Origin of the sequence: Mycolicibacterium gilvum (assembly GCF_900454025.1) — a bacterium.
Lineage (GTDB): Bacteria > Actinomycetota > Actinomycetes > Mycobacteriales > Mycobacteriaceae > Mycobacterium > Mycobacterium gilvum.
Window position 1 is genome coordinate 2,986,087 of the sequence record NZ_UGQM01000001.1, and the last position, 57,136, is coordinate 3,043,222.

At 69.0% G+C, this 57,136-nt stretch carries 51 protein-coding genes and 2 pseudogenes (2 of these 53 running past the window's edge); 27 read left to right on the top strand and 26 right to left on the bottom strand.

Features of this window, described 5'->3' with window-relative positions; all coding sequences use genetic code 11:
- Window positions 1–945: the 3' portion of a helix-turn-helix transcriptional regulator gene (locus tag DYE23_RS14180; protein ID WP_235660400.1), read on the top strand. Its footprint begins 12 nt before the window's first position; the window shows 945 of its 957 coding nt (coding positions 13–957); the start codon falls outside the window, past its left edge; its stop codon occupies window positions 943–945.
- A gap of 27 nt (window positions 946–972) precedes the next feature.
- Here the strand turns inward: DYE23_RS14180 and DYE23_RS14185 are convergent, their stop codons facing one another.
- Window positions 973–1,332, bottom strand: a complete 360-nt coding sequence (locus DYE23_RS14185; protein WP_041787902.1) for an Rv2640c family ArsR-like transcriptional regulator — start codon at window positions 1,330–1,332, stop codon at window positions 973–975.
- A gap of 102 nt (window positions 1,333–1,434) precedes the next feature.
- Between DYE23_RS14185 and DYE23_RS14190 the strand changes: the two genes are divergently transcribed.
- The 3 genes from DYE23_RS14190 to DYE23_RS14200 are packed head-to-tail and all read left to right on the top strand — an operon-like array spanning window position 1,435 to window position 3,453.
- Window positions 1,435–1,884: an ArsI/CadI family heavy metal resistance metalloenzyme gene (locus DYE23_RS14190; protein ID WP_011894329.1), complete on the top strand. Its 450-nt coding sequence runs from the start codon at window positions 1,435–1,437 to the stop codon at window positions 1,882–1,884.
- Window positions 1,881–2,987, top strand: coding sequence for an ACR3 family arsenite efflux transporter (arsB, locus tag DYE23_RS14195; RefSeq protein ID WP_011894328.1), 1,107 nt, complete (start codon window positions 1,881–1,883; stop codon window positions 2,985–2,987). Before DYE23_RS14190 ends, arsB begins: the two co-directional genes overlap by 4 nt.
- A complete protein-coding gene (locus DYE23_RS14200) occupies window positions 2,980–3,453 on the top strand; it encodes an arsenate reductase ArsC (RefSeq protein ID WP_115327449.1) in 474 nt (157 codons plus the stop codon). The genes arsB and DYE23_RS14200 overlap by 8 nt, the downstream gene beginning before the upstream one ends.
- Here the strand turns inward: DYE23_RS14200 and DYE23_RS14205 are convergent.
- The 3 genes and pseudogenes from DYE23_RS14205 to DYE23_RS14215 form a co-directional block, all read right to left on the bottom strand.
- Window positions 3,425–4,312 carry a DMT family transporter gene (locus DYE23_RS14205; protein ID WP_115327450.1) on the bottom strand — a complete coding sequence of 296 codons (888 nt, stop codon included), beginning with the start codon at window positions 4,310–4,312 and terminating at the stop codon, window positions 3,425–3,427. The two genes, DYE23_RS14200 and DYE23_RS14205, sit on opposite strands and share 29 nt — an antisense overlap.
- Window positions 4,302–5,162, bottom strand: a complete 861-nt coding sequence (locus tag DYE23_RS14210; RefSeq protein ID WP_372516318.1) for an SDR family oxidoreductase — start codon at window positions 5,160–5,162, stop codon at window positions 4,302–4,304. The genes DYE23_RS14205 and DYE23_RS14210 overlap by 11 nt, the downstream gene beginning before the upstream one ends.
- A 262-nt stretch (window positions 5,163–5,424) precedes the next feature.
- Window positions 5,425–6,138 (bottom strand): annotated as a pseudogene (locus DYE23_RS14215) (alpha/beta hydrolase); the annotation flags it as partial.
- Window positions 6,139–6,198: 60 nt separating this feature from the next.
- Between DYE23_RS14215 and DYE23_RS14220 the strand changes: the two are divergent.
- From DYE23_RS14220 to DYE23_RS14240, 5 genes are all read left to right on the top strand, one after another.
- Window positions 6,199–6,816, top strand: coding sequence for a biotin transporter BioY (locus tag DYE23_RS14220; RefSeq protein WP_013471728.1), 618 nt, complete (start codon window positions 6,199–6,201; stop codon window positions 6,814–6,816).
- Window positions 6,809–7,504: an energy-coupling factor ABC transporter ATP-binding protein gene (locus DYE23_RS14225; RefSeq protein ID WP_115327452.1), complete on the top strand. Its 696-nt coding sequence runs from the start codon at window positions 6,809–6,811 to the stop codon at window positions 7,502–7,504. Before DYE23_RS14220 ends, DYE23_RS14225 begins: the two co-directional genes overlap by 8 nt.
- Window positions 7,501–8,103: an energy-coupling factor transporter transmembrane component T family protein gene (locus tag DYE23_RS14230; RefSeq protein WP_115327453.1), complete on the top strand. Its 603-nt coding sequence runs from the start codon at window positions 7,501–7,503 to the stop codon at window positions 8,101–8,103. The genes DYE23_RS14225 and DYE23_RS14230 overlap by 4 nt, the downstream gene beginning before the upstream one ends.
- 96 nt (window positions 8,104–8,199) lie before the next feature.
- A complete protein-coding gene (locus tag DYE23_RS14235; RefSeq protein ID WP_115327454.1) occupies window positions 8,200–9,201 on the top strand; it encodes a methylenetetrahydrofolate reductase C-terminal domain-containing protein in 1,002 nt (333 codons plus the stop codon).
- On the top strand, window positions 9,198–9,959 hold the full coding sequence (locus DYE23_RS14240; protein WP_115327455.1) for a class I SAM-dependent methyltransferase: 762 nt from the start codon (window positions 9,198–9,200) through the stop codon (window positions 9,957–9,959). Before DYE23_RS14235 ends, DYE23_RS14240 begins: the two co-directional genes overlap by 4 nt.
- Here DYE23_RS14240 and DYE23_RS14245 read toward each other — a convergent pair.
- A complete protein-coding gene (locus tag DYE23_RS14245) occupies window positions 9,956–11,323 on the bottom strand; it encodes an NAD(P)/FAD-dependent oxidoreductase (RefSeq protein WP_011894318.1) in 1,368 nt (455 codons plus the stop codon). The two genes, DYE23_RS14240 and DYE23_RS14245, sit on opposite strands and share 4 nt — an antisense overlap.
- A gap of 185 nt (window positions 11,324–11,508) precedes the next feature.
- Here DYE23_RS14245 and DYE23_RS14250 point away from each other — a divergent pair, with 185 nt between their 5' ends.
- Complete coding sequence (locus DYE23_RS14250) at window positions 11,509–13,569, top strand: alkaline phosphatase family protein (protein ID WP_013471722.1); 2,061 nt, start codon at window positions 11,509–11,511, stop codon at window positions 13,567–13,569.
- Window positions 13,570–13,618: 49 nt separating this feature from the next.
- Here the strand turns inward: DYE23_RS14250 and DYE23_RS14255 are convergent, their stop codons facing one another.
- On the bottom strand, window positions 13,619–14,281 hold the full coding sequence (locus DYE23_RS14255; protein WP_011894316.1) for a VldE C-terminal domain-containing protein: 663 nt from the start codon (window positions 14,279–14,281) through the stop codon (window positions 13,619–13,621).
- Window positions 14,282–14,391: 110 nt separating this feature from the next.
- Window positions 14,392–15,237, bottom strand: a complete 846-nt coding sequence (locus DYE23_RS14260; RefSeq protein ID WP_013471721.1) for a hypothetical protein — start codon at window positions 15,235–15,237, stop codon at window positions 14,392–14,394.
- Between the two features lie 241 nt (window positions 15,238–15,478).
- On the opposite strand from DYE23_RS14260, the gene DYE23_RS14265 reads away from it, so the two are divergent.
- The 5 genes from DYE23_RS14265 to katG all read left to right on the top strand — a co-directional run bounded on the left by DYE23_RS14265 (window position 15,479) and on the right by katG (window position 23,124).
- Window positions 15,479–17,728 carry an NADP-dependent isocitrate dehydrogenase gene (locus DYE23_RS14265; RefSeq protein WP_011894314.1) on the top strand — a complete coding sequence of 750 codons (2,250 nt, stop codon included), beginning with the start codon at window positions 15,479–15,481 and terminating at the stop codon, window positions 17,726–17,728.
- Window positions 17,729–17,875: 147 nt separating this feature from the next.
- Window positions 17,876–18,994 (top strand): DUF7159 family protein, encoded by a 1,119-nt coding sequence (locus DYE23_RS14270; protein ID WP_013471720.1) that lies wholly within the window; start codon window positions 17,876–17,878, stop codon window positions 18,992–18,994.
- Between the two features lie 51 nt (window positions 18,995–19,045).
- Complete coding sequence (locus tag DYE23_RS14275) at window positions 19,046–20,374, top strand: acyltransferase family protein (protein WP_115327456.1); 1,329 nt, start codon at window positions 19,046–19,048, stop codon at window positions 20,372–20,374.
- A gap of 32 nt (window positions 20,375–20,406) precedes the next feature.
- Window positions 20,407–20,844 carry a Fur family transcriptional regulator gene (locus DYE23_RS14280; RefSeq protein ID WP_013471718.1) on the top strand — a complete coding sequence of 146 codons (438 nt, stop codon included), beginning with the start codon at window positions 20,407–20,409 and terminating at the stop codon, window positions 20,842–20,844.
- Between the two features lie 33 nt (window positions 20,845–20,877).
- Window positions 20,878–23,124, top strand: coding sequence for a catalase/peroxidase HPI (gene katG / locus DYE23_RS14285; protein WP_115327457.1), 2,247 nt, complete (start codon window positions 20,878–20,880; stop codon window positions 23,122–23,124).
- Between the two features lie 10 nt (window positions 23,125–23,134).
- Here the strand turns inward: katG and DYE23_RS14290 are convergent, their stop codons facing one another.
- On the bottom strand, window positions 23,135–23,893 hold the full coding sequence (locus DYE23_RS14290) for an STAS domain-containing protein (RefSeq protein WP_172527774.1): 759 nt from the start codon (window positions 23,891–23,893) through the stop codon (window positions 23,135–23,137).
- A 166-nt stretch (window positions 23,894–24,059) separates the two neighbouring features.
- On the opposite strand from DYE23_RS14290, the gene DYE23_RS14295 reads away from it, so the two are divergent.
- Window positions 24,060–25,277, top strand: a complete 1,218-nt coding sequence (locus tag DYE23_RS14295) for a glycosyltransferase (protein WP_235660582.1) — start codon at window positions 24,060–24,062, stop codon at window positions 25,275–25,277.
- On the opposite strand, the gene phoU is transcribed toward DYE23_RS14295, so the two are convergent.
- From phoU to DYE23_RS14315, 4 genes are all read right to left on the bottom strand, one after another.
- On the bottom strand, window positions 25,196–25,888 hold the full coding sequence (phoU, locus tag DYE23_RS14300; RefSeq protein ID WP_115327459.1) for a phosphate signaling complex protein PhoU: 693 nt from the start codon (window positions 25,886–25,888) through the stop codon (window positions 25,196–25,198). The two genes, DYE23_RS14295 and phoU, sit on opposite strands and share 82 nt — an antisense overlap.
- 161 nt (window positions 25,889–26,049) lie before the next feature.
- Entirely contained in the window at window positions 26,050–26,688 is a 639-nt protein-coding gene (locus DYE23_RS14305; RefSeq protein ID WP_115327460.1) for a PAS and ANTAR domain-containing protein, read from the bottom strand.
- Between the two features lie 81 nt (window positions 26,689–26,769).
- Entirely contained in the window at window positions 26,770–28,917 is a 2,148-nt protein-coding gene (locus tag DYE23_RS14310) for a catalase (protein WP_011894305.1), read from the bottom strand.
- Window positions 28,918–28,983: 66 nt separating this feature from the next.
- Window positions 28,984–30,768, bottom strand: coding sequence for a thiamine pyrophosphate-requiring protein (locus DYE23_RS14315; RefSeq protein WP_115328966.1), 1,785 nt, complete (start codon window positions 30,766–30,768; stop codon window positions 28,984–28,986).
- Window positions 30,769–30,833: 65 nt separating this feature from the next.
- Between DYE23_RS14315 and DYE23_RS14320 the strand changes: the two genes are divergently transcribed.
- Complete coding sequence (locus tag DYE23_RS14320; RefSeq protein WP_115327461.1) at window positions 30,834–33,197, top strand: Tex family protein; 2,364 nt, start codon at window positions 30,834–30,836, stop codon at window positions 33,195–33,197.
- Complete coding sequence (locus DYE23_RS14325) at window positions 33,194–33,853, top strand: sensor domain-containing protein (RefSeq protein ID WP_011894302.1); 660 nt, start codon at window positions 33,194–33,196, stop codon at window positions 33,851–33,853. The genes DYE23_RS14320 and DYE23_RS14325 overlap by 4 nt, the downstream gene beginning before the upstream one ends.
- A 21-nt stretch (window positions 33,854–33,874) precedes the next feature.
- On the opposite strand, the gene eat is transcribed toward DYE23_RS14325, so the two are convergent.
- The gene (gene eat, locus DYE23_RS14330; protein WP_011894301.1) at window positions 33,875–35,284 is read right to left on the bottom strand and encodes an ethanolamine permease; all 1,410 of its coding nucleotides are present in this window, start codon (window positions 35,282–35,284) and stop codon (window positions 33,875–33,877) included.
- Window positions 35,285–35,508: 224 nt separating this feature from the next.
- On the opposite strand from eat, the gene DYE23_RS14335 reads away from it, so the two are divergent.
- Window positions 35,509–36,405, top strand: coding sequence for a DUF7159 family protein (locus DYE23_RS14335; RefSeq protein WP_011894300.1), 897 nt, complete (start codon window positions 35,509–35,511; stop codon window positions 36,403–36,405).
- Window positions 36,406–36,423: 18 nt separating this feature from the next.
- A complete protein-coding gene (locus DYE23_RS14340; RefSeq protein WP_011894299.1) occupies window positions 36,424–37,584 on the top strand; it encodes an acyl-CoA dehydrogenase family protein in 1,161 nt (386 codons plus the stop codon).
- Here the strand turns inward: DYE23_RS14340 and DYE23_RS14345 are convergent.
- Window positions 37,581–38,855, bottom strand: coding sequence for a spinster family MFS transporter (locus DYE23_RS14345; RefSeq protein ID WP_115327462.1), 1,275 nt, complete (start codon window positions 38,853–38,855; stop codon window positions 37,581–37,583). The two genes, DYE23_RS14340 and DYE23_RS14345, sit on opposite strands and share 4 nt — an antisense overlap.
- A gap of 164 nt (window positions 38,856–39,019) precedes the next feature.
- Between DYE23_RS14345 and DYE23_RS14350 the strand changes: the two genes are divergently transcribed.
- Both DYE23_RS14350 and DYE23_RS14355 read left to right on the top strand, forming a co-directional pair.
- Entirely contained in the window at window positions 39,020–39,307 is a 288-nt protein-coding gene (locus DYE23_RS14350; protein ID WP_115327463.1) for a hypothetical protein, read from the top strand.
- Window positions 39,308–39,408: 101 nt separating this feature from the next.
- Window positions 39,409–39,876: a DUF5078 domain-containing protein gene (locus DYE23_RS14355; RefSeq protein WP_011894296.1), complete on the top strand. Its 468-nt coding sequence runs from the start codon at window positions 39,409–39,411 to the stop codon at window positions 39,874–39,876.
- A gap of 171 nt (window positions 39,877–40,047) precedes the next feature.
- Here the strand turns inward: DYE23_RS14355 and DYE23_RS14360 are convergent, their stop codons facing one another.
- The 3 genes from DYE23_RS14360 to DYE23_RS14370 are packed head-to-tail and all read right to left on the bottom strand — an operon-like array spanning window position 40,048 to window position 43,705.
- Window positions 40,048–40,377, bottom strand: coding sequence for a DUF732 domain-containing protein (locus DYE23_RS14360; protein WP_011894295.1), 330 nt, complete (start codon window positions 40,375–40,377; stop codon window positions 40,048–40,050).
- Entirely contained in the window at window positions 40,374–43,280 is a 2,907-nt protein-coding gene (locus tag DYE23_RS14365) for an MMPL/RND family transporter (RefSeq protein WP_013471710.1), read from the bottom strand. The genes DYE23_RS14360 and DYE23_RS14365 overlap by 4 nt, the downstream gene beginning before the upstream one ends.
- Window positions 43,277–43,705, bottom strand: a complete 429-nt coding sequence (locus DYE23_RS14370; RefSeq protein ID WP_011894293.1) for an MmpS family transport accessory protein — start codon at window positions 43,703–43,705, stop codon at window positions 43,277–43,279. Before DYE23_RS14370 ends, DYE23_RS14365 begins: the two co-directional genes overlap by 4 nt.
- 301 nt (window positions 43,706–44,006) lie before the next feature.
- Here DYE23_RS14370 and DYE23_RS14375 point away from each other — a divergent pair, with 301 nt between their 5' ends.
- The gene (locus tag DYE23_RS14375) at window positions 44,007–45,200 is read left to right on the top strand and encodes a cytochrome P450 (protein WP_013471709.1); all 1,194 of its coding nucleotides are present in this window, start codon (window positions 44,007–44,009) and stop codon (window positions 45,198–45,200) included.
- On the opposite strand, the gene DYE23_RS14380 is transcribed toward DYE23_RS14375, so the two are convergent.
- On the bottom strand, window positions 45,180–45,599 hold the full coding sequence (locus DYE23_RS14380) for an Rv0313 family protein (protein ID WP_115327464.1): 420 nt from the start codon (window positions 45,597–45,599) through the stop codon (window positions 45,180–45,182). The genes DYE23_RS14375 and DYE23_RS14380 overlap by 21 nt on opposite strands.
- Before the next feature lie 66 nt (window positions 45,600–45,665).
- Between DYE23_RS14380 and DYE23_RS14385 the strand changes: the two genes are divergently transcribed.
- Window positions 45,666–46,469 carry a nuclear transport factor 2 family protein gene (locus DYE23_RS14385; protein WP_115327465.1) on the top strand — a complete coding sequence of 268 codons (804 nt, stop codon included), beginning with the start codon at window positions 45,666–45,668 and terminating at the stop codon, window positions 46,467–46,469.
- 145 nt (window positions 46,470–46,614) lie between these two features.
- Window positions 46,615–47,160 carry a hypothetical protein gene (locus DYE23_RS14390; protein ID WP_085978052.1) on the top strand — a complete coding sequence of 182 codons (546 nt, stop codon included), beginning with the start codon at window positions 46,615–46,617 and terminating at the stop codon, window positions 47,158–47,160.
- 9 nt (window positions 47,161–47,169) lie between these two features.
- On the opposite strand, the gene DYE23_RS14395 is transcribed toward DYE23_RS14390, so the two are convergent.
- Window positions 47,170–47,892, bottom strand: a complete 723-nt coding sequence (locus tag DYE23_RS14395) for a hypothetical protein (RefSeq protein WP_235660404.1) — start codon at window positions 47,890–47,892, stop codon at window positions 47,170–47,172.
- A 27-nt stretch (window positions 47,893–47,919) separates the two neighbouring features.
- On the opposite strand from DYE23_RS14395, the gene DYE23_RS14400 reads away from it, so the two are divergent.
- Window positions 47,920–48,411: an NUDIX hydrolase gene (locus DYE23_RS14400; RefSeq protein ID WP_011894288.1), complete on the top strand. Its 492-nt coding sequence runs from the start codon at window positions 47,920–47,922 to the stop codon at window positions 48,409–48,411.
- A gap of 22 nt (window positions 48,412–48,433) precedes the next feature.
- Here DYE23_RS14400 and DYE23_RS14405 read toward each other — a convergent pair.
- The 6 genes and pseudogenes from DYE23_RS14405 to DYE23_RS14430 form a co-directional block, all read right to left on the bottom strand.
- Window positions 48,434–48,829, bottom strand: a pseudogene (locus tag DYE23_RS14405) (nuclear transport factor 2 family protein); the annotation flags it as partial.
- Complete coding sequence (locus tag DYE23_RS14410) at window positions 48,826–50,169, bottom strand: serine/threonine-protein kinase (protein WP_115327466.1); 1,344 nt, start codon at window positions 50,167–50,169, stop codon at window positions 48,826–48,828. The gene DYE23_RS14410 and the pseudogene DYE23_RS14405, both read right to left, overlap by 4 nt.
- 29 nt (window positions 50,170–50,198) lie before the next feature.
- Entirely contained in the window at window positions 50,199–51,254 is a 1,056-nt protein-coding gene (locus tag DYE23_RS14415) for a PDR/VanB family oxidoreductase (protein ID WP_011894286.1), read from the bottom strand.
- Complete coding sequence (locus tag DYE23_RS14420; RefSeq protein ID WP_115327467.1) at window positions 51,254–52,156, bottom strand: metal-dependent hydrolase; 903 nt, start codon at window positions 52,154–52,156, stop codon at window positions 51,254–51,256. The genes DYE23_RS14415 and DYE23_RS14420 overlap by 1 nt, the downstream gene beginning before the upstream one ends.
- Window positions 52,157–52,237: 81 nt before the next feature.
- The gene (locus DYE23_RS14425) at window positions 52,238–52,729 is read right to left on the bottom strand and encodes a hypothetical protein (protein WP_013471704.1); all 492 of its coding nucleotides are present in this window, start codon (window positions 52,727–52,729) and stop codon (window positions 52,238–52,240) included.
- Window positions 52,730–52,877: 148 nt separating this feature from the next.
- Window positions 52,878–53,177, bottom strand: coding sequence for a hypothetical protein (locus DYE23_RS14430; protein WP_011894283.1), 300 nt, complete (start codon window positions 53,175–53,177; stop codon window positions 52,878–52,880).
- 214 nt (window positions 53,178–53,391) lie between these two features.
- On the opposite strand from DYE23_RS14430, the gene DYE23_RS14435 reads away from it, so the two are divergent.
- Window positions 53,392–55,245: an HNH endonuclease signature motif containing protein gene (locus DYE23_RS14435; protein WP_172527775.1), complete on the top strand. Its 1,854-nt coding sequence runs from the start codon at window positions 53,392–53,394 to the stop codon at window positions 55,243–55,245.
- 7 nt (window positions 55,246–55,252) lie between these two features.
- Here DYE23_RS14435 and malQ read toward each other — a convergent pair whose 3' ends face one another.
- Window positions 55,253–57,136: the 3' portion of a 4-alpha-glucanotransferase gene (gene malQ / locus DYE23_RS14440; protein WP_172527776.1), read on the bottom strand. Its footprint extends 270 nt past the window's final position; 1,884 of the gene's 2,154 nt are visible here — the last part of the coding sequence; its start codon lies beyond the right edge, outside the window; its stop codon occupies window positions 55,253–55,255.

Genomic DNA, 57,136 nt, shown 5'->3' on the forward strand with positions numbered 1-57,136 from the left:
ACCGCCGGCACGCTCCTGATCGACGCGCGCGACATCGACGACGCCGAGGCGCAGATCAGCGCCGCGTTCACGACGTTCCGGATCAGGGCGGCCGCCCCCGCGCGCTCCACCCGCATCCAGGTCTGGCGCAACTACGCCGGGAGCATGGGTGTCGACGACGTCGAGTACACCTATGACCTCACCTACGACATGGAGGCGCCCGAGCAGATCCTGTTGTGCCGCATGCTTTCCGGAGTGTTCGAGGAAACCCATCACGGACAGCCGACGCGCCGGCACGGGATCGGAACGGCCATCGCATTCGGCGCCATCCAGAGCCCGTCGTCGGGCCGGCTGGAGAAGACGCGCTACCACATGATCAGCGTCCCCAGGGAGGCGCTCGGCCAGGTCGCCGGCGATCACCCCGGCAGTGACGCGGTGCGCCTCACCAGCACGGCGCCGTTCTCAGACGTTGCCAACCAGCTCGTCGTCGACGTCGCCGACCACATTCGGCACGGTCTGATGAGCAATCCGAGGGCTGTCGTCGAACCCCTGGTGGTGGGCAACGCGACCCGGTACCTGGCGGCGAGCATGCTCGCAGCGTTCCCTCACACCGGCGCCGATCGCCCGCCCGGCGAGACCGACAACTACGACGCGCTCCGCCGCGGCACGGCCTTCATCGACGACAACGCCCACCGAGACATCTCGCCGGCCGACGTGGCACATGCAGCCCGGGTGTCGGGGCCGACGCTGAAGGAGTTGTTCGTCCGACATCGGAACTGCACGCCGCTGCAGCGTCTTCAACGGGTGCGGCTGGAGCATGTGCACCGCGAACTCGCGATGGCCGACCCGCAGACGAGCACCGTCGCCGACATCGCCCGGAAGTGGGGCTTCTGGCGACTCGGACCGTTCACCACGGTCTACCGCGAGACCTACGGGCAGGTTCCCGACCGCACTCTCGACCAGTGAGGGTCGACGCCGCGCGGCGTGATCGGCTCAGCGGCAGCAGTTCGGGTCGAGCACCGTGCACAGCGCGACGAGCGACTCTCTGCGCGGGCGGTGGTAGACGTTCATGCCGCGCCGCGCGGACTCGACGAGTCCCGCCCGGCGCAGATGTGAAAGATGATGGCTGACAGTAGATTCCGACAGTCCGACGGCCACGGCGAGATCGCCGCTGCACAACTCTTCGTCGGGAGAGCTGAACAGCAGCGACACCAGCTTGACCCGGGCGGGGTCGGCGAGTGCCTTGAGTCTCAGCGCGATCTCAAGGGCGGCGTCGTCGCCGATCGGGCCTGCGGCCACCGGCGAGCAGCAGACGGGGTCGGAGATGTCCATCACGGGGAGCGCCTTGGGCATGGGGCCAGTCTGCCACAGGTTATTGACATATATCGAAAACCGGCCCATCCTGGTTTCCGTCCAAGTAGTTCGATATACGTCACATAGGTAACGGAGTACGCCATGTCACGCGCCCAGCTCGCCCTCAATGTCGACGACCTCGACGAGGCCATCACGTTCTACTCCAAACTGTTCGGTGTCGCCCCCGCGAAAGTCAAACCGGGATATGCGAACTTCGCCGTCGCCGAGCCGCCGTTGAAGCTGGTGCTCATCGAGAACCCCGGCCACGGGGGCACTCTCAACCATCTCGGTGTCGAGGTCGAATCCGCCGAGTTGGTCCACTCCGAGATCGCCAGGCTCACCGCCGAAGGTCTGTTCACCGACGAGGAGATCGGCACCACGTGCTGCTTCGCCACCCAGGACAAGGTGTGGGTCACCGGCCCGGCAGGGGAGAAGTGGGAGGTCTACACCGTTCTCGCCGACTCGGAGACCTTCGGCCGCACCCCGGCGATCCTCGCTGAGGGCGCCGTGCCCGACGGCACCTGCTGCTCGGCCGACGGCGTCACGGCGTGAGCCAACAGGTCGAATCCGGACCGGACCACGCCGTCGTCGGGAAACTCTCGACGCTCGACCGATTCCTTCCGGTGTGGATCATCGCCGCCATGATCGCCGGCCTGCTTCTGGGCCGCATGGTGCCGGGCTTCGACACCGCGCTCAACAGCGCTCAGGTGCAGGGCATTTCGATTCCCATCGCCGTGGGTCTGCTCGTCATGATGTACCCGGTGCTGGCCAAGGTTCGGTACGACCGTCTCGGAACGGTCACCGGCGACCGGAGACTCCTCGTGAGCTCTCTGGTGCTGAACTGGGTGCTGGGCCCGGCGTTGATGTTCGCGCTGGCCTGGTTGTTGGTCCCCGATCTTCCCGAGTACCGCACCGGACTGATCATCGTGGGCCTCGCCCGCTGCATCGCGATGGTGATCATCTGGAACGACCTCGCCTGCGGCGACAGGGAGGCCGCCGCCGTGCTCGTCGCGCTGAACTCGCTGTTCCAGGTGGTCATGTTCGCCGTGCTCGGGTGGTTCTACCTGGCGGTCCTGCCGGGATGGCTGGGGCTGGAGACCGCGTCGATCGACGCCTCGCCGTGGGAGATCGCCCAGTCGGTGCTCATCTTCCTCGGTATCCCACTGCTGGCGGGATACCTGACCCGGCGGCTCGGAGAGAAGGCCAAGGGCCGCACCTGGTACGAGACCCGGTTCCTGCCCAGGATCGGCCCGTGGGCGCTCTACGGACTGCTGTTCACCATCGTCGTCCTCTTCGCGCTGCAGGGCCAGCAGATCACCAGCCGACCGCTCGACGTCGCGCGCATCGCCCTGCCGCTGCTGGTCTACTTCGCCGTCATGTGGGGCGGCGGGTATCTGCTGGGCGCGGCCCTCGGCCTGGGCTACCGGCGTACCACGACGCTGGCGTTCACCGCCGCCGGGAACAACTTCGAACTCGCCATCGCGGTCTGCATCGCCACCTACGGCGCCACCTCCGGCCAGGCACTCGCCGGCGTGGTCGGCCCTCTGATCGAAGTGCCCGTCCTCGTCGCTCTGGTTTACGTATCGCTGTTCCTGCGCAGGCGCTTTCACGCCGGCTCCGACAATCGTCCACGAGAGGACGCCACCGATGGCTGACCGCAAACCCGCAGTCCTGTTCCTGTGCACCCACAACGCGGGACGCTCGCAGATGGCGATGGGATTCTTCAGACATCTCGCCGCCGACCGGGCGACGGTGTACTCGGCCGGCTCGGAACCCGCCGCACACGTGAATCCGGCCGCCGTCGCCGCGATGGCCGAGAAGGGCATCGACATCTCGGGACAACAGCCACGCCGCTGGAGCACCGACATCGTCGAGGCCGTCGATGTCGTGGTCACCATGGGCTGCGGCGACGAGTGTCCGTACATCCCTGGAAAGCGTTACGAGAATTGGGAACTCGCCGATCCCGCCGGCCGCGGTGTCGACGACGTACGTCCCATCCGCGACGAGATCGAACAGCATGTACGCCTGCTGCTGTCCGAACTCGGAGTCGACGTCGGCGCGGTCTCGACCGTCCCCGAACCGCTGCCCCAGGTCATCCGGACACTGCAGCAGGGCTCCTAGCGCGCATCGCGAACAGTCCGCCGCCCACCACCAGAGCCATTCCGATGTAGGTCGACAGCGTCGGCCGGTGATCCCAGACGATCCAGTCGATGACGGCGGTGAACACGATCACCGTGTAGATGAACGGCCCCAGTTTCTCGGCCGAGGCGTAGCGGTAGGCCAGCACGATCAACGCCTGCGAGAACAGTTGGGCGAAGCCGAGTCCCGCGAGCCACGGCCATCTGGCAGCCCCCACCGGTTGCCAGTCGGCGATCGCGATCGGCAGCGACATGACCGTCGACAGCAGGAAGTAGTAGAAGAGGATCCTCAGGACGGGCTCGGTGGCTCCCAGCCACCGGACCGACATCATCGCCACCGCGAGCATCAGTGCCCCCGCCAGTGCGGACAACTCTCCGGCCGAGAAGCCGTGCCCCTGAGGCTGAAGCACCATCAGGATCCCGACGAAACCGATACCCGCACCGAGCCACGTCGGCGCCGCGACGCGGTGGCGGGTCACCGCCCACGCGATCAGCGGCATCCACAGCGGTGCGCTGTAGGTCAGCAGCGTCGCGTTGGCCAGAGGGATCTGGGTGATCGCGAAGAACAACGCATACCAGCAGGCCGTACCCGTGGCCGCGCGCAGCACATGCAGCCAGATCCTGTCGGTACGCAGCATCCGCCTGTCGGCACGACAGACGACCGGCAGCAGGAACAGGACTCCGACCGCGTTCTGGAACAACAGCAGGACGCCGGTCGAGGTGTGGTCGCCGCCCACCTTGGCCAGGGTGCCGACCAGCGCGACACAGAAGAACGCCGCGGTGGTGAGAACGGCTCCGACGCCGAGGTTCTCGTCCCGGTAGCCGACGCTGTCAGTGCGCATCGGCGGCGCGGGCCGGCTGGGGAGTCGATCGCTTCATGACGCCGTTGAGCAGTCGCGGCGACACGACGTCGAGTGCGCGCAGCGGGATCAGCTTGCGTGGCGCGATCCGGACGGGACGACGCTGCGCGGCATCGACCATCCACTGCGCCGCCTCGTCGGCGCTCAACGCCGCCAGCCCGTCGTAGGCCCGTGTCGGAGCGATCATCGGGGTGGCCACCAGCGGGTAGTAGATGGTGGTCGACTGCACGCCGGATTCGGCGAGCTCGTTGTCGATGACGCGGCTGACGGCGCTCAACGCCGCCTTGGACGCGTTGTACACCCCGAACAGTGGCGAGGATTCCGGCATGACCCGCCAGCTCGACACGTTGATGATGTGCCCGTCGCCGCGCGCCACCATCTGCGGCGCGACGCCGCGGATCAACCGCAGCGGCGCGTAGTAGTTCAGCGCGATCGTGCGCTCGACATCGTGCCAGCGATCCAGCGATTCGAGCAGGGGCCGGCGGATCGACCGTCCGGCGTTGTTGATCAGGATGTCCACGGGCCCGGCGCGGAGTACGAGATCGTCGACGGCGTCGAGGTCGGCCAGGTTGACCGGCATCGCGGTCGCGTCGCCTCCGCGGGCGGTGATCCGGTCGACGAGGTCGGCGAGCAGATGTTCACGTCGGGCCACGACGATCACCCGCGCGCCGTGGGCCGCGAGCTTCTCGGCGGCCAGCTCGCCGATGCCCGAGGAGGCGCCGGTCAGCAGGATCCGCTTGCCGCGGAGGTCGATCGGCGTCCGGAGAGGCCGGCTCGGCAGCGGCCGCATCCCCGCCAGGCGCAACGCTCGCCTGACGTTGTGGGGCGACAGGCGCCCCGTGGTCGCTCCGGTCATCAGCGGTCCTTCCGTGCTGCGCGGTCGGGCTGCAGGTGCCGTGTAAGGAACTCCCGCTGATCGCGGGCGACCTCGTCGCGCACCGCGCCGTGGTACATGTCGAAATGTCCTGCGGGGTACGTCCTGATCTCGACGTCCCTGCCGCGGCGCACCTTTCGCTCCACGAACGGTGTGGAGACCTCCGCGTCGTCAGGGCCAGCGTCACCAGGACGGGGCAGCGCACCCGCTCGATGGTTCCGTTGCGATATCGCGGCGCGTGCAGCAGGAACCTCGGGGCGACCGCGTTACGCCAGGACGGTGCCTGCTCCTCGACCGCGCGAAACCGTTGCGCCAGTGCCGGATCGGCGAAGAACGCGCGACCCAGCCGCCCGTACACGGGCAGGTAGCGCGGAGATCTTCCGCGGCGGCCGCGCACCTCGTCGACCACCGCCGCGCTCAGAAGCCGGGCCACCGCGACGACGATCTGCGCGGGCCCGGGACGGTAGTCCGGCGATCGGTGGCGACCGCGCAGGCCGGTGTACATGTCGAGGGCCGGCACGTTGGCCACCACAGCGGCCACCCGCGGGTCCTCGGCCGCGATCTGCAGGACGTGGCTGCCGCCGAGCGACGTGCCCCACAGACCGATACGCCCCGGGTCGACGTCGGCGCGGTTCCGGACGACGTCGAGGGCGGCCCGGATGTCCTCCAGCTGACGCGCGCTGTCCACGATCTGCCGTGGGGTGCCCTCACTCGAACCGAATCCCCGGTAGTCGAACGTCAGCACGGCCAGGCCGGCCGCACAGAACACCGCCGCGAAGTCGGGAAGGATCCAGTCCATCGTGCCGGAGAATCCGTGGGCGAACACCACACACGGGAACGGGGGCGCACCGCCCTCGGGGCGATACAGAACGCCCGCGATCTGCTCCCCGTCGCACGGGAAGGACACGGCGCTCGTCGTCCACCCGGCGGTCACCGTCGCAGCCTAAGACCCCGGCGGTCACCGGCGCAGGGCGTCGTCGACGATAATCCCCGGGTGAATCCTCAGACGTCCGAGCCCGCCGACACGGGCCGGTCCGGCCGAATCGAGTGGCGCGACCTGACCCAGGCGGCGGTGTTCGCCGGTCTCCTCGCCGCGCTGGGCCTGCCCGGCACGCTGACCCTCGGCCCGACCGGCGTCCCGATCACGCTGCAGACCCTCGGCGTGATGCTGGCCGGTTCGATCCTCGGCCCCCGCAAAGGCGCGCTGGCCATCGTGCTGTTCGCGGTGCTGGCCATCGCCGGGCTGCCGATCCTGGCCGGCGGCCGCACCGGTCTGGTCTCGCTGTCCTCGCCGACCGCCGGCTTCTTCGTCGGTTGGCTGCCCGCCGTCGTCGTGATCGGCGTCCTGACCGCTCTGATGATGCCGCGCTACCGCGTGGTGTGGGGGATCGTCATCAACGTCGTCGGCGGGATGGCCGTCATCTACCTGTTCGGCACCGCCGGGCTGATGCTGCGCACCGACCTGAGCTGGTGGGCCGCACTGGCCACCAACGGCATCTACCTGCCCGGCGACCTCGCCAAGGCGGTGCTGTGCGCCTATGTCGCCGCGCAGGTGCACAAGGCCCGGCCGGGCCTGATCGCACCGTGGCGCAGAACCCGATCCGATGGATGAGGACCCGCCGGGCGCCCTGGTGCTCGACTCCGTGTCGCACGCGTTCGGGGACCGCACCGTCCTGCGCGACGTGTCGCTGACGCTCACCGAGCGCCGCATCGCGGTCGTCGGGGCCAACGGCAGCGGAAAGTCGACGCTCGCGCGGCTGTTCAACGGGCTGGTGCTGCCCGACGCCGGGTCGGTCCGGGTGCACGGCATCGACACCAGACGCTCTGTCAGGAAAGTCCGCCGCCTGGTCGGGTTCGTCTTCACCGACCCGGACCGCCAGATCCTGATGCCCACCGTCGCCGAGGACGTCGAGCTGTCGCTGTCGAGGCTGGGACTAGACCGCGACGCGCGAGCCGCGCGCACGGCCGAAGTGCTCGACCGGTTCGGTCTGGCCGAGCACGCCGACCAGCCGGCGCACCGGCTCTCGGGCGGCCAGAAGCAGTTGCTGGCACTGGCGACCGTGCTGGTGACCGAGCCGTCGGTGGTGGTGGCCGACGAGCCGACGACGCTGCTCGACCTGCGCAACGCGCGCATGCTGCGGGCCGCGTTCGCGACCCTGCCGACCCAACTCGTGCTGGTCACGCACGACCTGGACCTGGCCGAGGACGCCGAGCGCGTGATCGTGCTCGACGAGGGGCGGGTGGTGGCCGACGACGTGCCGTCGGTCGCGCTGCCGGCCTACCGCAGGTTGATGTCGTGACGGTGCTGGGGGACTACCGGCCGGGCGGTTCGTGGCTGCACCGCCTCCCGGCGGGGGTGAAGCTGATCGGCCTCGGCCTGGTGATCATCGCGATGACCCTCGCCGTGGACTCCCCGCTGCGGCTGGGCGTGGCGACCGTCGTGGTGGTGTCGGTCGTGGTTTCGGCGCGACTCTCTCCGGTCGCCCTGCTCACGCAGCTCCGCCCGGTGTTGTGGGTGGTCGGATTCATCTTCGTCCTGCAGGTGGCGCTCACCGGGTGGCGCCGCGCGCTGGTGGTGTGCGGTGTGCTGCTGCTCGCGGTGGCACTGGCCGCGATCGTGACGACGACCACCCGGACCGCCGACATGCTCGACGCCGCGACCCGGGCGATGACGCCGCTGGCGCGGTTCGGGTTCCCGGTGCGGCAGGTGGCCATCGCGCTCGCGCTGACCGTACGGTCGATCCCGCTGCTGGTCGAGATCATCCGGCAGGTGGAGGAGGCGCGCCGCGCTCGCGGGCTGCGGATCTCGCCGCGGATCGTGTTCGTCCCCGTCATCGTCGGGGCGTTGCGCGCCGCCGACGACTTCAGCGAGGCACTGATCGCCCGCGGTATCGACTGACGGCCGAGCAGGACTAACTTCGCGCAGAGCGGGGAACACGCTGTCGTCGCGGTCGTTTCAGCCCTGCCGCCGCCACGTCCCCCGGGAGGAAGATGCATGACGCAGCCCGTCACCGAACGTGACGCCGGGCGGGACTGCCCCAAGCGCATGACGTTCGGCCCCTGCGGCGGCGTGCACCCCGACGGACAGTGTGAGATGCGTCCCGGCCCGTGCGCGTTCCCCGACATCGTGCCGTGGCCCACGCAGGCAGCCCCGCCGCCGGTGACCGCACCGCTGATCCTGACCGACTTCAGCTGCACGCCTTTCGATCCGCACGACGTCGCCGCGACCGCGAACGCGCTGGCGCCGTCCTGCGACGCCGTCCTCGTCGGCGAACACCAGAACCGGCCGGACTTCCCGCCGACGCTGATGAGCCGGCTGCTGCTGGACGCCGGTGTCACGCCGTGGATCACGCTGTCGTGTCGTGACCGCAACCGGGTGGTGCTCGAGCAGGAACTGCGCGGGCTGTCGCTACTCGGTGTGCAGACGGTGCTCTGTGTCACCGGCGACGGTCGCGCCTACGACGTCCGACCCGACGTCACGCAGACCTTCGACCTCGACGGACCCCGCCTGGTCGAGTTGGCCGCATCCCTCGGGATGGTCGCCGCCGTACCCGAGACGCCGACCGCGCCCCCGGTCGCCCGCCGACCGCTGCGACTCGTGCAGAAACAGCACGCCGGCGCCGGCATCGCGGTGCTCAACCATGTGTCGTCCCCGTCGACGGTCGCGGAGTTCATGGCCGCCGCACGGGCGGCCGGACTCGTCATTCCGGTGCTCGCCGCCGTCGCCGTATTCACCGACGACGTCTCCGCCGCGGTCCTGCAGGGTCTGCCGGGGCTCGCCCTCGACCCGGCCGTCGTCGACCGTGTGCTGGCAGCACCCGATCCCGTCGAGGCCGGGATCGAGGCGGCGGTCGCCGAGGCGAGGGCACTGCTCGCCATCGACGGCGTCGCCGGGGTCAACGTCTCGGGGCTGGCCTCGGGCGCCGGTACCCGCGTCGGCGCGCAGATCAAAGCCGAAGTCGGCGCCCGAATCCGGGCAGAGAGGTCGGTGCGATGACCGAGGCGATGGACGCCGAGTTCGACACCGTGGCCGAGTGGACGGCGCAGGTGGCCCGGGATCTCGGGCCCGACTACTTCGTCCCGGCAGGCTGCCGGGGCAGCGGGAACCCCGCGGCCCTCGACTGGTTGGTCGACCGGTTGGAGCTCAAGCCCGGCGAGTCGCTTCTCGACTCCGGCGCCGGGGTCGGAGGTCCCGCCGGATACGCGGTGTCCCGCGTCCCGGTGTCGCCGGTGCTCGTCGAACCCCAGATCGGCGCGTGCAGGGCGGCGCGCTCGATGTTCGATTACCCGGCGATCCAGGCGGTCGCCGACGCACTTCCGTTCTCGGACAACGCTTTCGATGGCGCGTGGTGTCTCGGCGTGCTGTGCACGACCGACGCGCAGCAGCAGGTGCAGACCGAACTGCGGCGCGTGGTCCGTGCTCCTGGCCGGATCGGCCTGCTGGTGTTCGTCGCGACCACCGACCTTCCCGACGACCAACAGCCCGACGGCAACAACTTTCCCACCGAGAAGTCCCTGCAGCAGATGCTCGACACCGCCGGGTTGCGCGTCGACGCGCGGATCAACACCACCGATCTGCCGCCGATCCCACAGGAGTGGCAGGACCGCGTCGAGGCCGTCGACGACGCGCTCGAACGCCGGTTCGGTGGTGAGGAAGCGTGGCAGATCGCCGAACGGCAGTCCGGCCGGATGGGCGAGCTTCTTGGCGACGGACGCGTGTCCGGGGTCGTGCTGAGTCTGCGCCGGGCGTCTTAGGCGGTCTTGTCCTCGCCGGAGTTGTCGCGTGAGCTGCCGCCCTGATGCACCGGCGACTCCCAGGTATACGGTTCCTCCGGGTGCCCGGAGCCGCCGAGGATGAACGTGCGATCGCTGCGGTTGGACCGGGCGATCGTCGCCAGCCATGTGCCCACCGTGCTGAACCGGTTGCGCACCCCGGTCAGGAACGCGATGTGGATGAAACCCCACCCGATCCAGCCGGACAGACCCGACAGCTTCACCGGGCCGAGCTGCATTAGCGCGTGCCCCCGGCTGATGTAGGCCGCAGAACCGAGGTCGCGATACCGAAAGTTCTTGCGGCGCTTGCCCTGCAGATCCCGGCGCATACACGCAGCGGCATGCATGCCGCCCTGCATCGCGTTCTCGGCGACGCCCGGAAGGCCGTCTCGTCCGGCGAGATCGCCGATGACAAACACCTCCCGGTGGTTGGGGACGGACAGATCGGCGTCCACCGCGATGCGTCCGGACCTGTCGGTGGTGGCGCCGAGCACCTCGGCGGCGTGCCGCGCGAACGGCACCGCCTCGACGCCGGCCGTCCACAACACGGTGCGGGTCGCGACGTCGGCGTCGGGGGAGCCGTCCTTCGGGCTCACGGTGATCCCGTCGCGGCGGACGTCGCTCACGCGCACCCCGAACCGCATCTCGACACCGAGATCCTCCAGCACCCGCTGCGCGCGGGCCGACAGGTCCGGGGCGAACGTCTTGAGCACCCGGTCGCCGCCGTCGAACAACAGCACGCGGGCATCCTCGGGCTCGATGCTGTGGAACTGGTTGGCCAGGGCGCGGGTCGCGAGTTCCCGGATCTGCCCGGCGAGTTCGACGCCGGTGGGGCCGGCCCCGGTGACCGCGAAGGTCAGCCACTGGTCACGCTCGGGTCCCGGCGGCAGCGTCTCGGCGATCTCGAATGCCGCGAAGACCCGGCGACGGATGCTCAACGCGTCGTCGAGCGTCTTCATGCCGGGCGCCCATGCGGCGAAGTCCTCGTTGCCGAAGTACGACTGGCGCATGCCCGCGGCGATCACCAGATAGTCGTAGTCCAGGTCGAACGTGGAATCGTCGGGACGGCGCGCCGTGACACGGCGCCCGGCCGGATCGAGTCGGATCGCCTCGCCGAGCAGCGTCCTGACGTTCTCGTGGTGCTCGAGTTCCTCGCGCAGGGACCGGCTGATCTGTCCGATGCTCAACGTCCCGGTCGCGCACTGGTAGAGCAGTGGCTGGAAGACGTGGCAGGCAGCCCGGTCCAGCAGAGTGACATCGACGTCGACGCGGGCGAGTCGGCGTGCGCAGAACAGACCGCCGAACCCTCCGCCGATGATGACGACTCGGGGGCGTGCGGCACTCATGCGCGGCGAAGGTGATCGGCCATGACAGAAGTCGTACCCGATCCGGCCGAGGAAATGCGAGGCAACTCTGCCAATCCCGGTCAGCGAACCCGCGGCACGGCGTAATTTACGTGAAGAACAATCGGGCCAGGCCAATGGCGGCAAACCCGCGGGTCGGTCGCCGTTCCTTCGGGGTTAGGAATGTCATGGGTTACGCCAACAGCATTGGTCGTGTCGGGGCGCTCGCGGTGACGCTGGGTGTCGGGTGGGCGATCGCGTCGTCCGCCGGCACGGCGTACGCGGACACCGCCGATTCGTCATCGTCGAGCGAATCCTCGACAGCCGGCCCGAGTGCCTCGTCGAGCAAGCCGTCCGCGTCGTCGCGGCCCGACTCGTCACCGGGCGCGGGTGGCTCGGCGACCGCCGACGACACCACGGACGACGCAGACTCCGACACCGACACCTCGCGGGGCAAGTCCTCGATCCGCGATTCGGCCGACCCCGCGGATCCGGAGGCCGGAGACGCCGCCGCCGACGACGCCGTGACCGACGATGCCGACGATGTGGCCGACGATGCCGACGCCGCGGCCGACGCGGAAGTCGGGGCGCGAACCGTCTCGGCGAGCACCGCCACCGTCGAGGCCGGCGCCCCGGAACCGCAGAAGACTTCGGCCAAGCCCTCGGCGAGTGCACCGAGGACGGCGGCCCCGGCGCCCGCCCCCGGGCCGGCCGCCGCGCCACAGGCCACCACACAGACGCTTGCGGGCGTCATCTCCGAGGTGGTCACCGCGTTCCTCGCGCCGCGGGAAGCCCCGTCGCCGGCCACGCCGTTGCAGGGCTCGACGATGCTGGCCTCGCTGGCGGCGGTCCGAAACGGGTTGGAGCGCACCGCGATACGCCGAACCAACCCCGCGACGGGGTTCGCGGCGACGCTGGTCGCCGATGACACGCCGAACGTGCTGGTGATCGGCGTCGACGGCACCAACCTGAGCAAGGTGCTGGCCAACCCCCTGCTGACCCAGAACTTCTTCAAACTCATCCAGGGCGGCACCACCGCCGCGTCGACCATCGTCGGGCACACCACGGTGTCCAACCCGTCGTGGTCGTCGATCCTGACCGGCGCGTGGGGGGAGAAGACGGGCGTCATCAACAACGTCTTCACCCCGTGGACGTACGACACCTGGCCGTCGGTGTTCACCCAGCTCGAGGCGCAGAACCCCGACATCGAGACCACGTCCATCGCGAACTGGAACGTGATCTCGGCCATCGCCGCCTCCGGACTCGGCGTGGACAACCTGTTCAACGTGCCCGAGCAGGAGGACGACCCGAGATGGTTCAAGGCCGACGACGTCGTCGGCGACCTCACCGAGCTCGCGATCGCGGGCGCCAGCGCCGACGTCGCCAACTTCATGTTCAGCTACTTCGTCGGGGTGGACGAGAACGGGCACATGTTCGGCGGCGACTCACCCGAGTACCTCGAGTCACTCGCGAACTTCGACCGCAACCTCGGCGAGATCATGGCCGCGGTGGACGCCTGGGAAGCAGCCACCGGTGAGCAGTGGACCATCATGATGGTCACCGACCACGGACATCAGCCCCAGCTGGGCTTCGGTCACGGGTTCCAATCACCCGCCGAGACAACGACGTTCGTCGTCGCCAACAATCCCGACCTGTTCCAGCAGGGCGGGGTCAACCTGCAGTACTCGATCGTCGACGTCACCGCGACGGTGATGACCCTGTTCGGCTTCGAACCCGCCGAGGACACCGACGGAGTGTCGCTGACCGATCTCGACGACAGCACCGTCACCCCCGGCGACGACGACGCGCTGCTGCGGCAGGCGCTCCAGGATGCCATCGCGATGTACGGCTACCCCGACATCGGCACCAACATCGCCCTGAGCGTGCGGACCATCGCCGCGACCATCCCGTACTACGTCGACAACATCGTCAACGGGATCACCTCGGCGTTGCAGTCCCTGGCCGACCAGGAGATCTTCCTGATCAGCCCGCTCGCCGCACTGGCGATCCTGCCGGTCAAACTGATCGGCGACCTCGTCTACATCGCGGTCAACATCCCCGCCCAGATCATCGCGCGGCTCACCGGTGTCACCGGCGCCAGCATCTTCCCGCTGGTGCGCCCCGCACCGCCGAGCTTCCCCGAGAGCCCGGAGGAGTCCTCCACCCCGGACCTCATCGCGGTGGCGTGCACCGACGGGCGGGTGTCGAGCGCGGTGTTCGCCTGCGGAGCGCCGACCGTCGCGGCCTGATCGCCGCCTCCGGCGGCAGCGGCCTGATCGCCGCCTCCGGCGGCAGTGGTCAGCGCTTCATCGAGGCGATGTAATACGTTTCGCGCCCCGTCGGGTAGCCGCCGCCGTCGGTGGCGATGTGGACGTGGTCGAAATGGTTCAGCGTCTCGGAGCCGTAGTCGGCGGTCCAACTCGGCGCGCCGATGCCCGGGTAGAAGCCCTGGCGCCAGATCACGTGGATGACACCCATGCGTTCGGCGTTGGCCAGCGCGTAGCCGGCGATCTGGTTGCCGAGCGCGATACCGGCCTCGCTGTTGTGGTTCGGGATCATCACGTCGATCGCCAGGCCATTCGGATGCCACTTCAGCGCGTCCTGCCGGTAGCCGCCGATCGTCGTGATCTCCGGGAACATCGTGGCGATCGCGCGGGCCACCCAGATGGTGTGCACCTGCAGCCCGCCCTCGGGGGTGATCCCCTTGGGGAGTGGGAAATCGAAGACGCGGGCGTCGGCCGGTGGGGCGGCGGCGTTGGCGGCCAGCAGTTCGGCCTCCGTGGGCGCCGGGGCCGATGCGGTCTCAGGGGCGCGCGACGTCGCCTGCGCGGCTTCCGGCACGGAGTGCGGAGCGCGCGGCGATTCGGGGTGCTGGGCATAGACCATCGCGGCGGACAGGGCCACGGAGACGGCGACGGCCAGCCACCGTCCTCTGCCGTTGCCCAACAGGTTCCTGCCCACGAGAGAGCACCTTAATCTCCGCGGAGAGACGCAGACGGCAAACGCGCCGAATGTGCCGACGGGCGGCCGGTATTGACGCCAATCGCAGTTTCACGGGCCGCCGGGCACCCTCAGAAGGTCTGCACCTTCGCGGCGCTGACGATGGCGCCGTGGCCGGTCCTGTCGTTGGTGAAGCGCATGCCGGCCGGCGACGACACGATCGTCCACCCGAGCGCGCGGTACGTGCGATCGCCGAGTGTCTGCGGTGCGGCGGCGCCGAGGTTGCCGTCGACCCAGGATCCGGTGCCGTCGGCGTTGATGCGCACCCCGTGATAGGGCCCGCTGCCGTCGAGGTGTTGCTGCCAGTTGGTGCCCTCGGTCTCACAGCCCACATAGGTCGTGTCCACGAGGCACTGGGTGTCTCCGCCGGCGGTCTGCACCACGACGTAGCCGTAGGCGTTGGGCGGGATCACCTCGATGTCACCGGAGGGCACCGTCGCAGGCAGCTCAGCCGTGGGACGCGACAGCGTCGGCGATTCGTAGGCCGCCAGGGTGAAGCCGTACCGCGTGAGCGGTTCGAGATCGGAGGCTTCCCCCGACGGCGTCCAGATCGCGAGCGGCCGGTCGTCGACCACCGCGTGCGCGACGTACACCGACGGTTGCCACGACAACATCGAACTCATCGACGGCTCGGACTCGAACCGGTCGAAGTTGACGACGCCGTCGCCGTCGTGGGGGACGCAGGTGCTGCCCTCGACGGTGTGGCGGGTCTCGGAGACGGTGGTGACGTCGTCGCGGCAGATCGCCGCTTGCCAGTCGTCGAGCGATCCCGTCAGCGCGGGTGCGGTGGCCGCGGCGTGCGCCGAGGTCTCGTGCGCCGGCGCCGACGAGCAGCCCGCCGCGGCGAGGACGATCATCAGTGCGGCGGCGCCGCACCGCAGGGGTGTCGCCACCGCGACTGGGAGGCCGTCGGACATCGCATTCCTCTTTTCCCGCCGACAGCGTCGACGCGTGCTCGGAACGGAAATGTAGCGACGGTCTTTTCGCCCGCGTCAATGACTCGCCGCGGGTTGGCCGATCCGTGATCAGAGCGTGTCGCTGGGCACCGACCCAGCGGGCCGACCCGGCGTGGAGGCACTTCGGTACGCTGCGCCTGAAGGGTGGCGCGCTCCACAAGAGCGACCGCCGCATCGACCGAAACACACCCGGGAGACCAACATGAGCGCCGAGCAGCCGTCCATCATCTACACGCTGACCGACGAGGCGCCGCTGCTTGCGACCTATGCGTTCCTTCCGGTGGTCCGGACCTTCGCCTCGGCGGCCGGCATCGACGTCAAGTCCACCGACATCTCCGTCGCCGCCCGCATCCTCGCCGAGTTCAGCGACCGGCTCACCGATGAGCAGAAGGTGACCGACAACTTGGCCGAGCTCGGCGAGCTGACCCAGCTCCCGGAAACCAACATCATCAAGCTGCCCAACATCAGCGCCTCGGTGCCCCAGTTGCTCGCCGCCATCAAGGAACTCAAGGCCAAGGGCTATGACCTGCCGGACTGGGTCGGCGAACCGAAGAACGACGAGGAACGCGAGATCAAGGAGCGCTACTCCAAGGTCCTCGGCAGCGCGGTGAACCCCGTTCTGCGCCAGGGCAACTCGGACCGCCGGGCACCCAAGGCGGTCAAGGAGTACGCCCGCAAGCACCCGCACAGCATGGGGGAGTGGTCGCAGGCCTCGCGCACCCACGTCGCGACGATGAAGACCGGCGACTTCTACCACGGCGAGAAGTCGATGACCGTCGACAAGGACCGCAAGGTCAAGATGGTGCTGACGACAGAACGTCCAGATGGGTCGAGCGAGACCCAGGTGCTCAAGCCCGAGGTGTCCCTCGACGAGGGTGACGTCATCGACAGCATGTTCATGAGCAAGAAGGCGCTCGTGGAGTTCTACGAAGAGCAGATCGAGGACGCCTACAAGACCGGCGTGATGTTCTCGCTGCACGTCAAGGCGACCATGATGAAGGTCAGCCACCCGATCGTGTTCGGCCACGCGGTCAAGGTCTTCTACAAAGACGCCTTCGAGAAGCACGGCAAGCTCTTCAAAGAGCTCGGCGTCAACGTCAACAACGGCATGTCCGACCTCTACGACAAGATCGAGTCGCTGCCCGCCTCGCAGCGCGAGGAGATCATCGAGGACATTCACCGCTGCCACGAGCACCGTCCCGAGCTGGCGATGGTCGATTCCGCGCGCGGCATCACCAACTTCCACTCACCGTCCGACGTGATCGTCGATGCGTCGATGCCGGCGATGATCCGGCTCGGCGGCAAGATGTACGGCGCCGACGGGCGCACCAAGGACACCAAGGCCGTCAACCCGGAGTCCACGTTCTCCCGCATCTACCAGGAGATCATCAATTTCTGTAAGACCCACGGCCAGTTCGATCCGACCACGATGGGCACCGTGCCCAACGTCGGCCTGATGGCGATGAAGGCCGAGGAGTACGGCAGCCACGACAAGACCTTCGAGATCACCGAGGACGGCGTCGCCGACATCGTCGACATCGAGACCGGCGAGGTGCTGCTGAGCCAGAACGTCGAAGAGGGCGACATCTGGCGGATGCCGATCGTCAAGGACGCCGCGATCCGGGACTGGGTCAAGCTCGCCGTCAACCGGGCCCGGCAGTCCGGGATGACCACGGTGTTCTGGCTCGACGACGAGCGCCCGCACGAGAACGAGCTGCGCAAGAAGGTCAAGACCTACCTCAAGGAAGAGGACACCGACGGCCTGGAGATCACGATCCTGCCGCAGGTGTGGGCCATGCGGTACACGCTGGAACGGGTGATCCGCGGCCAGGACACCATCGCGGTGACCGGCAACATCCTGCGCGACTACCTGACCGACCTGTTCCCCATCCTCGAGCTCGGCACCAGCGCGAAGATGCTCTCGATCGTCCCCCTGATGGCCGGCGGCGGCATGTACGAGACCGGCGCCGGCGGCTCGGCCCCCAAGCACGTCAGCCAGCTGCTGGAGGAGAACCACCTGCGCTGGGATTCACTGGGTGAATTCCTGGCGCTCGGCGCGTCCTTCGAGGACATGGGCGCCAAGGCCGGCAACAAGAAGGCCGAGCTGCTGGGCAAGACGCTCGATTCGGCCATCGGCAAGCTGCTCGACAACAACAAGAGCCCGTCGCGCAAGGCGGGCGAACTCGACAACCGCGGCAGCCAGTTCTATCTCGCGATGTACTGGGCGCAGGAACTCGCCGAGCAGACCGACGACAAAGAGCTGGCCGAGCACTTCGCACCGCTGGCCAAGACCCTCGCCGAGAACGAAGAGACGATCGTCGAAGAGTTCAACAAGGTGCAGGGCGAGTCCGTCGACATCGGGGGTTACTACTACCCGGATCCGGAGAAGACGACCGCTGTCATGCGGCCGAGCAGCACCTTCAACGAGGCGCTGGAGTCGGCGCGGAGTTAGAGTTCGGGGCACGGGGTTTCGTGGCTTTCGCCGCGGAATCAATTCGGAATTCGCATTCCGGCCAGAAATCGGTCGTGATTTCCGCGTAACATTCCGCGCGGACACGCCGATTACAAGCCATCAACCGGCCGTCGTCTGGGAGTGACTATGCGCGTGGTATTGGGATTGTCAGTGACCGCCGGCAGTGCTGTGTGGGTTCTCGTCGACACCTACGACGGCAGCATCATCGCCGACGAGGTGGTGGCGCTGGACTCCACGCACGAGATCGCTCGGGCGGCGGCGCGCAGCGTGCAGGACTACGCCACGCAGAGCAGTCGCGACATCGACGGCGTCCGGCTGGTCTGGGATGACGAAGCCCGGCACGAGGGCATCCGGCTGCGGACCAAGCTGCGGCTCTTCGGCTTCGAGGTGATCGAGACCGTCAGCGAGGAGGCCGCCCGCGAGGGGCGCAACCGCACCGCGCGCCATATCGCGCCGCACATGGTGCTGGCCTACGGCGCCGCGCGCGCCGATCTCGACGACGCCTCCGACAAGGGGGTGCTGCGCCGGCTGACCGAGAAGGTCCCCGCCCGCGACCTCGCGGACCGCGGCGCCGGGGCGCCGGCGCTCACCGACCGCTTCGCCTCGGCCCGCATCGCGGGCAGCGAAGCCGCGATGCGCGCCTCGGACCGGTGGCGTGACATCTCCTCACGCGTGCCGGGCGGCACCGTGGCCCGCGTGGCGGCCGGATTCTTCGCCGTCGCGGTGACCGGGGTCGTCGGATACGCCCTGCTCGGCTCGTCGACCTCGCACGAGGTGCCCCAGCCCGCCGTCGCCGAGGCCGTGGTGCCCCCGCCGCCGGTCGCGGTGCAGCCCGCACCGGTGATGATGCCCCCGGCGGCCGTCGTCGCCGATGCGCCGGCACCGGCCGCGGTTCCCGAGGTCGCCTCCGTGCCGGAGTACCTCCCGGAGCCCGAGTACACCGCGGTTCCCGAAACGGCCACCGAGGTCACCACCGACGTCGCGACCGAGGTCGCGACCGCGACCGCGGCCGAGGCCACCGACGTGCCCGCCACGACCGCGACGCCCGATCTCATCGGCACCGCACAGACCGTCGGCACCGGGACCGCAGAAGTGCCGGCCGCCACCGGCGAACCCCACCTGACCGGTCTCGGCCCGGCCGCAGGGCCGGCACCGCTGGCGCAGGCGACGCCGTCGGCCGTCGGCACTCCCGCCCCGCCGGCGCCGGCCGGTCCGGTCGGCGCACTCCTCGGCGCACTGCCCTGATCCGGTAGTACTACTCATGCCCCGGCGGGGACGGCGCGCCATGCTGGGCTGATGACCCAGTCCACGCGGGACCGCGCCGTCGACGTCATCCGCCCTGCAGCCCTCCTCGTCGTGATGTTCGGGCACTGCGCCCTGCTGCTGGCCACCATCGACTCCGGCGGTGTCCGCATCGCCAACCTGATCGGCGAGGTGCCGGCGGTCGCACCGGCGACCTGGGTGGTCCAGGTCATGCCGTTGTTCTTCCTTGCCGGAGGGGCCGCCGGGGTTCACAGCTATCGCCCCGGGACGCCCTGGGGCGCTTGGCTTTTCCGCCGCGCGCAGCGCCTCTGCCGACCCGTGTTCTGGTACCTGGCGGTGTGGGCGGCCGTTCTGGCGGCGGCACGGGTGGTCCTCGGCGCCGATTCCGCGGTCAGGCTCGGCGGCGAGAGCGTCGCACTGCTGTGGTTCCTCGGCGTCTACCTGGTCGCGCTCGCGTTCGTCCCCGCCCTGGTGCGGTTACGTTCCGGGTGCGCCGTGGCCGTGGTGCTCGCGGCGCTGGTCGTCGTCGCGGCGTCGACCGACGCACTGCGGTTCGCCACCGGTGACGCGGCGGCCGGGCTGACCAACTTCGTGATCGTGTGGCTCATCCCGGTCGTCATCGGGGTCGGCTACGCGCAGCGGCTCATCGGTCGGCGCGCCGCGGCCGTGGGTGCGGCGGCGGCCTTCACCGCCGCGTGGGCACTCGTCGTGTTCGGCCCCTACGAGGTTTCCCTGGTCGTCACCGGCGCCGAGCGGATCTCGAACGTCTCCCCGCCCACCCTGCTGCTGGCGATGCACTGCGTGTGGATGTCGTGTGTGTTCGTCGTCGCGGCCGCCGCGATCGGGAGGTGGGCCCGGCGTCCCCGGGTCTGGCGGGTGGTGGCGGCGGGCAACGCCGGTGCGATGACGCTGTACCTCTGGCACATCGTCGCCATCGCGATCGCCGCGTTCGGTCTGCACGCGGTGGGTCTGCAGGCCTACGACGTGGCGGCGCCCGACCTCTGGGCGCAGCTGCTGGTGCGTGCTCTGGTGTTCGCCGTCGTGATGCTGGTCCTGTTCCGGCTGCTCTCACCGCTGGAGCGCCGTCCGCTGCCGTGGTGGGACGAGGCCGTGACCGAGAGCGGGCCACGCGCGATCGGCGCCGGGGCCCTCGTCTGCGCCGCTGGGGTGGCCCTGGTGCTCACGGCGAAGTTCGGGCTGGGGGAGTCCGCGGGGTGGGCGGCATGCGCCGGGTTCGTCGCAGCCGTCGTCGCGGCACGGATCTGCGCCCGGGTGGCGCCCCGCGACCTCGGACCCGACGTTCGCTCCCCGTCTGAAAGTCCAGAAAACGAAAATCTCGAACACATCGCCCCAAATTCTTGATCCTGTCCAGAAAACAGGCCAGTATCGGAGTGATGACCGACGAACGCGACTTCTCCGACGTGCTCCGGTCGGCGGCATTGCGCGTCACCCGCCCCCGGATAGCCGTGTTGAGCGCGGTGGGCCAGCACCCCCACGCCGACACGGAGGTGATCATCCGCGCCGCTCGCCAAGAGCTGCCCGACATCTCCCGACAGACCGTCTACGACGCCTTAAATGCTCTGACCGCAACAGGTTTGGTCCGGCGTATCCAGCCGGCCGGTTCACTGGCCCGGTATGAGAGCCGCGTCGGGGACAACCACCACCACATCGTGTGCCGATCCTGCGGGGTGATCGCCGACGTCGACTGCGCGGTCGGAGACACACCCTGCCTGACGGCATCCGACGACCTCGGCTTCGAAGTCGATGAGGCCGAGGTCATCTACTGGGGCCTGTGCCCCGAATGCTCCACCACCGATGCACCAGCCCACTGAAACAACGATGTACGGAATACGAAAGGGAACACTATGACCGATACCTCCGATGCCCGCCCGCCTCATTCCGACGCCAAGACCGCCAGCAACAGCGAGTCCGAGAACCCGGCGATCGATTCCCCCGAACCGAAATCGCATGCTCCGCTGACCAATCGCGACTGGTGGCCCGAGCAGGTCGATGTGTCGGTGCTGCACAAGCAGAACGAGAAGGGCAACCCGTTCGGCGAGGACTTCGACTACGCCGCCGAGTTCGCCAAGCTCGACGTCGAGGCGTTCAAGGCCGACGTCATCGACCTGATCAGGACCTCGCAGGACTGGTGGCCCGCCGACTACGGCAACTACGCCGGCCTGTTCGTCCGGATGAGCTGGCACGCCGCGGGTACGTACCGCATCTTCGACGGCCGCGGCGGCGCCGGCCAGGGTTCGCAGCGCTTCGCCCCGCTCAACAGCTGGCCGGACAACGCCAACCTCGACAAGGCGCGCCGGCTGCTGTGGCCGATCAAGCAGAAGTACGGCAACAAGATCTCCTGGGCCGACCTGATCGCCTACGCCGGCAACGCCGCGCTGGAGCAGTCCGGGTTCAAGACGGCCGGTTTCGCATTCGGCCGCGAGGACATCTGGGAGCCTGAGGAGATGCTGTGGGGCCAGGAGGACACCTGGCTGGGCACCGACAAGCGCTACGGCGGCAGCAACGACGACAAGCGTGAGCTCGCCGAGCCGTTCGGCGCCACCACCATGGGCCTGATCTACGTCAACCCCGAAGGCCCCGAGGGCAAGCCGGATCCGCTGGCCGCCGCGCACGACATCCGCGAGACGTTCGGCCGCATGGCGATGAACGACGAGGAGACCGCGGCGCTGATCGTCGGCGGACACACCCTGGGCAAGACCCACGGTGCGGCCGACGTCAACGTCGGACCCGAGCCCGAGGGCGCCCCGATGGAACAGCAGGGCCTGGGCTGGAAGTGCCCGTTCGGCACCGGTAACGGCAACGACACCGTCACCAGCGGTCTCGAGGTCATCTGGACCGGCACCAACTCGCAGTGGAGCAACGCGTTCCTGGAGAACCTGTACGGCAACGAGTGGGAGCTGACCAAGAGCCCCGCCGGCGCCTGGCAGTTCGAGGCCAAGAACGCCGAGGCCACCATCCCGGATCCGTTCGGCGGACCGCCGCGCAAGCCCACCATGCTCGTGACCGACGTGGCGATGCGCGAGGATCCGATCTACGGCCAGATCACCCGGCGCTGGCTCGATCATCCCGAAGAGATGGACGAGGCGTTCGCCAAGGCCTGGTTCAAGCTGATGCACCGCGACATGGGGCCGGTCAGCCGCTACCTCGGACCGTGGGTTCCCGCGGAGCAGGAGATTTGGCAGGACCCGGTGCCGGCCGTCGACCACGCGCTGATCGACGAGTCCGACATCGCCGCACTCAAGAGTCAGGTGCTGCAGTCCGGTCTGTCGGTGCCCCAGCTGGTGAAGACCGCGTGGGCCTCGGCGGCGAGCTTCCGCGGCACCGACAAGCGCGGCGGCGCCAACGGTGCGCGCCTGCGGTTGGAGCCGCAGCGCAACTGGGAAGCCAACGAGCCGGCCGAGCTGGACAAGGTGCTGCCGGTGCTGGAGAAGATCCAGCAGGACTTCAACAGCACCGCGACCGGTGGCAAGAAGGTGTCGCTGGCCGACGTGATCGTGCTGGCCGGTTCGGCGGCGGTCGAGAAGGCGGCCAAGGACGGCGGCTACGAGATCACCGTGCACTTCGCGCCGGGGCGCACCGACGCCACGCAGGAGAGCACCGATGTCGAGTCGTTCGCAGTGCTCGAACCGCGCACCGACGGGTTCCGGAACTTCTTCCGGCCCGGCGACAAGAACCCGCTGGAGCAGCAGCTGGTCGAGCGGGCCTACCTGCTCGATCTGACCGCACCGGAACTGACGGCGCTGATCGGCGGACTCCGGGCTCTGGGCGCCAACCACGGCGGCAGCAAGCACGGCGTGTTCACCGACAAGCCGGGCGTGCTGAGCAACGACTTCTTCCTCAACCTGCTCGACATGCGCACGGAGTGGAAGCCGTCGGAACTCAGCGAGAACGTCTTCGACGGCAAGGACCGTGCCACCGGCGAGACCAAGTGGACGGCCACCGCCAACGATCTGGTGTTCGGCTCGAACTCGGTGCTGCGTGCACTGGCCGAGGTCTACGCCCAGGACGACAACCAGGGCAAGTTCGTCGAGGACTTCGTTGCGGCATGGGTCAAGGTCATGAACAACGACCGGTTCGACCTGAAGCAGTAGTGCCGGCGCTTCAGAACTGATTCTCCGGAGCGAGTAACGCCCACACCGTCTTTCCGGTCGTCGTCGGGGTGCATCCCCAGGCATGGCTCAGTGCCGTGACGATGGCGAGACCGGAGACGGTGTGGGCGCCGGTCCCCGGATCCTCCCGGCGTGCCGGGGGGATCCGGTTCTCGTCGCTGACCGCGACAGCGACGAAATCGCCCGCCGTCTCGACGATCAACGTCGGACGGCTCTCGGTGTGTTCGAGGACGTTCTCGACGAGCACCGTCGCCACGGTGCTCGCGGCCAGCGTCATGTCGGGGCGTCCCCACTCGGAGAGCCGCCGCGCCAGAACCTCTCGCATCACCTGCAGGCAGTCCGCGCCGGCGTCGAGTTCGACGTCGGCGCGTCGGCGCGTCCACGTCGGCGCCGCAACGCAGCGCGCGGCCGAGGTGTGGTCGGGGTGCAACCGCACGTGACGGGTGACCCCGTTGCGGGTGATCGCCGCGCGCCGGGCCGGCTCGTCGCACACCAGCAGGATCGGTACGTGCGGCCATCTGCGCACATGCCAGTGGGCGCTGGTGATCGCCTTCCACGCGCTCTCCGAAGGCGCCTCGAGCCCGCTGACGTCGACGATGACCGCATCCGGCTCCTCCAGGGCCGCCTTGATGATGCTGTCGCGCACCTCGTGGTACGTCGAACCGTCCAATGTCCCGGTGATCGTCAGCGCGGTGCCGCCACCGGGCCCCGGCGTCGCCGAGACCTGCACCGTACTGCTGCGCTCCACCATCGGCTGCGCAGGTACCCGCGCGTGCCGGGCGTCAACCGCGCGGGACCGATCCGTGCCGCGAACCACCTGAGACAACGGGCGAACAGTCGCGTATGCAGCGGTTTCGCCGACGTTCGATGCGGGCTCATCTGATCAGGACGACCGAGAGGACCGTATGAGGCTTGCAATGGTGGGTGACCTGTCCGGCGTCGGCGCGACCGACCGCGGGGGAGGTGGACGGTACGGAATAGCCGACCTGGCCCAGGCTCTCGCCCGTCGTGGCCACGAGGTGCGCGTCCACACCGCGCTCCCGCACCCGGCCGGCGTGCAGCCGACCGGGGTCGCCGTCGACCACGTCCCGGTGGCCACCGTGGCCGTCGAGACCTCCGCCGAGTTGATGCCGGCCATCGGCGAGATCTCCCGGCACCTGGTCGACGTCTGGCGTCGGGACACGCCCGACGTCGTGCACTGCCACGGCTGGGTCTACGGGATGGCGGCCCAGCTCGCCGCGAAGAAGACGCCCGTGCCGATCGTGCAGACGTTTCACGAGTTGTCGACCCCCGGGCGGCGGGAGTCGGCGGGAGGACAAGCCGCGACGGCGGCCAAGCTCGAGGCGTTGTTGGCGCGCAATGCGACAGCCCTGACCGCCGGATGTCACGACGACGTACAAACCCTGATCCGACTCGGATGCCCGCGCGCGAAGGTGTCGGTTCTCTCCGCCGGCGTGGAGGTCGACGACGCCGTCGAGATCGAGTCCCGGGGCGGCGACGTGCCGCCGCGCATCGTTGCCGTGGCCCGCGACTTCGGCGCCGAACAGGGCCTCGCGGACGTCGTCGCCGCGCTGCCGTCGCTGGGCGCCGCAGACCTGACACTGGTCGCAACGGACCCGACCGGGCCCGACGCCGGGCACCTCGGGGATGTCGCGCGCCGACTCCGGGTCGCCGACCGGGTCCGGATGATGCGCGGCGACGAATGCCCGGAGCTGGCGGCGCTGCTGCCGAGCGCCGACGTCGTCGTGCTGCCCGCCCGCTACGAACCGAGCTCTGAATTCGTCCTGCAGGCGATGGCCTGCGGTGCCCCGGTCGTCGCGTTCGCCGCCGGCGGGGCACGCGACGCCGTCATCGAGGACGTGACCGGACTGCTGGTCCAGCCGGGCGACGTCAACGCCCTCGGCCGTGCGGTGCGGACGGCGCTGAGCCAGCCGGTACTGCGGCAGGGCATGGGTCTGGCCGGCCGGTCCCGCGCACGGTCACGCTACAGCTGGGACCGCATCGCCACCGACGCCGAGGTCGCCTACCTGGCGGCGGCCGCACGGCACAGCGGTCAGGCGCCCGCCGGTGACCGGGGTCCCGGCACCCGCGGTTCGTTGGGGCCGCAGAGTTGCTCGCCGGTCACCCGGAAGTAGACGCGCCGGGCGATCTCCACCCCGTGGTCGGCGAACCGCTCGTAGAACCGACCCACCAGCACCAGATCCGCCGCGACCAACGGGCCGTGCTGCCAGTGCGGACCGATCAGCTGGGCGAACAACTCCCGGTGCAGGTCGTTCATCCGCTCGTCGCCGTCACAGACCTGCTGTGCCAACCCGGGGTCGCCGCTGTCCACGGTGCGCCTCACCAGGTCGCCGAGTTCGGTGGCGACCTGGGCCATGTCGGCGAACAGCGGGTAGACCTCGTCCGGAATCGCCCGCTCGGGCATTCTCTGCCGTGCGGTGCGCGCGATGTGCGCGGCCAGCCCGCCCATCCGATCCGCGTCGGCGGCGATGTAGAGCGCGGTCACGACGGTCCGCAGGTCGCGCGCGACCGGCGCCTGCAGGGCCAGCAGGCCGTAGGTGCGGTCCTGGACCGCGTTGCCGAGACGGGTCAGACGTTTGAGGTCGAACGTCACCCGGTCGGCGCTCTCCCGGTCCGCCTCCAACAGCGCGGTCGACGCTGTACGGACGAGTTCCGCCGCCCGCCCACACATGTCGGCGAGGTCGACGGACAGGGCGTCCAGGGACTGGTGGAATTCATTGCGCATGTTCTCTCATACTGTCGGGTTCCGAGGCCGTACCCATTCACCCGGCGCTCAAACGCACACGGCGTCGACGCCGATCCGGCGCACCCGTGCCCCCGGATTGCCCGTCGAAAGGTGTCCCACGACAGCGGTTTTCGAGCGAACGCGCAGGCGGCGCCCCGGCGCTACCCGTCGAGGTGCGCGGTCAGCAGGATGTGATCCACCCTCGCCCGGGACTCCGGGGACAGCGGGGCCGCCGACAGTTCGGCCACCAGCCGGTCGGCGATGTGGCGGAGCTTCGCGTTCGTCTCCTGGGACCGCCACTTCAGCACGTCGAAGGCCCGGTCGGCGCTCACCCCGTAGGCCATCCGGATCATCCCGACCGCCTGCTGGATCGTCGCCCGGTTCTCGTCGATGTTCGTCACATGCCTGCTCACCGACCTCTGCACGTCGGCGTGGAAGCCGTCGGTGATGTCCACGTAGAACCCCGTGGTGCCCACGACCTCGCCGGCGTCGTCGGTCAGGGTGTCACCCACGACGATCACGACTCGGGTCTTGCCGTGCGTGTCGATGATCCGGTGGCGCCCGGAGAACACCGCGCCCTCGCGGCGCGCCCGGTCGATGAGCTGCGCGACCGTCGCCTTGTCGTCGGGATGCTTGTGGGAGAGCACGAGCTCGGTGGTCGGCTCGACCGTTCCGGGCGCATACCCGTGCATCGCGGCGACGGCATCCGACCACACCCAGCGGTCGTCTGAGCGCAGATAGCTGAAACTTCCCACGCTTATCGCGCCGTCAGGGCCGACGGCGTCCCTGTCGCTGTCCACGATCGAATAATGGATCGCCCGGCCGCGCCGGGCAAACCCCGTTTCGCGCAGTGGCCGGGCGATCCCGAATACGAAAGCCCGCTACCCCTTGCGGGACCGTTTCGTCGTCTTCACCGACGCACTCACCGGCGGCACCGCCGAGGCCATCACCGCATCCGCGCGTTCCCACACCCGGTGCAGACCCAGCGCCGCGAGCAGTTCCGTCCCGAACGCGGTGCTGACATCCCCGGACGTCACGACGCCGGGATCCGAGAGGCTGATGCCCGCCGCCTCCAGCGCCGCGCTGCCGTTGCCCCACGCGCCCAACGGCTTACAGTGCCTGAGCATCTCGTGCAGCAGCACCACGGCCTTGATGTCGTGGCGCTGCAGCGCGCCGTCGGCGACCACGACCGCATCGAACTCGATGGAACGGGCGGTGTCGAATGTCCGCTCGACGATGACCGACCGGCGGCCCGACTTCAGGGTGCCGCCCACCGGCGCCGTCACCATCGGCACCACGCCCGCCTTGTCCATGGCCTTGATCAGCTTGGACACCCCGGCGAGATCGGAGTCCGCGTCGGCGATGATCGCCACCTTGCGGCCCGCGACGGGACCCGGGGTCGTGACGACCTGCGACAGCGCGGGGGAGAGGGTCACGTCCTTGGGCGGATTGCCCTTGGGCGCAGGAAGACCCAGGCCGGCGGCGACCTTGGCGCACAGATCGGCGTCGACGTTGGCGAGCACCTCGAGCTGGCGTTCCTTGATCGCCTGCTCGTAGCACTTGCCCAGCTCGAAGGTGAAGGCCTCGACGATGTGATCCTGCTCGATCGGTGTCAGCGAGCGGTAGAACATCGCCGGCTGGGTGAAGTGGTCGTCGAACGACGCGGGCGCGACCCTGCCGACCCGTCCCTCGACGGGCCGCGGGGTCTGCACGTAACCACCCTCGTCGGCGTCGGCGACCAGCGGTTCGCCCCCGTCGATGCTGTTGGGCAGGTAGGGCGCCTGCCCGGTGTGGATGGCGGTCTGATGCATGCCGTCGCGCAGCATGTCGTTGACCGGGCAGCGCGGCCGGTTGATGGGCAGCTGGTTGAAGTTGGGACCGCCGAGCCGGGTCAGCTGCGTATCGAGATAGGAGAACAACCGAGCCTGCAGCAGCGGATCGTTGGTGACCTCGATGCCCGGCACCAGGTTGCCGAGGTGGAACGCCACCTGCTCGGTCTCGGCGAAGTAGTTGGTGGGGTTTCGGTCGAGGGTGAGCTTGCCGATCAGCTGGACCGGGACGAGCTCCTCGGGGACGATCTTCGTCGGGTCGAGAAGGTCGATGCCCTCGAAGGTCTCGGTGCCGTCGTCGGGCATGACCTGAACGCCCAGTTCGTATTCCAGCGGTGCGCCGGCCTCGATGCCGTCGGCCATGTCGCGGCGGTGGAAGTCGGGATCGAACCCGGCGGCGAGCTGCGCCTCCTCCCACACCAGCGAATGGACGCCGGCGACGGGCTTCCAGTGGAACTTCACCAGGCTGGTCTCACCCTTGCGATTGACCAGCCGGAAGGTGTGGACGCCGAAGCCCTCCATCGTGCGGTAGGACCGCGGGATGCCGCGGTCGCTCATGTTCCAGAACACGTGGTGGGTGGCCTCGGTGTGCAGCGACACGAAGTCCCAGAAGGTGTCGTGCGCGGACTGCGCCTGCGGAATCTCGCGGTCCGGGTGCGGTTTCGCGGCGTGGACGACGTCGGGGAACTTGATGCCGTCCTGGATGAAGAACACCGGCATGTTGTTGCCGACCAGGTCGAACACACCCTCGTCGGTGTAGAACTTGACCGCGAAACCCCTGGTGTCCCGGACGGTGTCGGCGGACCCACGAGAGCCGAGCACGGTCGAGAACCGGCAGAACACGTCGGTCTTCGCGCCCTTCTTCGACAGGAACGCGGCTTTGGTGACCGATGCGGCGTTGCCGTAGGCCTCGAAGACGCCGTGCGCCGCAGCGCCCCTGGCGTGCACGACACGCTCCGGGATGCGCTCGTGATCGAAGTGGGTGATCTTCTCCCTGAGGTGGAAATCCTCCATCAGGGTCGGTCCGCGGCTGCCCGCCTTCAGCGAGTGGTCGGTGTCCGGAAGCCGCAGACCCTGCGCGGTGGTGAGATGCCGACCGGACTGCGACCGCGGATCCTGTTGCTCCTGAGTGTCTTTGGCCGCGCCTGTCGGACTGACGGCGGCGGGTGCGGACTGATCACGCTTGCGCGCAGCGGGCATTGATAACCTCCAGATCGGTGCTGTGGATGCTCGTCGTACCCGGCGTCGGGCGGTTCAAACTCACGGTCAGGACCGGGTGAACAGCTCGGCCGCCTTGGCCTTGATCGTCTGGTACGTCAGATGGCGTGCGGCGGGGTCACCCTTGGCGACCGCGCGGGCCATGTTCAGCATCTGGTCGAACGTGACGTGCGGCGGGATCGGCGGCACCTCCGGATCGCACCGCACATCCAGCAGCGTCGGGCCGGTCGCCGACAGCGCCCAGTCCCACGCCGCGCCGAGGTCCTCGGCCGAATCCACGGTCCTGGCCTCGACGCCCATCGCGCGGGCCACCTCCGCGTAGCTCACCGCGGGAAGGCTCTGGGACTCCTCGAACTTCGGCGATCCCCCCATCGCCCGCAGCTCCCACGTCACCTGGTTGAGATCCCCGTTGCCGAAGACACAGATGACGAACGGCAGGTCGTCCCATTCCCGGCGGTAGCGGGCGACGGTGAGCAGTTCGGCCAGACCGTTCATCTGCATCGCGCCGTCACCGACCAACGCGATGACGGGCCGGTCCGGATGGGCGAACTTGGCGCCGAGCGCATACGGCACCGCGCATCCCATCGTCGCCAGGGTTCCCGACACCGAGCCGCGCACCCCCTCGGTGAAGCGCACGCAGCGGGCGTACCACGTCGTCGAGGACCCCGAGTCGGCCGTGACGATCGCGTTGGCGGGCAACCGGTTCGACAGTTCCCAGGCCACCCGCATCGGGTTGACAGGGTTCGCGCTCAGCGTGCTCTGCTCCTCCAGCACCGACCACCAGCGCCGCACGTTCGCCTCGACGGTGTCGCGCCAGGCGGTGTCCGCCCGGCGCCGCAGATGTGGCTGCAGCGCGGCAAGGGTCGCCTTCGCGTCGGCGACGATGTTGAGCTCGGTCGGGTACCGCATCCCGATCGACGCGCCGTCGTCGTCGATCTGGACGGCCCGGGCCTGCCCGAACTCCGGCAGGAACTGCGTGTACGGGAAGTTCGAGCCGACGATGAGCAGAGTGTCGCAATCGCGCATCATCTCGTAGCTGGGTCTGGTGCCCAGCAGGCCGATGGACCCTGTCACGAACGGCAGGTCGTCGGGCAGGACGTCCTTGCCCAGCAACGCCTTTGCCACCCCCGCGCCGGTGACGTCGGCAACGCCCGCGATCTCGTCGTGAGCCCCGCGGGCGCCCTGGCCGATCAGGATCGCCACGCGCTCGCCGTCGTTGAGGATCTCCGCGGCACGGCGCACCTGCGCGTCGGACGGCGTGACCACGCCGACGACGTCGCCGGGGTCGCTGGACGGGACGTGTTTGAACTGGTGCTCTGGCGGCGTGTACTCCTCCTCCTGCAGATCCGACGGCACGATGACGACCGTCGGCGCGCGCCGGGACCGGGCCGTGCGGATCGCCCGGTCCAGCGCGGACGGCAGCTGGGCGGATGCGTTGATCTCGACGACGTAGACGGCGACGTCGCCGAACAGCGCTTGCAGGTCGACCTCCTGCTGGTAACTGCCGCCCATCGCCGTGCGCGCGGTCTGCCCGATGATGGCCACCACCGGCACGTGGTCGAGCTTCGCGTCATAGAGACCGTTGAGCAGGTGGATGGCGCCCGGGCCGGACGTGGCGAGGCAGACGCCGACCTCGCCGGAGAACTTCGCGTACCCGACCGCGGCAAACGCCGCCATCTCCTCGTGGCGGGTCTGTACGAACATCGGGTCGTCGTCGGCCCGCCCGAGCGCGGACACCAGGCCGTTGATCCCGTCTCCGGGGTAGCCGAAGATGTGGGTCACGTTCCATTGACGTAGGCGGTCCAGGATGAAGTCGGCCACATCGGTGCTCATGGTCATCGCTGCTACCCCGGAGTCGTTACCTCAAACTGTCCGACCGATTGGGTAGGGTTCCGCGGGTGATCACGTCCGGCGCAGTCAAGTCTGGCCCAGCCAAATCCGACGCAGTGAAATCCGTAACCGCCCGTCTCGCTGAGGAACTGGCTGTCGCCGAAGCCCAGGTCGCGGCCGCAGTGCGACTGCTCGACGAGGGCGCCACGGTGCCGTTCATCGCCCGCTACCGCAAAGAGGTCACCGGCAGCCTGGACGACGGTCAGCTCCGGACACTCGAGGAACGGCTCGGCTATCTGCGCGAGCTCGACGACCGGCGCAACGCGGTGCTCGCCTCGATCAACGAGCAGGGCAAGCTCACCGCCGAGCTCACCGCGGCGCTGATGGCCGCCGACACCAAGGCCAGGGTCGAGGACATCTACCTGCCGTACAAGCCGAAGCGGCGGACCAAGGCGCAGATCGCCCGGGAGGCGGGGCTGCAACCGCTGGCCGAACGCCTGCTGGCCGACCCGTCCGTGGTGCCCGAGGAGGCGGCGGCCGAGTTCACCTCCGCCGAGGTCGCCGACACCGCCGCGGCCCTCGACGGCGCACGGCACATCGTCGTCGAACGGGCCGCCGAAGACGCCGAGCTGGTCGGCGCCCTGCGCGAGCGGTTCTGGGAGAACGCGTCGGCGCGCACCCGGCCGGCGTCCGACGCCGCCGCGGCCTCGGAGAAGGGGCAAAAGTTCCGGGACTACTTCGACCACACCGAACCGCTGTCGTCGATGCCGTCGCACCGGGTGCTCGCCGTGCTGCGCGGTGAGAAGGAGCAGGTGCTGTCCCTGGCGCTCGACGGGGGAGAGGACGACACCTACCGGGCGATGATCGCGTCGGCGCTCGGTGTGGACCTGACCGCCGGAGCCGCCGCCACCCCGTGGCTGGCCGCCACCGTCGGCTTCGCGTGGCGCACCAGGCTCTCGGTGTCGGCGTCGGTGGACGCGCGGGTGCGGCTGCGGTTGCGGGCCGAGGCCGACGCGGTGACGGTGTTCGCCAGGAACCTCAAGGACCTCCTGCTCGCGGCACCGGCCGGCAACCGGACCACCCTCGGCCTCGACCCGGGGTTCCGCACCGGCGTCAAGGTGGCCGTCGTCGACGGCACCGGCAAGGTCCTCGACACGTGCGCGATCTACCCGCACCAACCGCAGAAGCAGTGGGACACCGCCAAGGCGACGCTCGCCGCGCTGGTCGCCCGCCACGGGGTCGAGCTGATCGCCGTGGGCAACGGAACCGCGTCGCGCGAGACGGATGCGCTCGCCACCGAACTGATCGCCGACATCCGCGGCGCGGGCGGCACCGCACCGGCCAAGGCGATGGTCAGCGAGGCCGGCGCGTCGGTGTACTCGGCCTCGGCGTACGCCGCGCACGAACTGCCCGACCTGGATGTGACGCTGCGCGGCGCCGTGTCGATCGCCCGCAGGTTGCAGGACCCGCTGGCCGAGCTGGTCAAGATCGAGCCGAAGTCGATCGGTGTCGGCCAGTACCAGCACGACGTCACCCCCGGCATCCTTGCGAAGAGCCTGGGCGCCGTCGTCGAGGACGCGGTCAACGCCGTCGGCGTCGACCTGAACACCGCGTCGGTGCCGCTGCTGTCGCGTGTCTCGGGCATCACCGAATCGCTGGCCGAGGCGATCGTCGCGCACCGCGACCAGACGGGCCGTTTCCAGAACCGGCGCGCGCTGCTCGACGTTCCGCGGCTGGGCCCCAAGGCATTCGAGCAGTGCGCGGGATTCCTGCGCATCCGCGACGGCGACGACCCGCTCGATGCGTCCGGCGTCCACCCGGAGTCCTATCCGGTGGTCCGGCGCATCCTGGACCGCGCCAACGTGACGTTGACCGAGATCATCGGCGACGAGCGCGCACTGCGGGCACTCAAGCCCGCCGACTTCGCCGACGACACGTTCGGCATCCCGACCGTCACCGACATCCTCGGCGAACTGGAGAAGCCGGGCCGCGACCCCCGGCCCGCGTTCACCACCGCGACATTCGCGGCGGGCGTCGAGAAGGTGGCCGACCTCAAGGCCGGGATGATCCTCGAGGGTGTGGTCACCAACGTCGCCGCGTTCGGCGCGTTCGTCGACGTCGGGGTGCACCAGGACGGGCTCGTGCACGTCTCCGCGATGGCCGACCGCTACGTCTCCGATCCGCACGAGGTGGTGCGCTCGGGTCAGGTGGTCCGGGTGAAGGTCGTCGACGTCGACGTGGAACGTCAGCGCATCGGTCTGAGCATGCGGCTCAACGACGAGACCACGCCGCAGCGCGGCCCGCGCCGCAACGAACGGCCCCGCACGCCGCAGCGAAAGCAGCAGCGCCCCACCAACACCGGCGGCCGGGAGACCGGCAAGGCGGGCGGTTCCATGGCGCAGGCGCTACGGGACGCCGGCTTCGGACGATGACGATCGCGGCGCGGCGGCGTACGGCAGCGGCGGCATCGGCTGTCCTGTGTACCGCCGCGCTCCTCGCCGGCTGCACCCGCCTCGTCGACGATCCCCAGGCCCGCCCACAGGCACTCGCGGCCCCGATCACGGAGCTGCAGGTGGTCGATCTGCTCAGCCCCGAGGTGGTCGGCGAGGACGGCAACCTCTTCGTCGTCGCCGAACCGCAGCGGTGCGCCGGTCTCGCCCGCGAGGTCGATCCTCCGCTGATCGAGGCCGGCCGGCCGGTGGCCACCGACGGCGGTCACTGGACCAGTGAGGACGGGCGGTTCTACATCGAAGAGATGGTCGCCGTGTACCTCTCGGACTTCGACGCCGAGGGCGCGTTGCGGTCCGCCCGGGCCACCGTCGACGAGTGCCTCGGCAGCCGGCTGTCGGTGACCACGATGCGCGACCGCGTCTACGACTTCGAGGTCGCGCCCGGAGCCGAGGGACCCGACGGCAGCGTGCTGTGGTCGCTTCGCGCCGTCGACTGGAACTGCGACAACCTGTTCGTCGCGGCGTACAACGCGGCCGTCGAGATCACCACCTGCGGCGCCGCCCCCGGTTTCGACGTCGCGGCGCTCGCCGCCGACGCCCTCGAGCGGATCCGCCGGCTGGCAGACACCACGGCCTAAGCCGGGCGGATCAGCCGCCGCTCAGCGCAATTCGTCCTCGGCCGAGGCCAGCGCGGCGAACTCCTCGTCGGGGGAGTTCGCGACGAGATGGTGGCGGCTGTAGAGACCGAAATACGCCATGAACGCGGCGAACACCAGCAGGCAGCCCAGCGCGGCGACGTAGTCGACCAGGAACGTCGCGATCACTGCGAGCACGGCGATCACGAGCGCGAAACCCGTGGTGAACACGCCGCCGGGAGTACGGTACGGCCGGTGCATCTCGGGTGCCCGGCGGCGCAGCACGATATGGCTGACCATCATCAGCACATAGCTCACCGCGGCCCCGAACACCGCCATGTTCAGCAGCAACGCGCCCTGCCCGATCAGCGACAGGCAGAAGCCGATGACGCCGGGCACGAGCAGTGCCAGGGTCGGCGCCTTGCGCCTGTTGGTGACCGACAGGATCTTGGGCAGATACCCGGCGCGCGACAGCGCGAACAGCTGCCGGGAGTAGGCGTAGATGATCGAGAAGAAGCTTGCGATCAGGCCCGCCAGACCGATGTAGTTGACGACCGTGGCCCAGGTGCTGTCGCCGAGCGCCTCGACCAGCGGGTTGCCCGACTCCGACATCGCCGCGGCGCCCCCGGCGCCGGTGGTCAGCACCAGGACCGTCACGCAGGTGACGAGAAGTACCGCCATGCCGGCGATGATGCCCTTGGGCATGTTGCGTTCCGGTTCTTCGGCCTCCTCGGCGGCCAGCGGGACGCCTTCGATGGCGAGGAAGAACCAGATCGCGAACGGGATGGCCGCCCAGATGCCCAGCAGACCGAACGGCAGCAGCGGCGAGGCGCCCGCCGCGTCGGTGACGGCGATGTCGGTCAGGTTGGCGCTGTCGAACTGCGGGATCGCGGCGACGGCGAACACGACGATGCCGATCAAGGCGATCACCGTGATCACGAACATGACCTTGAGTGCCTCACCGACGCCCGCCAGGTGGATGCCGATGAACAGCGCGTAGGCGGCCAGGTAGACCCACCAGCCGTCGGTGATCCCGAACAGGTTCAGCGACTCGACGTAGGCGCCGATGAACGTCGCGATCGCCGCGGGCGCGATCGCGTACTCGATCAGAATGGCTGTGCCGGTGGCGAATCCGCCCCAGGGGCCCAGGGCGCGGCGCGCAAACGTGTAGCCGCCGCCGGCGGCGGGCAGCGCCGACGACATCTCGGCCATGCCCAGCACCATGGCCAGATACATCGCCGCGATGATCACCGCGGCGATCGCCAGACCGCCGAAGCCGCCCTGACCCAGACCGAAGTTCCACCCCGAGTAGTCGCCGGAGATCACGTAGCTGACACCGAGACCGGCGAGCAGGATCCAGCCGGCGGAGCCACTCTTGAGCTGACGCTTCTGCAGGTAGCTCTCGGATTCCCGGTGCTCTTCGACGCCTCGCATACGCATCTCCCTTCAGGACGTGATCCAGGACACTACGCCAGAGGGTGCGATCACCTGGAACGAAACTCCGACCCCGGTCGAACGGCCTCAGCGCGCTACGCCGAGCGAGAACGCCGGGACGGCGATACGCTCCTGCCGATCGGCCGGACAGCCCCACCGGTAACAACCGCACACAACTGTCCGATAGATCACACAGGTAACGACTGGAGAGAGAAGAGGTCGGCGTGGGTGTGGTGCTGGGGCTGTCACTGACCTCGATCGATGTCGCCTGGGTGCTGGTCGACGAGGCCGACGGCTCGGTGCTCGACCACGACGTGATCGATGTGCACGACGATCAGATCGCCGGTGCCGCCGCCCGCGGTGCGCACGCGATCGCCACCAACTCCGGATTCGACGTCGACCGCGTCCGCCTGACGTGGGACGAGGACGTCGCCTCCGACGGACGCACGCTGCGAACCCAGCTCGGCGACATGGGTTTCCCGGCGGTCGAGACGGTTCCGGTCGGCCGCGCGATAGTCGTGATGGTGCCCGCGGACCTCACGCCGGACCTCGCGCTGGCCTACGGCGCCGTGTTCGCCGAGATCGAATCGCAGAAGACCATCGCCTCGTCCTCCCGCCGCCGGGTGCGCGGCCTGACGCGCATGCGGCTCGGCGCAGCCGTCGTCGGCGCGGCTGCCGCGGCGGCATTCGGAGGGCTGCTGCTGACCTCCGGTTCCGCGACGCAGGTCGAACAGACCGCTGCCGTCATGGTGCCCGCCGCAGAAGCCGGCTGGGTCGCCGTCACCGTCCCCGCACCCGCCCACGGCCCGGCCACCGCCGGGTTCCGGGTGGTCGAACCGGACGAGGAGACCGTCGCCGAGAGCACGCAACCGGTCCGTCAGGTCCGTGCGGTGGCCCCTGCTCCCGCGGCCTCGGTGGTCACCGGTGTGCCGCACCTGCCCGAGGGCGTGCCGCACCTGGTCGACGCGGCGGCGGAAACCGCGGCGGCACCGGAGCCCACGCCGGCAGCCGTCGCCGACGGGCAGTCGCACCTTCCCGCCGACCTGCCGGACGTGTCGGTGGTGCACCTGCCCGACACCGAGATGACAGTTCCGGTGAATCTGTTCACTGCGCTGCCCTGACGGGTTAACGTCGACGCCGTGACGGCGGTCGAACAGGCGCATGCGTTGCGCGATGTGGTTGGTGCGCACGCAGCCGAATCCGAGCAGTTGCGGACGTTGGCCCCGGCGGTCGTCGACGCCATGTGGTCGAGCGGCCTGATGTCGGCCTTCAATCCGTCGGCGGCGGGCGGCTCCGAGCCGACATTCGCCGAGATGATCGAGACCTGGATCGAAATGGCTTGGCAGGACGGCTCGTTCGGCTGGGTCGGGATCGCGAACTTCCCGTCGTCGTTCGCGGCGGCCTCCTACCTGCCCGACAGCGGGTTCGCCGAGGTGTTCACCGCGAACGACAACCGGGTGACGATGGGCGGTCAGTTCTTCCCGAACGGCCAGGGCGTCGCCGTCGACGGGGGTTATCGCCTGACCGGGGCGTGGAGCTTCGGATCGGGGACGGGGCACGCCGAGTACGTCGCCGCGGGGTTCTTCCCGATGGTGGACGGCGAGATGCGCTGGGCCGGTGAGGGAATCCCCGACATGCAGGTGGCCGTCGTGCCGCGCGACCAGGTGTCCTTCAAGGACGGCTGGCATGTGCAGGGGCTGCGCGGCACCGGGTCCTACGACTATGCGATCGACGACGTGTTCGTCCCGCACGACCGGACTTTCGCCTTGTTCACCCGGGAACCGAAACGGGGGAGTTCGCCCGCCGGCAGGATGGGCATGATGCCGGTGACCGCCGCGGGTCACGCCGCGTGGGCGCTCGGGGTCGCCAAGAGCATGCTCGACGACGTCGCCGAACTCGCGGCGACAAAGTTCCGGATGAGCGACATGGCCTCGTTGGCCAGCCGACCTACTTTCCAGAAGGACCTGGCTCATCACGTCGCGGCGTGGCGCGCCGCCCGGCTGCTGGTGCTCGACGCGTTCACCGGCGCCGAGGGCGCGGTGGCCGCCGGCGCCGAGCTGACCCCGACCATGCGCGCCGACATGCGGGTGGCCGCGGTGTTCGCCACCGACACCGCCCGCGGTTGCGCGGAGTGGGCGCATCTGGCCGCGGGCACGACCTCGATCCGGGAGGGCAGCCGCCTGGAGCGGGCCTTCCGCGACATCTACACCGGCACCCAGCACGCGTTCATCAGCGAGAAGGTCGCCATCGACGCCGCGCAGGTCTGGCTCGGTGTCGTCGAGGACCAGTTCGGCCTCTAGTTCACCAGCTCACGCAGATAACGCCGGCTCGCCAGCAGGTAGCAGCCGATGGCGACCAGGTGCATCACCGGTACGACGCACAACAACGCGCGCCCCAGCGACCCGGAGCCGAGTTCGGCCTTCATCGCGTCGCTGATCAATCCCGCCACGAACGGGCCCGCCGAGCCGAGGATCGCGCTGAAGAACAGGAAGATCGCCGACGCGGTGGCTCGCTGTTCGGCCGGCACCAGGCGCTGGATTGCCGCGATCGACGGCGCCATGTACGCCGTGCCGACGACATAGCTCAGCGATATGAAGAGCACCGCCAGGCCGGGGCTGGCCACGAGCAGCCCGAGCGTCGAGAACGGGATCAGCGCCGCGGTCATCAGCGCCACCAGCCACAGCAGCCAACGCGGATCCCGGGCCGACAACCGGTCGGCGACCTTGCCGACGACGAGCAGCCCGAGGATGCCGGTGACGCCGCTGGCGATGCCGTACTGCAGGCCGACGTCGCCCAGCGTCATGCCGCGGGCTCGCATCAGGAACGCCGGTGCGAACGTCGTCAACGCGTATCCGGCCACGGAGATGGACGCCGCGCCGGCGACGATCGCGAGATAGCTGGGCTTGCGCAGGATGTCCCACCACTTCACCGGGACCTGCTGCACCGCAACAGATTCGACGAGCGGTTTCTGCCTGCGTCCGACCACGGCCAGGACCACCGGCACGAACAGGACGCTGATCGCCCCCATCACGACGAAGGCGGTCCGCCAGCCCAGCGCCTGCGCGAGCAGACCGCCGCCGATCAGGCTGGCCGCACTGGCGAGCGGGATGGCCAGCGTGATGACCGCCAGTGGCGCGGCACGGCGCTCCGGGGCGAAGTTGCGGGCGACGTAGGCGTGCGCCGCGGGCGTCGACCCTGCCTCGCCGATCGCCACACCCACGCGGGTCATCGCGAGCTGGAACCCCGACTGCACGGCGCCGCCCAGCATCGTCATCACGCCCCACAGCGACAGACAGCCCGAGATCACCACCCCGTAGGCGCCCCGGTCGGAGATGCGCGCGATCGGGATGCCGATCAGTGCGTAGACGGCGAGGAATCCGAAGCCGTTGATCACCCCGATCGCGGTGTCCGACAACGACAGGTCTTCGCGGATCGGTTCGGCCAGCACCGCGGGCAGGAAGCGGTCGGCGTAGTTCAGTGTGCCGACGACCGCGAGCACACAGACGGCCGACCACGCCCGGGTGGGTCCGTGGGTGTCGCTGGTGGTTTCGGCTGCCGCCGGTGCCGACATCAGATCTCCTCCGCGGGGTGCGTTACAGACGGCTCCCAGAATGTCATGTGCAGGGCGGGCGGGGGTGTCAAAATGGCGTGGCGGGTCCGAACCCGAGTTCGCCGCGGAGCACGCTGGTTATATATGCTAATTACTCTGTCCCGAATTCGATGTGGGAGTGATGCATGGCCTTGCTGAAGACCTGGATGAAGACCGCGCTTCCCGCCGCCGTGATGGCCGGCGGACTCGCCGCGGCCGTCCTGGGATCCGGTGCCGCACCGGCGTTCGCACAGCCCGCTCCGCCCCCGGCTCCCGTCGGTGAGCAGCCCCCGGCGTGGGCCACGCCGAAACCCGCCGAGATCTGGAACGGACATCCGGTCGTGTGGAACTCGGCCTGGGGCGGGCGGTGGGGCGCCTGGATCAACGGGGGCTTCATCTCACTGACGTCCAACCCCGTGACGGGCGGCGGATAAACCGTGATCAGCACCGAAAAACCGACTAGCTGCGCTATACACTCACTGCGGGTGAAGCGCGATCGATCCCCGAACAATCGAACGACAGGGCAGGAGCAACGATGACCGGACTGAAGAGCCGCATCGCGCGGGTGGGTCTGGGTGTCATCGGCGCCGCCGTGATGGGCCTGGGCACCGCCGGACAGGCGATGGCCGACTCGACCGACGACTATCCGATCCCGCGCCGCATCATCCACACCACCTGCGATGTCGAGCAGTACATGGCCGCGGTGCGCGACACCAACCCGGTGTACTTCGAGCGGTACATGATCGACCGCAGCAACCGGCCGGCCGATGTGCAGCAGGCCGCGTTCGACCGCATCCACTGGTTCTTCTCGCTCGACCCGGTGGGCCGTCGCCAGTACTCGGAGAACACCGCGACGAACGTCTTCTACGAGCAGGTGGCCACCCGCTGGGGCAACTGGGCCAAGCTGTTCTTCAACAACAAGGGCGTCGTGGCCCACGCCACCGACGTCTGCATGAACTACCCGCGCGGCGACATGTCCGTGTGGAACTGGGCGGGTCGCTAGACCTGAGTTTCACGGTTCGGCGGCGCCGGGTGTACTGCACCCGGGGCCGCCGAACTTTTTGTGCCGCATGTACTTCCGGCCCGTCGGCGTGAACGCGCGCAAAATGCCACCGCGAGCGGCGTGTCCCTGTGCAGACACGCGCGCTCGCGGTGCGAGGTGGTGGGCCTGGGGTCAGGCCTGGTTGAGGATCGGCAGCCGGTCCGGGCAGTAGGTGCGCAGCGCGGCCGCCAGGAACTGGTAGGCCTGATCGGTCGTCGACCCGGTCTCCAGCTGGTTGTGCACGAACTTCGCCGAGGCGAACACATCAGGATCCACGTTGGTCCGCAGTCGCTTGCACGCGATCTTGCCGATCCAGGCGTTGTAGTCCTTCTGGCCGTAGATGCCGTACGTGTTCAGCTCGTTGGCGAACGCGGTGTCCGGGTCGGCGACCGCCGGCGCCGCCGTGCCGAGGGCACCCAGGGTCATCGCCGCCGCGGCGACACCGATCATGAGGCGCTTCATGCCCTCACTCCTTCCGACGGATCCGATTGCAGCCCGCCGGGTCTCGGCCAGGGCGCGGGGACAGGACGGGTGCGAACCCGTTGCGGCCACCAGAACCAGGGTCCCAGCAGCGCGGCGATGGACGGGGTCATGAATGCGCGGATCACCAGGGTGTCGAACAGCAGACCCAGACCGATCGTCGTACCGACCTGTCCGATGACGGTCAGCTCGCTGACCGACATTGACATCATCGTAAGCGCGAAGACGAGCCCTGCGGCCGTTACCACCGAACCGCTTCCGCCCATCGCGCGGATGATCCCGGTGCCGATGCCGGCGTGGATCTCCTCCTTCAGGCGCGACACCAACAACAGGTTGTAGTCCGCGCCCACGGCCAACAGGATGATCACCGCCATGGCCAACACCATCCAGTGCAGCGGCTGGCCCAGGATGTGCTGCCAGAACAGCACCGACAGGCCGAACGATGCCGCCAGCGACAGCACCACCGTGCCGACGATCACCGCGGCCGCGACGACTGCCCGCGTCAGGATCAACATGATGATGAAGATCAGACCCAGCGCGGCGATACCGGCGATCAGCAGGTCATAGTTGTTGCCGTCCTGCATGTCCTTGAAGACGGCCGCCGTGCCACCGAGGTAGATCTTCGAGCCCTCCAGCGGGGTGCCCTTGACCGCCTCCTTGGCCGCGGTCTTGATCTTGTCGATCTTGGCCACGCCCTCAGGGCTCAGCGGATCACCCTCGTGGGAGATGATGAAGCGCACCGCGTGTCCGTCGGGGGACAGGAACTGTTCGAGACCACGCTGGAAGTCGGCGTTCTCGAAGATCTCCGGCGGCAGGTAGAACGAGTCGTCGTTCATCGAGTCGTCGAACGCCTCACCCATCGCGTCGGCGTCCTCGGACATCGCCGCCATCTGGTCCTGCTGACCCTTCTGCGACTGATACATCGTCAGCATCATGGTCCGCATCGTCTTCATGGTCTCGATCATCTCGGGCATCAGCGCGACCATCTGCGGCATCAGGGTGTCCAGCCGCTTCATGTCGGGGATGATCGCCTTGAAGTCGTCGGTCATGATGTTGATGCCGTCGAGGGTGTCGAACACCGACCGCAACGCCCAGCAGACCGGGATGTTGTAGCAGTGCGGTTCCCAGTAGAAGTAGTTGCGGATCGGGCGGAAGAAGTCGTCGAAGTTCGCGATGCTGTCGCGCAGGTCCTCGATGTCGACGACCATGCCCTCCATCTTCGTGACCATGCTGTGGGTGATGTCGGCCATCTGCGCGGTCAGGCCCGACATCTTCTCCATGGTCTTGATGGTGTTGGCCATCTCGTCGGCCTGCACCAGCATGTCGGCCATCCGGTCCTGCATGTACTTCTCGTTGAGCCGCTGCGTGGTGCCCTGCATGCTCATCTGGAACGGGATGGACGTGTGCTTGATCGGCTTGCCGTCGGGCCGGGTGATCGCCTGCACACGCGCGATGCCCTCGACGCGGAAGAGCGCCTTGGCGATCTTGTCGATGACGAGGAAGTCGGCGGAGTTGCGCAGGTCGTGGTCACTCTCGATCATCAACAGCTCGGGGTTCATCCGGGCCTGGTCGAAGTGCTCGTCGGCGACCGCGTAACCCTGGTTGGCCGGCAGGTCGGCGGGCAGGTAGTCGCGGTCGTTGTAGTTGGTCTTGTAGCCGGGCAGCGCCAGCAGACCCACCAGCGTGATCGCCATCGTCGCGACCAGGATCGGGCCCGGCCAGCGGACGATCGCGGCGCCGATCTTGCGCCAGCCGCGGATCCGCATGGCCCGCTTGGGCTCGAGCAGCTTGCCGAAGCGGGTCGCCACGCTGATGCACGCGACCATCAGCACGACGCCGGCCATCACGACCACGAACATGCCGATCGCCAGCGGGACACCCATGGTCTGGAAGTAGGGCAGCCGGGTGAAGCTCAGGCAGAACGTCGCGCCGGCGATGGTCAGGCCGGAGCCCAGCACCACGTGCGCGGTGCCGTGGAACATCGTGTAGTACGCGGTCTCCTTGTCCTCACCGGCGGTACGCGCCTCCTGATATCGGCCTATCAGGAAGATCGCGTAGTCGGTGGCCGCGGCGATGGCCAGCGTCACCAGAAGGTTCGTCGCGAAGGTGGACAGACCGATGATCTCGTGATGGCCGAGGAACGCCACGACGCCACGCGCGGTGGCCAACGACATGACCACCATCACCAGCGTGATGAGCACCGTCACGATGGAGCGGTAGACCAGCAGCAGCATCACGATGATCACCGTGAACGTCGCCGCCTCGATCAGCCGCATGCTGCGGTCGCCGGCGATGTGCTGGTCGGCGGCCAGCGCCGCGGGACCGGTCACGAACGCCCGGACGCCCGGGGGCGGCTCCAGGCTGCTGACGGTCTGCTGGACGGCCTTCACCGACTCGTTGGCCAGCGCCTCGCCCTGGTTTCCGGACAGCTTGACCTGGACGTAGGCGGCCTTGCCGTCATTGCTCTGTGATCCCGACGCGGTGAGCGGGTCGCTCCAGAAGTCCTGCACGGACTGCACGTGCGCGGTGTCGGCCTCCAGCCGGTCGACCAGCTCGTCGTACCACGCGTGGGCTTCGTCGCCGAGGGGTTGGTCGCCCTCGAACACGATCATCACCGAGCTGTCGGAGTCACCCTCCTCGAACAGCTCGCCGACCTTCTTCATCGAGATCATCGACGGGGCGTCGTTCGGGCTCATCGAGACGGCCTGCGCCTCGCCGACCGTCTCGAGCTGCGGGACGGTGACGTTGACGACGACGATCAGCGCGATCCAGCCCAGGATGATCGGCACGGCGAACAGCCGGATCATGCGGGGGATGAACGAGCGATGGGGCCCGTGCGCGGCGGGGAACTCGTCGGTGCGGGCGTCGGACACGGGTGCGCTCATGCGGATTTCACAAAGCAGAAGGTCTGGGCGTTCAAGCCGTCCGTGGTCCTCTCGTCCTTCAACTCGTCGTCGACGAAGATCCGGCACGTGATGGTGCTGCTGTCACCCTGGGCGACGATGTTGGGCGCGGCGGACGGCTCGGTGGTCTCCAGCGTGAGCGACCAGGGCAGCGCCGCGCCGTCGACCCGCTGCGGCTTGGCGTCGAGGTCGAGATAGTTCACGTCGGCGTAGGAGCCGTTGCCGATGATCTCGTACCGGACCACCTTGGGGTCGAACGGTTCCGGCAGGTCGGCGAAGTTGCGGGGTGTCTCGATGATGCCCTCGGAACCGAAGAACGTCCGGATGCGGGAGACGGTCGCTCCGGCGATGACCACGACGACGACGATGAGCAGCGGCAGCCACACTTTTTTGCCGATGGCGATCACGACAGCTGACCCGGCGATATGGCGCGCATGAAACCCCTGGGAATTCGTTTCGAATGTTCTGCTGAGAGTAACTTAGCCGATATAAGTTCTCATTCGGCCACAGATTAACTCAAGCCAATGTGTTGCTGCTAACCCGTTTATCCCACGGGCGATCCACGTCACACAATGTCACCGGGAAGATCGCCGGGGCCGGTCGCCCCGCGGGCCGCCGGACCGCCCTTGACCGTCCGTCAATAACGCTGCTAGACATAGCGACAGCCCGACGCTGAGCGGTTGCACAGTCGATGAGGAGCATACGCGGATGACAGTGGCCGAGCTCTATTACGACCCCTACGATTCGGCAATCACCGCCGACCCCTATCCGACGTACGCGCGGCTGCGCGACGAGGCTCCTCTGTATTACAACGAGCGCTACGACTTCTGGGCGCTGTCCCGCCACGCCGACGTCGAAAGTGCGCTGCTGGACTGGTCGACGTTCTCCAACAGCCGCAGCGACATCCTCGAGCTGGTGAAATCCGACTTCGACATGCCCAAGGGCGTGATGATGTTCGAGGACCCCCCCGAGCACACCATGCTGCGCGGACTGATGTCGCGGGTGTTCACACCTCGCCGGATGGCCGAGATCGAGGACCAGATCCGCCGCTACTGCGTGAACTGCCTCGACCCGCTGGTGGGCAGCGACGGGTTCGACGTGATCGCCGAGCTGGCCGCGATGATGCCGATGCGGGTGATCGGCATGCTGCTCGGGATCCCCGAATCCGAGCAGGTGTCGGTGCGCGACGCCAACGACGCGAACCTGCGCACCAGGCCGGGTGCGCCGATGAAGGTGGCCGATCCCGACAAGATCGCCGACGGGCGCATCTACGCCGAATACGTCGAGTGGCGCGCGGCGAACCCGTCCGACGATCTGATGACCGCGCTGCTCAACGTGGAGTTCACCGACGAGACCGGGGTCGACCGCAAGCTGACGCGCAAAGAGGTGCTGCACTACACCCAGGTCGTCGCCGGCGCCGGCAACGAGACCACCGGAAGGCTGATCGGCTGGCTGGCGAAGGTGCTGGCCGAACATCCCGACCAGCGCCGCGAGGTCGTCGAGGACCGGTCACTGCTGGGCAGGGTCATCGACGAGACGCTGCGCTTCGAGCCCACGGGTCCCCACGTCGCGCGCTACCTGGCCCGGGATTTCGACTACGCCGGCACCACCGTCCCGGCGGGTAGCGCGATGCTGCTGCTGTTCGGCGCCGCCAACCGCGACGAGCGCCGCTACCGCGATCCCGACAGGTTCGACATCCACCGCGAGAACATCAGCCACCTGACCTTCGGCAAAGGACTGCACTACTGCCTGGGGGCCAACCTCGCACGGCTGGAGGGAAGGGTGGCGCTCGACGAGATCCTCAACCGGTGGCCGGAATGGGACATCGACTACCCGACCGCGCGGCTGGCCCCGACGTCGACCGTGCGCGGATGGGAGCACCTACGAATGCTGGTCGGGTGACCCGGCGACTCCGGCATCCGGGCCCGAGTCCAGCACGCTGACCGCGATGCCGTACGGCAGGAACCTCACCCGCCGGCTCGGATCGGTGTTGTCCTTGTTCGCGCGCAGCGCGTCGAGCTCCGTCGGATACACCTGCTCGATGCGTGCGCCACCCGCGCCGTCGACCGTGAAGATCGCCCACACACCGTCGCCGGCCTCACCCGTCGTCTCCGGCCGGGTCCGCGGGCGGGTGCCTCGCGAGAACTCGTCGAACAACACCGACCAGCCCGTGCGCTCACCCGGCGTGTTCACGAACCTGCCCAGACCTTCGAGCGCGTCGCGCAGTCCCTCACCGGCCTCCCGCACCATGCGGTCGAGATCCTCGGGATCGAACCCGAACGGGCCGTTGCTGTTACTCATACCCACCAGTGTGCCCGCCCCGGCGGATCTGGTCGACTGTCACGTGCCGAGGTGGTAGGCATCCATATGCCCTTCACACGAGCCGACGTCGCGGCCGCGGCGCAGCGGTCCCTGGCCGCCGCCGCAGCGCACGACCGGGAGACCTGGATCGGCCTGTTCACCGCCGACGGCCGGGTGGAGGATCCCGTCGGCTCCGCACCGCACCGGGGGCGCGCAGCCATCGGGCGCTTCTACGACACCTTCATCGCGCCGCGCACCATCACCGCGCATGTGCAAGGCGAGGACATCGTCGTGGACACCACCGTGCTGCGCGACGTGGAACTCGAGATCGAGATGAGCCCCGCGGTGTCGCTGCGGGTGCCGACCTTCATCCGCTACGACCTGCGTGCCGACGGAGACGATCTGCAGGTCTGTGCGCTGTCGGCGTACTGGGAACTGCCGGCCATGATCGGTCAGTTCGCCCGCGCCGGGCTGGGCGTGGTGCCGGTCGGGGTGTCGCTGGGCCGCTCGATGTTCGCCAACCAGGGCATCGGGGGCAGCGTCGGGTTCCTGCGCGGGTTCCGCGGCTCGGGCAGTGCGGGCAAGCGGGTCTTCGCCCGATTCCTCGACGACGCGTGCGGCGGCGACGAGGTCGGGATGCGTCGGCTGCGGTCCGACGCGCCCGTCACCCTCGGCGACGGTGACCCACTGACCTCGTCGGACGTCGTCGGGTACCTGTCGGGCGGCACGTGGAGCAAGCTCATCGCGTCGGGCGACGCCGTCGCCGCGCGGGTCGACACCGACGGTCACCACCGGATCCTGCTCGCCGACACCGCCGGCGGGCTCACCCGCGAGCGTCCCACGATCACGCGGGTCAGGCTGTTCGCCTAGATCAGGCAACGTTTCGGTCGCGGTATCGCGCCGAGGCCGCCGGACGTGAGAACGTAGCAGCACCATGTCCGTTCCCTCCGCGTCACCGTCGTCGCCACCGCCCGCCGACCGCGAGCCCGCCGTCGAGCCGCTTCCCGCCGACTACATGACCTATGAGGAGTTCGGGCGCCGCTTCTTCGAGACCGCGGTGTCCGAGCAGCGCGTCGCGTCCGCCATCGGGGCGATCGCCGGCGACGAGTTCGAGATGGGACCCATGGCGCAGGGTCCCGGCCGCATCGCGAAGGTGACCGCCCGGGTGCGCATCCAGCAGCCCCGGGTGAACCGTGAGCTCGGCGAGCTGATCACCTTCGCGATCCGCATCCCGCTGGAGATCGACATGGTCGTCGACCTGCGGATCGACAAACCGAAGTTCATGGTGTTCGGCGAGATCTCGCTGCGCGCCACCGCGAAGGCGGCCGAGCCGCTGCTGCTGATCCTCGACGTGGAGAAGCCCCGGTCCGCCGACATCTCGATCCACGTGACGTCGAAGACGCTGCGCGCCGAGGTGGTGCGCATCATCGGCGGCATCGACGCCGAGATCAAGCGGTTCATCGCGATGCACGTCGCCGGCGAGATCGACAGCCCCGGGTCTCAGAAGGCCAAGGTCATCAACGTGGCCGAGACCATCGACGAGGCGTGGACCGGGATCTGACGGGCCCGGTCACAGCAGCTCGGTTCGCCACTCGGGCAACCTCCCCGAGATCTGGACCACCCCGGGGCCGAACGTGACGGCGGTGAGCTGAAGGCCGTGCGCCATCTCCGGAAGTGACACCGGATAGGCCGGTGTGCGGCCGGGCAGCCGCCAGCGTGTGCTGCCGATACCCACCCTGCGCGCGGTCAGCCACAGCGTCGACCCGTCGATCCTCGCCTCGACCTCGACGTGGCCGAGCCGCGGATAACCCGCCCACCCCAGCCGTGCCACCCCGTCCTCGCCGATTCTCCCGGCCAGGCGAGGCGCCGCGGCGCGGAGCAGGTCGTCGAGCGCCGGCGCCGGCAGATCCAGCGTCACGTCGACGGGCGCCGCGACCAGCACGACCGGAGCGCCCGGTTTCATGTGCACGTTGTGCAGGATCACCGTTGCCTGATCGAAATGGGTTGTCCGCCAATCGATGTCCTCGGCAGTCACGGTGACGTCGTTGAGCTGACCGACCGACAGGCCGTGCACGTCCAGCCGGGAGTCGAACCGGGTGACCGTGAGGCGGACGTCCCCGTCGCCGAGACGCACGGTGAGCCTGCGCCCCAACACCAGTCGCCGCACGGTCATGAACAGCGTCCGGTAGGCCGTCGCCGCGCCACTGTTGACCGGCACCATCGCCGCCGTCGACCAGAGCGAGGTGAGCAGTTCGACCGGCCGGAACGGGTCGAACCGTCGGGGACTGGTCATGATGGCGCCCATACTATCGTCGGTCGGGTGCCCAAGCTCAGTGCCGGACTGCTGCTGTTCCGGGAGACCGACGGCGTGGTCGAAGTCCTGCTGGGACACCCCGGCGGTCCGTTCTGGGCCCGTAAAGACGAAGGGGCATGGTCGATTCCGAAGGGGGAGTACGCCGACGGCGACGACCCGTGGGCGGTCGCGCAGCGCGAGTTCACCGAGGAGACCGGCAAGCCGGTGCCTGCGGGACCGCCGATCGGTCTGGCTCCGGTCCGCCAGCCCGGCGGCAAGGTGGTCACCGCCTTCGCGGTGCGCGGCGACCTCGACCTCGACGGCACGTTCAGCAACACGTTCACACTGGTGTGGCCCCGAGGCTCCGGCACGGTCAGGGAGTTCCCGGAGATCGACCGGGTGGAGTGGTTCGACCTGGCGACGGCGCGGGTGAAACTGCTGAAGGGCCAGCGCCCGCTTCTCGACGAGCTGGAGAAGGTGCTCGCACACGACGGACCGGACGCGTCTCGATCGCGTTGATCGTCAGCGCGCGGCCGTGGATGCGCCAGCCCCTGGCGGTGCGCAGGTATTCGTCGTCGTAGCGCAGGTGCCACACCACGTCGGTCGCGGCGCCGGAGCCGTCCACCGTCCAGTGGTGCGCGACGCAGGTGATGCGCCCCAGCGCGTAGTCACGGTCGTCACCGCGCGCGTAGACCTCGCCGACGATCGCGTGCTCGGTGCGGGTCACCTGATTCAGCGCCGCGAGTGCCGTGCGTACCCCGTCGCGTCCGTGGTGGCGGAGTACGGGCTCCAGCGACCGCGGCGGGTCGGGGACACGGAACTCGGCTGTGTCGGTGAACAATTCGACGACATCGGCGAACCTGCGATCGTCGACCGCCGACGCGTAGAGATGGACGAGGTCGCTCACAGCGAGGCGGTCGGGCACGTCGAGGGTCATGGCAGCGGGGGTTGTCCGTTGCTCTCCCGGATGGCGCGGCGGCACTCGCGCCGTGTCTGGCCTGTCTGCTCCATGCAGGTCAGCACGGGGAACGCCTCCGCGTCGGACAACGGCTGCTCGGTTGGGTCCGGCGGGGGCGTGGACGTCGGGGTGGGCAGCGTGCCCTGCGTCAGCGACCAGATCGTGCCTGCCGATCCCGGCACCGCGGCGCAGTAGGCGGTGGTGCCGTCGCCCGTCGTCGCGGTGGCATCCAACGGCGCGCAGTTCGCGCCGATGACGACGGAGGCCGGGGTCGCCGGCGGGGTCGCGGTGGTGGTCGATGACTTGGCCGATGTGGTGGGCGCTGTCGTGCGGGCCATCGGCGGCGGATCGGCGCGGTCGGCACGGTCGGCGCGCAGGACCTCGAACGCGGCCACCGCCACGGCGGCGACCAGCAGCACGGCCAGCGCGACGGGGATCAGCACCGCCGGCCTGATCCGGGACGTGTGCGCCGGGGCGCCGGCGTCCAACCGCGCGTTGAGTTCGCGGGCGAAGTCGGCGCAGCGGGGGTAGCGGGCGGCGGGGTCCTTGGCCAGCGCCCGGGTCAGCACCGGATCCACCGCGGCGAGCTCCGGCCGGTGCGCCGCCACCGTCGCCGGCGCGGAGTTGAGGTGCCGGCTGATCACCACGGCGGGATTGGAATGCGAAAACGGCGGGGATCCGGTCAACAGATGAAAAGCGGTGGCGGCCAACGCATACTGGTCGGCCCGCCCGTCGAGGTCCTGGCCCATCAGCTGTTCGGGGGCCGCGTAGGAGACTGTCCCCACCGTCATGTTGGTGGCGGTGAGGCCACTGATGTCGTTGTCCCACCTCGCTATCCCGAAGTCCGCCAACATGATCCGCCGAGTATTCGAATCCGGGCGGGCGATCAGGATGTTGGCGGGTTTGACGTCGCGGTGCAGCAGATGCCGGTCGTGTGCGTAATCGAGGGCGTCGGCCACCGCGGTGACGATCTGCGCGACCTCGGCAACCGGCAACCCGGTGCGGTAGTCCTCGGCCAGCAGGTGCGCGGCGTCGGCGCCCTCGACGTAGTCCATCGAGATCCAGATCCGGCCGGCGTCCTCGCCGCGATCGTGCACCCCGACGATGTGGGGATGCCACAGCGTGGCCGCGATGTCGGCCTCCCGCTCGAACCGCTTCCGGTACTCCACGTCGGCCGACACCGACGCGGGCAGCACCTTCAGCGCGTCCCGACGGGGCAGCCGCGGATGCTGCGCGAGATACACCTCGCCCATGCCGCCGGAACCCAGAAGGCGCACGATCGTGTAACCCGCGAACGTCTCGCCAGCGGCCAACGGCATTGCCGCATCGTACGACGTACCGGCGGACCTCAGAGGTCCAGCGCGAGAACGGTTCCCTCCGCGGCACGCGACACGCAGGGCAACATCAGTCCCGCGGCGCGTTCGGCGTCGGTCAGCAGGGTGTCGCGATGGTCGACCTCGCCGGAGAGCACCCGGGTGCGGCAGGTGCCGCAGAAACCCTGCCGGCACGAGTAGGGAGTTGTCACCCCGGCACGGCCCAGAGCTGCCAGGAGCGTCTCGTCGACGCCCACGTCGACGGTCACACCGGCGGCCGCGACCCGAAACGGTCTGCCGTCGACGACCGGGGGAGCGGCGAACCGTTCGAAGTGCAGTTCGACGTCGTCGCGCCCGACGAGCGCGTCCCGCACCGCGGTCAGCATCGGCGCCGGCCCGCACGCGTAGACGCTCGTGTCCGCCGGGCAGTCACCGAGCAGCTCGGCGGCCGTCGGCAGTCCGCGGCGATCATCTGTGCGGATCTCGACGGGGGAGCCGAAGGCGGCGACCTCGTCGACGAAGGGGAGGGCATCGGCCGACCGGCCCGTGTAGACCATCGACCAGTCGACGCCGAGGCTGCGCGCGAGCGCGAGCATCGGCAGGATCGGTGTGATGCCGATACCGCCCGCGATGAAACGGAATCGGCGCGCCGGCGACCCGTAACCGGGCACCGCCAACGGAAACGCGTTGCGCGGGCCGTGAGTTCGTACTGTCGAGCCCACCGGCAACGCGTCGTGCACCTCGACCGACCCGCCGCCACCGTCGGGGATGCGCCGGACCGCGACGCGGTAGTGACCCGCGGTCGGCTCCCCGCACAGGCTGTACTGCCGGATGCGCCCACTGGGCAGATGCAGATCCAGATGGGCGCCCGGATGCCAGCGGGGCAGATCGTCGCCGGACAGCGTCAGCTCCACGACGTCCTGGTCGCGCGCGACGACGCGGCGGGAGGTGACGGTGAGCGGGAAGGTCTCCGGCACGCCGTCCGGCGGGCGGATACGCCGCATGGCGGCCGACGTGGCGAACATGCCGTGCAGCGCGGCGTCGGCCAGGCCGATCGTCACGTCGTACCGGAGACGGCCGAGGACACCCATCACAGATGCGCGGCGCGCGCCGCCGGTGAGGCCGCCAGGTAGGCGACCGCCTGCGCGGTGGAGCCCAGCTGCTCCGGCGAATAGCCGGGCCGGAAATAGCTCAGCGTGTTCGCACCGAACAGCCTGCGGTACAGGGGGAGCAGCCCCAGCTTCGAATCGCGCATGCGCATCCGGTTGAACTTCCACCACGACGCGTCCACGGACGGATCGGTGCTGGTCAGATACCAGGCGGCACGCTGGAAGAACACGAACAGCATGGACGCCGCGATCGTCATCGCCCGGATGCGCGCGAAGTAGCTGTCGTGGAAGTAGACCGCGACGTCATGGGCGACGCTGCGATGCTCGACCTCCTCGCTGCCGTGCCAGCGGAACAGATCAACCAGCGTCGGGTCGGCGCCGTGGTCGTCCCAGGTGCAGTTCAGCGCGAAATCGCCCATCACCGCGGTGTAGTGCTCGATCGCGGCGATCAACCACAGCCGGTCGCAGAGGTGGTTGAGACGTCGCGCCTCGTCCGCGGAATCATCAAGGGGTGCAAGCGATTCACCGAACAGATGATCGACCTGGCCAAGTATCGGCGCGGGGTCGACCCCGTGGCGCACCATCACGTCGTGCAGCACCTGGTCGTGGACGTCGGCGTGGGTCGCCTCCTGCCCGATGAACCCGCGGATGTCGTCGGCGAGCTTGGGATCCTTGACCAGGGGCAGGGCTTCGTTGAAGGTCTCGACGAACCAGCGCTCACCGGCGGGCAGCAAGATGTTCAGCACGCTGACGACGTGCGAGGCGACCGGATGGCCCGGGATCCAGTGCAGTGGGACATCCGAGACGTCGAAGTGCACCTTGCGGGCCTGGATCTGGACGGGACCGGGATCGACCTCGGCGGAAAAACGGCGCGGCCGCAACATCAGCGCTCCATTCGTCGTGAACGTGCGACGAGTTTACGACGAATGGTGGGAACGCGGGTACCGGTTAGTGGTCGCGGCGTGTCAGGGGCGCGGCGAGGTGTTCGCGATGATCGGCGCGCCACCGCCCTGCGGCACGCTCTGCACGATGCCCGGCTGCGGTGGGGCCACGCCGGCACCGGGAGCGCCGGCGATCGGGACCAACGGCGTGGGAGTGACCGTCGTGACGCCGTTCGCACCGACTGTCGGTCCACCCGTGGGGCCCATCGCCTTGATCTGGTCGGCGGCCTCCTGGGTGCAGTCGAGCATCAACAGCATGCGACCGCCGCTGGTCACCTTCTGCGAGCCGACCAGGCATGCCGACTGCGGCAGCACGCTGCCGGTGGATCCGCCGAAGAAGGCCTTGATGCCCTGGCTCTTCAGAATCGCCAGGGCACGCCCGTACTGCTCACCGACGACATTGGAGGGATGCGCCGCAGCACCGGGCTGCGGCTGCGAGATCGCGGCTCCCGCGCCCAGCAGTGCGACAGAACCGGCAGCGATGAAACCGCCGCTGAGCACGACGAGCTTGTTCACGAAAACTCCCTCGGTTGGTATGCGGTGCGAACATATCGCAGCAGTGACGAATGTGAAACCGCTGCAGCAGGCCCCGGCGTTACAGAGGGGCCGCCCGATCACGCGAACGGGGCACCCCTTGGGGGCGCCCCGCGTCCGGTCGCACCGGCTACTTCACGTTGATGTAGTAGACGTGGCCGGTGATGGTGTTCTGGTAGGTGCGGTCGTTGGCGTAGTCCTGGACGGTGCCGCGGATGGCGGGGCCGCGGTTGATGCCGACGACGCTGGCGTCGTCGAGGTCGACGTCGGCGAGCTTGTTCACGATGACCCGGTTGCCCTGGGCTTCCAGGGAGCTGATGGTGGCCTGGGCGTCGCCTCCGGTGGGGGCGGCCAGGGCCGGGGCGGCCAGTCCGAGGAACGCGGCGGACAGGGCGGCGGCTGCGGTGGTGGCGATCGTGAGGTTCTTCATGGTTCTCAACTTCTTCTTCTGTGGTGGTGGGCGATCCTGGTGTTCTGATGGCTTGAACCCGCAGGTCAACCGGATAATTCCGGTGGCAGGAATTGATCGGCCGATGGCAGGAAGTAGCCGTCCGGTGCGCGCGTTTATCCCCAGATCCGTTTTGATCCACAGCCTTTGAAATCTGCCCTGTTGGCCGCTATGGGCAGCGGGCAGAATGGAACACATGTTCGATGGATCGCTACCCGAGCCGGCCACGCTGGCCGCTGCCAGCGACACCGACCTCGCCCACGCGATCACCGGCTGGGCAGCCGCCTCGGCAGCAGCTGAGGCCCGCAAACTGGCCGCGATCGCCGAACTGCACCGCCGCGCCACCGAAGGCCAACTCCACGAACGCGACGCCGTCGATGACACCGACGCCGCCGCCGCACACATCTCCTGCGCACTGACCATCAGCCACGGCCACGCCCTGGCCCTGATCGACCTGGCGACCACCCTGCGCGACCGACTCCCCCACACCGGGGCACGATTCCTCGCCGGTGACCTCGCCACCACCATGATCACCGTCATCGCCTGGCGCACCGCCCTGGTCACCCCGGCCGCGCTGCCCGCGATCGACACCGCGATCGCCCAACGCGCCCACACCTGGGGACCACTGACCCAGAAAAAGCTCGCCGCCGCCATCGATGTCTGGGTCCACCGCTACGACCCCGACGCCGTGCGACGCACCCGCAACGCGATGCGCGGCCGCTACTTCGCCGTCGAGACCGCCACCCGCGCCGACACCGCCGGTGACCCCGCGACCGGCACCGTGGCCGTGCACGGACGCCTCAGCGCCACCGACGCCGCACTGACCCGCCAACGCCTCGCAGTCATGATCGCCACCGTGTGCCCCGATGACCCCCGCACCATGGACCAACGCCGCGCCGACGCCCTCGGCGCCGTCATGGCCGGCTCCACCTTTCTGGCCTGCGCCTGCGACGACCCCGACTGCCCCGCCAAAATCGACGACGGCCGCGCCACCAGCATCACCGTCCACGTCCTGGCCGACCCCGACAGCCTCCACACCGAACCCGACCCCCACACCCACGGCGACACCCCACCAGCCACCCACACCGAACACGCCGAAACCGAAGCCCAAGCCCGCGAGGCCGGGGTCGAAGCCGAAGACGGGACAGCCGCCGAACAAGCCCACGCCGAGGTCGAAGCCGACCAAGCCGAGGTCGAAGCCGAGGTCGAGGTCGAAGCCGAAGCCGAGATCGAAGTCGAGATCGAAGTCGAAGTCGAAGTCGAAGGAGACGCTGACACTGAACCCGGCTGGGCCCAACCCGAAGCGCCCAGCCCCGTCGAGCCTGCTGCCCCGGTCGGGGATCTACCGGCACTCATCATCGGCGGCGGCATCGTGCCCGCACCCCTGCTCGCCGAACTGATCGCCCGCGGCGCCACCATCCGCTTCGTCCACGCCGAGGGCCTCGGCGACGAACCCCGCTACCGCCCCTCAAGAGCCCTACAACGCTTCGTACACGCCCGCGACATCACCTGCCGATTCCCCGGCTGTGACCGCCCCGCCACCCACGCCGACATCGACCACACCCAACCCTGGCCCACCGGCGCGACGCACCCGGCCAACACCAAAAGCTATTGCCGACTCCATCACCTGATCAAAACCTTCCGTCCCGGGTGGACCGACACCCAACACCCCGACGGCACGCTGGTCATCACCACACCCACCGGAACCCAGTGCACGACAAAACCGTTGAGCACCCTGCTGTTCCCGAACTGGAACACCACCACCCCACAACCCCCAACCCCACGACCACACACCCCGACCCCGCCCGACCAGCACCACCGAAACCTCAAAATGCCCACCCGCCGACGCACCCGCGCCCACAACCGCGCCGCCTACATCACCCGCGAACGACACCTCAACAACCTCGAACGCACCACACAACAAGCGCGCGAACCGTTCCCCCAAACAGGCATTCCGGAAGGAACACCAAATCCGTTACCGCAGAGCGACTGTGACACCCCACGCCCCACGCGACCACACGACTACGGCAACGACCCGCCACCGTTCTGAACGGAAGTCAGGCGGGTGGCGTCACCGCGGCGCGCATCGCCTCACAGAGGGCCGCCGCGCGCGGGTCGTCGAAGATGTCGTCGAGCAGCACCTGCCGGCCGTCCGGCCCGGCGAGCGGCACCCGCCAGTTCGGGTACTCGTCGGTCGTACCCGGCTGATTCTGGGTGCGCACCTCGCCGACCGCGTCGGCCAGCGAGAGCGCCAGCAGCCGCGACGGCGTCAATCCCAGGTAGCGGTGCAGCGCCAGCACCGTCTCGTCGACGTCGGCCTCCGACTCGGCATCGCCGCCGAGCAGCCCGACTCGCCGCAACTCCGCCCTCCAGGCCTGCTGGTGCTCCCGGTCGCCGGCCAGCTCCTCCTCGGCGGGGCGGGTCAGCAGGCCCAGCTCGTCGCGCAGCCGGACATGTTCGCCGGCCAGATAACCCGCGGTGGGCGGCAGGTCGTGTGTCGTCACCGCCGACAGGCAGAACTCCCTCCAGCGTTCCGCCGGCAGGGGCTGCCGTCCCTCCTCGGTCATCTCGAACCACAGGATCGACGTGCCGAAGAGACCGCGATCACGCAGATGGTCACGCACCCACGGCTCGACCGTCCCGAGGTCCTCGCCGACGACGACCGCGCCGGCCCGGTGGGCCTCCAACGCGACGATGCCGATCATCGCCTCATGGTCGTACCGCACGTACGTACCTTCCAGCGGCAGTGCACCCTTCGGGATCCACCACAGCCGGAACAACCCGATGATGTGGTCGATCCGCACCCCACCGGCATGCCGCAGCACAGCGTTGACCAGCGCACGGAACGGTTCGTATGCCGCCTCCGCGAGACGGTCGGGCCGCCACGGCGGCTGCGACCAATCCTGACCGAGCTGGTTGAACTCGTCCGGGGGAGCGCCCGCGGTGACACCGAGAGCGAGCACGTCCTGCAGGGCCCACGCGTCCGCGCCGTCGGGATCCACTCCCACGGCGAGGTCGTGCATGATGCCCAGATCCATGCCTGCCCGCACCGCGGAGTCCTGGGCGGCCGAGAGCTGTTCGTCGACCAGCCATTGCAGCCAGCAGTGGAAATCGATGTCCTTGGAATGCTTTTGGGCGAACGCCGACACCGCCTCGGTGCGCGGGTGTCGCAGTTCCTCGGGCCACTGATGCCAGTCGGCACCGTGTTTCTCGGCCAGCACACACCACGTCGCGAAATCATCGAGACTGCGGCCCTGCCGTTGCCGGAACGCCCGATAGGCGATCTCCCGCCCCGGCGAACGCTCCACGAGATACACCGTCTCCAGCGCGGCACGCTTGGCCTTCCACGCGCGGTCGCGCTCGATCTGCCCGGAGCGGGCGGCGCGCGCCTGCACCTGCGTCTGAGCCTTGCGGATCCGGCTGCGGTGGCGCACGTAGGCGTATTCGGGCACCGCCTCCACCCGCAGATACAGCGGATTGACGAACCGGCGTGACGTCGGCAGGTAGGGCGAGGGCTCCATCGGCGCCACCGGTGAGGCGGCATGCATCGGGTTCACCAGCACGAAGCCCGCGCCGTGACGCGCTGCCGACCACACCGCGATATCGGCGAGGTCGGTCAGATCGCCTGTGCCCCAGGACCGCCGGGACCGCACGCTGTACAACTGGGTGGACAGCCCCCAGGTGCGGCCCACCGGGCGCGCCGGGAGCGAGGCGGGCGCAACGATCACCGCCGTGCTCACGTCCTGCGAGCCGATCTGCAGGTGCAGCCGGTGGTAGCCGATCGGCAGGTCGGGGGGAAGCTCGAACGACGCCTCTCCCACCAGCCGACCATCGAGATCGAATGGCGGCCTGTTGTTTTCGAGTTGTCGCAGACCGGTACGGACGCTGCCGTCTTCGAGCCTCAGCCACAACCGGGCCGGGTCGCCGTGGGTGACATGCAC

Bases quoted from the DNA above. Each gene is read 5' to 3' on its own strand.
- DYE23_RS14185 (WP_041787902.1), bottom strand. From the start codon at position 1,332: ATGCCCAAGGCGCTCCCCGTGATGGACATCTCCGACCCCGTCTGCTGC.
- DYE23_RS14190 (WP_011894329.1), top strand. From the start codon at position 1,435: ATGTCACGCGCCCAGCTCGCCCTCAATGTCGACGACCTCGACGAGGCC.
- DYE23_RS14200 (WP_115327449.1), top strand. From the start codon at position 2,980: ATGGCTGACCGCAAACCCGCAGTCCTGTTCCTGTGCACCCACAACGCG.
- DYE23_RS14205 (WP_115327450.1), bottom strand. From the start codon at position 4,312: ATGCGCACTGACAGCGTCGGCTACCGGGACGAGAACCTCGGCGTCGGA.
- DYE23_RS14225 (WP_115327452.1), top strand. From the start codon at position 6,809: ATGGATGAGGACCCGCCGGGCGCCCTGGTGCTCGACTCCGTGTCGCAC.
- DYE23_RS14235 (WP_115327454.1), top strand. From the start codon at position 8,200: ATGACGCAGCCCGTCACCGAACGTGACGCCGGGCGGGACTGCCCCAAG.
- DYE23_RS14240 (WP_115327455.1), top strand. From the start codon at position 9,198: ATGACCGAGGCGATGGACGCCGAGTTCGACACCGTGGCCGAGTGGACG.
- DYE23_RS14245 (WP_011894318.1), bottom strand. From the start codon at position 11,323: ATGAGTGCCGCACGCCCCCGAGTCGTCATCATCGGCGGAGGGTTCGGC.
- DYE23_RS14250 (WP_013471722.1), top strand. From the start codon at position 11,509: ATGGGTTACGCCAACAGCATTGGTCGTGTCGGGGCGCTCGCGGTGACG.
- DYE23_RS14260 (WP_013471721.1), bottom strand. From the start codon at position 15,237: ATGTCCGACGGCCTCCCAGTCGCGGTGGCGACACCCCTGCGGTGCGGC.
- DYE23_RS14265 (WP_011894314.1), top strand. From the start codon at position 15,479: ATGAGCGCCGAGCAGCCGTCCATCATCTACACGCTGACCGACGAGGCG.
- DYE23_RS14270 (WP_013471720.1), top strand. From the start codon at position 17,876: ATGCGCGTGGTATTGGGATTGTCAGTGACCGCCGGCAGTGCTGTGTGG.
- DYE23_RS14275 (WP_115327456.1), top strand. From the start codon at position 19,046: ATGACCCAGTCCACGCGGGACCGCGCCGTCGACGTCATCCGCCCTGCA.
- DYE23_RS14280 (WP_013471718.1), top strand. From the start codon at position 20,407: ATGACCGACGAACGCGACTTCTCCGACGTGCTCCGGTCGGCGGCATTG.
- katG (WP_115327457.1), top strand. From the start codon at position 20,878: ATGACCGATACCTCCGATGCCCGCCCGCCTCATTCCGACGCCAAGACC.
- DYE23_RS14290 (WP_172527774.1), bottom strand. From the start codon at position 23,893: ATGGTGGAGCGCAGCAGTACGGTGCAGGTCTCGGCGACGCCGGGGCCC.
- DYE23_RS14295 (WP_235660582.1), top strand. From the start codon at position 24,060: ATGGTGGGTGACCTGTCCGGCGTCGGCGCGACCGACCGCGGGGGAGGT.
- phoU (WP_115327459.1), bottom strand. From the start codon at position 25,888: ATGCGCAATGAATTCCACCAGTCCCTGGACGCCCTGTCCGTCGACCTC.
- DYE23_RS14310 (WP_011894305.1), bottom strand. From the start codon at position 28,917: ATGCCCGCTGCGCGCAAGCGTGATCAGTCCGCACCCGCCGCCGTCAGT.
- DYE23_RS14315 (WP_115328966.1), bottom strand. From the start codon at position 30,768: ATGAGCACCGATGTGGCCGACTTCATCCTGGACCGCCTACGTCAATGG.
- DYE23_RS14325 (WP_011894302.1), top strand. From the start codon at position 33,194: ATGACGATCGCGGCGCGGCGGCGTACGGCAGCGGCGGCATCGGCTGTC.
- eat (WP_011894301.1), bottom strand. From the start codon at position 35,284: ATGCGAGGCGTCGAAGAGCACCGGGAATCCGAGAGCTACCTGCAGAAG.
- DYE23_RS14345 (WP_115327462.1), bottom strand. From the start codon at position 38,855: ATGTCGGCACCGGCGGCAGCCGAAACCACCAGCGACACCCACGGACCC.
- DYE23_RS14350 (WP_115327463.1), top strand. From the start codon at position 39,020: ATGGCCTTGCTGAAGACCTGGATGAAGACCGCGCTTCCCGCCGCCGTG.
- DYE23_RS14355 (WP_011894296.1), top strand. From the start codon at position 39,409: ATGACCGGACTGAAGAGCCGCATCGCGCGGGTGGGTCTGGGTGTCATC.
- DYE23_RS14360 (WP_011894295.1), bottom strand. From the start codon at position 40,377: ATGAAGCGCCTCATGATCGGTGTCGCCGCGGCGGCGATGACCCTGGGT.
- DYE23_RS14365 (WP_013471710.1), bottom strand. From the start codon at position 43,280: ATGAGCGCACCCGTGTCCGACGCCCGCACCGACGAGTTCCCCGCCGCG.
- DYE23_RS14375 (WP_013471709.1), top strand. From the start codon at position 44,007: ATGACAGTGGCCGAGCTCTATTACGACCCCTACGATTCGGCAATCACC.
- DYE23_RS14380 (WP_115327464.1), bottom strand. From the start codon at position 45,599: ATGAGTAACAGCAACGGCCCGTTCGGGTTCGATCCCGAGGATCTCGAC.
- DYE23_RS14385 (WP_115327465.1), top strand. From the start codon at position 45,666: ATGCCCTTCACACGAGCCGACGTCGCGGCCGCGGCGCAGCGGTCCCTG.
- DYE23_RS14390 (WP_085978052.1), top strand. From the start codon at position 46,615: ATGACCTATGAGGAGTTCGGGCGCCGCTTCTTCGAGACCGCGGTGTCC.
- DYE23_RS14395 (WP_235660404.1), bottom strand. From the start codon at position 47,892: ATGACCAGTCCCCGACGGTTCGACCCGTTCCGGCCGGTCGAACTGCTC.
- DYE23_RS14410 (WP_115327466.1), bottom strand. From the start codon at position 50,169: ATGCCGTTGGCCGCTGGCGAGACGTTCGCGGGTTACACGATCGTGCGC.
- DYE23_RS14415 (WP_011894286.1), bottom strand. From the start codon at position 51,254: ATGGGTGTCCTCGGCCGTCTCCGGTACGACGTGACGATCGGCCTGGCC.
- DYE23_RS14420 (WP_115327467.1), bottom strand. From the start codon at position 52,156: ATGTTGCGGCCGCGCCGTTTTTCCGCCGAGGTCGATCCCGGTCCCGTC.
- DYE23_RS14430 (WP_011894283.1), bottom strand. From the start codon at position 53,177: ATGAAGAACCTCACGATCGCCACCACCGCAGCCGCCGCCCTGTCCGCC.
- DYE23_RS14435 (WP_172527775.1), top strand. From the start codon at position 53,392: ATGTTCGATGGATCGCTACCCGAGCCGGCCACGCTGGCCGCTGCCAGC.